The organism is Streptomyces sp. GbtcB6 (genome assembly GCF_019091475.1).
In the GTDB taxonomy this organism is placed as follows: domain Bacteria; phylum Actinomycetota; class Actinomycetes; order Streptomycetales; family Streptomycetaceae; genus Streptomyces; species Streptomyces hyaluromycini.
Genome location: NZ_JAGXJL010000058.1, coordinates 1 through 52,599, shown reverse-complemented (window position 1 = coordinate 52,599; position 52,599 = coordinate 1). Strand labels below are relative to the sequence as shown.

The window sequence follows — 52,599 nt, the reverse complement described above, 5'->3', positions numbered from 1 at the left end:
GCCCCCGACTTGCCCGGGACGGGCCCTCGGCGCGCGCCGCGGGGCTGCGTCACCGGCCCCCGGCGGAGATACTGGCCGACACGCTGCGCTGGGAACGCGAGCAGGGGCTGGACCGGGAAAGGCGCGCAGGCCTCAGCGCGCAGCGCGAGCGCGAGTTGCTCGACGCCCTCGGCTGACGGCACCGGATCGGTCTCGCACACCCGAGCGACTGTACAGGCGCCTTCCGTTCCGACTTCCCGATCTCGTGGTGGGCCCGGCCGAGAACCGGTACGGCCAGGTTATGACCCGAATCGCGGGCCGGTCCGGGCGAGTTGAGCCCCGGGCCGCAGCCCGCTCCTAACGCCCGCTGGGACGCCGATGCGGTCCGCGACGAGGTACGCGCCTACGCCGCCGAACACCTCGGCGCCGAGGACGGTGTCTTGAACGTGGACGAGACCGGCTTCCTGAAGAAGGGCCAGTCCTCGGCAGGGGTGCAGAGGCAGTACACCGGCACCGTGGGACGCATCGAGAACGCCCAGGTCGGCCTGTTCCTCGCCCTGGCCACCAGCCCGGGCCGGGCCTTGATCGACCGACGGCTCTACCTCCCTGAACACTCCCGGTCCAATGACCGGAACGCCGCACCGCGGCTGGGATACCCGAGACGGTGCAATTCGCCACCAAGCCCCGTTGGCCTCGGAGATGATCGCTGCCGCTCTGGATGCCGGATCACCGCCCCCTGGGTGACCGGCGACGTAGCCAACGGACAAGACCCCCAGCTACATGCCGCCCTCGAGGCATGTGGCACCGGCTACGTGCTGGCCGTCGCCTGCTCGATGAGGGTGAGAATCAACCGCGGCCGCACTGCTGTCCGCGCGGACACCGTCGCCGCCCGACTGCCCGCCACGGCCTGGCAGCGGCACAGCGCAGGCAACGGCGCGAAGGGGCCGCGGTACTACGACTTGGCCTGGATCCACACCGGCACCGACAGCCACCACCTGCTGATCCGACGCAACCGGACCACCGGCGAACTCGCCTTCTTCCTATGCTGGTCACTCACTCCTGGGCACCGGCACGTCACACTCACCATGCGCGCCCTGGCCTTCCTGACCTCCCTCGCCGCAGACGCAGCCCCCAAACCGCCTGCAGGTACGCGCCACTTCGTCCGCAGCCGCGATCCGAGCACGCTGACCGTCCCGGAAATCCGCCACCTGCTCGTCGCTGTGTTCACCTCACCAGCCGTCAGCGCGGCCAGGCTGCTGCACTGGTCCACCTGGCGCCGACGCCACCAGGCAACAGCCCGACGCAGTCACCACCAACGAACCGCCGGCGACCGATCGTGCAACAGTCACGCAACACACCGATGCAACGGATGCACTCGCTTCTGGGCTGGCCTTTCCCGATAGCGCCCCAGCGCTCAATGCGGCTGTTCTATCGTCAGATCGGCGAGGCTCACCAGCAGCCAGCACGACCGCCCCAGCTCCGACATCAACCTGCGCAACGCGCAAAGTCGAACTGGAGGTAAGGCGTTGGGTGACGGCAGGCATCGTCGCGACAAGGAGAAGAGCCGACTACTAACCGTGGCATTAGCCCTGGCCCCGTTCACAGCTCGCGTCCTCGCGGCGCTGGCCTGGGACTGGTTCCAGGGACGCGACGGCAAGTAGCCGACTACTCCATCCGCAAATCGGGCGGCCGTCTACACCGGCCGCTGGTGCCGCCGTAGGGACGGCGAACCACGCGCGGGGTTGGGCTGGCACTCAGCCCCGCGTGCCATGTCGCGCCGCCCCTGACGGATGACCGAAGTACACACCGAAAAAGGGTTATGCAACACGACGCTTAAGACTGTACGCACCGGAGGGGCGTCCGTCATGTTTTACGCGTCAGTTGGGGTGTGTCACTCATGCGTGCGAACACTGAGTTGCACAACCGGCCCGGCGTGATCGACGGTGGCAGTGATGACGACCGAGCGTGGTGCGTGCTGGCTGGACTCGCGCCTTCGCAGTAGACGCAAGAGGTTGCCTGGCCGACGATCCGACTTCGCGTACTGTGCCAGGGAGGTCACCGTAGTGGCGGAGCGTCCCATGAAGACCCGCGGGTGTTTCGCGTTCGTCACCACACCGCGCCGTGGGGTCGTACTGCAACTGCGGGACGAGAAGGCCGGCATCGGCTGGCCGGGACATTGGTCGATGCCGGGTGGCGGGTCCGAGGCGGACGAGACGCCGATGGAGACCGTGCTGCGGGAGTTGTTCGAAGAGACCGGTATCGTCCCGGAGGCGATCGAGGAGGTGACGGTCACGCCCTACCAGGAGGGGAGGACGCCGCCCCACGTGTTCGCCGTGGTCTGGGACGGCAGTGACAGCGAGTTTGTCCTCGGTGAGGGACAGGCCCTTCGTCTGTTCCCGGTCGACGCTCTGCCCGAGCCGATGCCGCCCCATGTCCGGCACTACATCGAACAGCTCGCGCTTCGCCTTCCGCCTCCGTTCGCCTGACCCGCACCGCCACATGGTTCGTGCACCTGTGTATAGGCGTGATGCGGCGTCCCTCCGACACAACGGAAGCGGACCCGCCGCTCACCGTGACACCGGTGAGCGGCGGACCATGAGGCACTGGGGGATTCGGCGGACGACTGGGCAAGGCCGAAGCAGGTCGGCGCGTCCCGACTTGCGAATGAGCAGGTCAGGGTGTGTGTCGGAGTGTTTGGCTCCTGATGCACACCCTTGATTGTTTTCCGGCATCCGCGTGCGACAGGCGCGCGTTCCGACCGTCGTGGGCGACGGACCAAGTGGCTGTGATGCCGCACTCGTTGACGTCTGTGCTGCGGTTGCTTATGCCCTGCGGACATTCGGCCGGAGTACTCTGACGACTGGGGGTTTGAACTCTCAAACAATCGCTCATCGGAGAACGTCATGCGCGTCGCGATCACCGGGTCCACCGGACTCATCGGCTCCGCCCTCACCCGTTCCCTCCTCGCCGACGGCCACGGCGTGCTGCGGCTGACCCGCGGCCGGACGGTGGCCCGGGCGGCCGACGGGAGCGAATCCGCGCCCTGGGAGCCCGGCACCCGGCTGGACCCGGCCGTCCTGGACGGTGTGGACGCCGTGGTGCACCTGGCCGGAGCGGGGGTCGGCGACCGGCGCTGGACCGCGGCGTACAAGCAGGAGATCAGGCTCAGCCGCTTCCAGGGGACGCGGACCGTCGCCGAGGCCTGTGCCGAGGCCGCCGAGCCGCCCCGGGTGCTGATCTCGGCCTCGGCCACCGGCTACTACGGCGACACCGGCGACCGTGTCGTCACGGAGACCGACCCGGCCGGAAGCGACTTCCTGGCCTCCGTCTGCGTCGGCTGGGAGTCCGCCGCCGCGCCGGCCGAGCGGGCCGGCATCCGGGTCGTGCACCCGCGTACCGGTCTCGTGGTCTCCGCGGACGGCGGCGCCTGGGGCAGGCTGTTCCCGCTCTTCCGGTTCGGCCTCGGCGGTCGGCTCGGCTCGGGTGACCAGTTCTGGCCGTTCATCTCGCTGCCCGACCACATCGCCGCCCTGCGCCACGCGATCGACCACGACGACATCGCCGGGCCGGTCAACTTCACGGCCCCCGAACCGCTGACGAACCGCGAGATCACCCGCGCGATGGGCCGGATCCTGCACCGGCCCACCCTCGCCGCCGTGCCCGCCTTCGCGCTGAGGATCGTCCTCGGCGAGTTCTCCGAGGGCATCACGGGCAGCTGCCGAGCCGTTCCCGCCGGTCTGCTGAAGGCGGGTTTCACCTTCCGGCAGCCCGGCATCGACGAGGCGCTGCGCGCCGCGCTGTCCCAGGGCCAGGGCCTGTCCCGGGCCGCCGGCCCCGGTGGTCGGTCCGACCTGCCGCGTTAACCTGTCGTTATGTGCCCGAACCGTCCGGAGGGGGCCGAACCCGATTCGTCCCCGGCCACGGGGGCGCGGGCGAGGACACTGGCACTGGCCCTACGGCAGGCGACGGCGGGTGTCGGAGGGCGGGGCGCCCTCCTGCACCAATGGGATCCCGGCACGGGCCGGCTGACCCTGGTGGCGGTGGACGGTGTCGACGCCGAGGCGGCGCGGCCCTGGGCGGAGCTGCGCGAGGAACAGGACGCGCCGCCGTCCTGTGCACTGCGCCGCGGCGTCCTCGTCCAGGCGGCCGGGGACGGCCTCGGGACCGGCGCGGCCGGTACGGTGGCGGTCCCCCTGATCGGGGCCACCGGGCCCGTCGGCGCACTCTCGGTACTGCTGGTGCCCGGAACCGGCGAGCCCGACGACATACAGCTGTCCTTCCTGCACGCGGTGGCGGCCTGGACCGCCGAGTGCCTGGACTTCGCCGCCGGGAAGTCGCCGCACCGGGAACCCCTGCCCGGGCGCGGGCGCACGGCCCGGACGATGGCGCTGACCGCGACGCTCGCCGAGGCCGTGACCGTCCAGGACGTCGTACGGGCCGTGGCCCAACACGTCCTGTCGCCGTTCGGCGCCGACGGGCTGATCGTCTCCGTGTTCGAGGACGGCAGGCTGACCAGGGTCGGCGAGGTCGGCTACCCGGCGGACTACCTGCGGCGGTTCGAGGGCCCGCTCAACGCCGGCATGCCCGTCACCGACGTGCTGCGCACCCGCAGGGCGCAGTTCATGGAGTCGCCCGCCCAGATGTACGAGCGCTATCCCGCCGTCACGGACAAGATCCTGATGGGGACCTCGCCCAAGATGGCCTGGGCGTTCCTGCCGCTGATCGCCTCCGGGCGGTCCGTCGGGGTCTCGGTCCTGTCCTACAACCAGCCGCGCCTCTTCAGCGAGGAGGACCGCGCCCACCTGACCACGTTCAGCGCCCTGGTCGGCCAGGCGCTGGAGCGGGCCCGCCTGTACGACCTGGAGCACGCCCGCGCCCAGGAACTGCAGAGCGCCCTGCTGCCCCGGACACTGCCGCGGCTGTCCGCCGCCGTCGCGGCCGCGCGGTATCTGCCGGCGGGCCGCGGCGAACAGGTGGGCGGCGACTGGTTCGACGTGATCCCGCTCTCCGCCGACCGGGTCGCCCTGGTGATCGGCGACGTGATGGGCCACGGCATCGCCGAGGCCGCCACCATGGGCCGGCTGCGCACCGCCGTACGCACCCTCGCCGACCTCGACATGGCCCCGGACGAACTGCTGGGCCACCTCAACGACCTGGTCAGCGACCTGGGCGAGGACTTCTACGCCACCTGCCTCTATGCCGTCTACGACCCGGTCGGCCGCACCTGCTGCTACTCCCTCGCCGGGCATCCGCCGCCGGTGTTCGTACATCCCGACGGCACCGTTCAGAGCCCCGTCGTGAGCCCCGATCCGCCGCTCGGCGCCGCCACCCCGCCGTTCGCCGTGCACGAACCCGCGCTCCCGGACGGGAGCCTGGTCGTCCTGTGCACCGACGGGCTCATCGAATCCGGCGCGCGGGATGCCGAGGAGGGTCTGGCCGAGTTGGTGCGCGTCCTGGGCGCGGCCGGGGTCCGCCCGGCCCGCTTCAGCGGCGCCGACCAGGAGGAGGACGTCCGGGGCGTGGCGGAGCTGTGCGACACGGTCGTCGCGAAGCTGCTGCCGGACCGGGAGCGGACCACCGACGACGCGGCCCTGCTCATCGCCCACACCCGGGCCCTGCCCGCCGGCGACATCGCCTCCTTCGGCCTGCCCGACGACCCCCGGGCGGCCGGCCGGGCCCGTGAACTCGTCCGCGACCAGCTCTCCCGGTGGGGCCTGGACGACCTGTCGATGACCACCGAACTCCTGGTGAGCGAGCTGGTCGGCAACGTGATCCGGCACGCCAGGGGCCCCATGCGGCTACGGCTGCTGCGCAGCCGCATCCTGACCTGCGAGGTCTACGACGGCAGTCTCAGCACCCCGCGCATCCGCCACGCCACCTACACCGACGAGGGCGGCCGCGGCCTCCAGCTGGTCGCCGCCCTGTCCCGGCGCTGGGGCGCCCGCTACCTCAGCGACGCCAAGTGCATCTGGACCGAGCAGGACATCCCGAACGGCTCCCCCTGCCGAGAGCCCAGAACCTGACATTCCAGTATCGACAGGTCGAAGTCAAGATGTCTTGCCGAATCTGTCAATGTTGGATTTACGATGGAATCATGAGCCTTCGCCACGCACTCCTCGGACTCCTCGTCGACCGGCCCGCCAGCGGCTACGACCTGCTGAAGCTGTTCGACACCTCGCTGGCCCACGTCTGGCCGGCCACCCAGAGCCAGGTCTACGGGGAACTGAACCGGCTCGCGGAGGCCGGACTGGTCGACGTGTCCGCCGAGGGCCCGCGCCGGCGCAAGGAGTACCGGGTCACCGAGGAGGGGCTCAAGGAACTGCGGGAGTGGCTGGTCGCCCCGACGCAGCAGCAGCCGCGCCGCAGCGAACTGCTGCTCAAGGTGTTCTTCTTCAACCTGGGGTCCGACGACCAGGCCCGCGCGGTCCTCGCCGAGCGGGCGGAGCTGGCCACCGCCTACCACGAGCGGCTCGCGGAGCTGAGAGCCGAACTGGAGCAGGACGAGGGGCCGTTGACCGCCAACGGCCGGATCGCCCTCGAATACGGCCTGCGCTGGGCCGAGATGGAGCGCGACTGGGCCCGCTGGGCCGCCGAACAGCTCGGCTGAACGCCGTCGGCGGCACACCGGCCGGGTGCCCGGGGGCGGCTCCCTAGCTCACGAACCCCACATGGGCCAGGGCCTGCTTCAGCAGCACCCCGTGGCCGCCGGGCATCTCGCTCTGCAAGGCCTCGGACACCGCCTCCTGCGGGCTGAACCACACCAGGTCCAGGGCGTCCTGCCGGGGCCGGCAGTCACCGGTGACCGGCACGATGTAGGCCAGCGACACCGCGTGCTGACGCGGGTCGTGGTACGGGGTGACGCCCAGCGTCGGGAAGTACTCGGCCACCGTGAACGGCTGCAGTGAGGTCGGCACACGGGGCAGGGCGACCGGGCCGAGGTCCTTCTCCAGATGACGCAGCAGGGCGTCGCGGACCCGCTCGTGGTGCAGGACCCGGCCGGAGACGAGGGTCCGGCTGACGGTTCCGTCCGGGCCGATGCGGAGCAGCAGTCCGATGCTGGTGACTTCGCCGCTGTCGTCGACGCGTACCGGCACGGCCTCCACGTACAGGATCGGCATACGGGCGCGAGCCATCTCCAGCTCGTCGGAGGACAGCCAACCGGGCGTGGTTTCGGTCATGTCAGACATTGCTTGATCATACTTTCCGGGCGGGGCGCGCGGGTCAGTCGCGGCCGGGGTCGGATGCGGGGAGTCCGTAGAGGCGACGGGCGTTGTCGCGTCCTGTCCAGGCGGCGATCCGCACCGCGTCGGTCGGGCTCAGTTCGTCGGCGTCCACCCGGTCCTGGAGCAATCCGGCCAGTCCCTGCCGGAAGGACAGCGCTCCGAGGTGGTGGAACTCGGCCACACCATAGGCGTCCGAGCTGTACAGCAGTTTGCGGAACGGGGTGATCTCCATCGCCTCCGCCAGGACCGCCCCGGCCCGGGCCGGGCCCACGTGGTGCAGCGCGAGCCCGACGTCGAGGTGCACATGTTCGAACACCGCGGCCAGGTAGGCGGCTTGACGCTGGTAGGGCCAGCAGTGCAGCAGGAGTACCGGGACGGTGCCCGCGGTCAGCCGCAGCCAGTCGGTGAGCAGGGCCGGGTCCGCGTGGTGCAGCCGCAGGTCCGAGTCCCCGAAACCGGCGTGGAGCTGGAGCGGCAGCCCGAGTTCGACGGCGGTCCACAGCAGATGACGCATCAGCACCGGGTCCGTGAGCTTGCCGCCCCGGGCGAACCACCGCGCGGCCGCGCGGGTCACCTCGGCGTACGCCGGCCGTGCCGGGTCCAGGGCGAAGCCGGTGCGGTAGGCGGCCACCGACTTGACCGCGACCACACCCGGCCGCCGTACCGCCTCCTCGGCCGCCGCCCGGAAGGCGGCCGCGTACCCGGCCGCCTCGATGCCCTGTGCGGCCACCGCCTCGGCGACGCTCTCCAGACGTATGACCTCGTAGGCACGCGCGCCGGCCGCCGCCGCGAGTTCGGCGGGGGAGGTGACCGGGTGCGGGGCGTAGCCGGTGTCCACGCAGAACGTCTCCGTGTGCGCGGCGACCAGGAACCGGCGGTTGACCTCCTGCCAGCCCAGTTCGGCCCGGCGCGCCAGGTAGTCGGCGGCGGGCGCGTGCCGGTCCAGGCCGAGCAGGGGTGCGCAGTGCCGTCGGACGGCGATGCCGGCCGGGCTGTCGAACGGCGAGACTCCCGGCCAGGCCTCGCCCTCGGTCAGCAGCGACTCGAACTCCGGCCCGGTGAGGTCGGCGGTGACCGCGCCGTGGCAGTGGTGGTCGACGAGGGGGAGCGCGTCCAGGGCTTCCCGGATCGGTCCCGGCATCAGTACTTCCAGCGGTAGGCCGCCGCCACCCCGGCGTCGTCGAGGCCGGCGACGGCCCCCGTCTCGCCCTCGCGCACCGCGATCACCGCGTCGGCGAGGACCGGGCCGAGCGCGGTGCGCAGCACCTCGTCCGCGCGGAACTCCTCGACGGCCTGGGGGAGCGAGGTCGGCAGCCGGCGCACCCCCCGGGCCACCGCCTCGTCCGGGATCAGGCGGGCCGGGTCGTCGGTGACCTCCTCGGGCAGCGACGCGGCCGAGGCGAGCCCGTCGAGTCCGGCGGCGATGGCGCAGCCGAGGGCCAGATACGGGTTGGCGGCCAGGTCGACCGGCTTGAGCTCCAGGTTGGCGTCCTGGCTCTGGTGACCGGCCGTGCCGGTGATGACCCGCACCCCGGTCTCGCGGGTCTCCCGGCCCCATGCCGTGAACACGCCCGCCCACTGGGAGGGCTTGAGCCGCAGATAGCTGGCCGGGCTCGGCGCCGTCACCGCCGTCAGCGCGGGTAGGTGCGTCAGCAGCCCGGAGATGAACGACTCCGCCGCGGCCGTCATGCCGTACCGGCGGTCGCCCCCGGCGTGCAGGTTGACGCCGTGGCGCCAGAGGGAGAGATGGAGGTGGCCGCCGTTGCCGACGCCCCGCTCGGCGACGGCCGGGGCGAAGGAGGCACGCAGGCCGTGCTTCTGCGAGACGGCGCGGATGGTCTGCCGTACCAGCACGCTCTGGTCGGCCGCTGCCACCGGGTCCAGGGCGCCGGTGGAGAGCTCGAACTGGCCGGGCGCGTACTCGGGGTGGAACTGGGCGACCGGCACCTCCTGCTTCTCCAGGGCCCCGAGCAGATCGGCGGCGTAGTCGCTCAGCTCGATCTGCCGGGCGGCGCCGTACGCCGGGCCCGACGTGGCCGGCACGAACTCGTCGGCCGGCGCCGCGGCCCGGCCGAGCACCCACTCGATCTCGACACCCGCCCTGAAGGTGACACCGTGCCGGTCCTCGGCAGACGTGACGATCCTGCGCAGGAAGGTGCGGCTGCACCCGGGGTGCGGGTCGCCCTCCTGGGTGAGCCGGTCGACGGGGGCCCAGGCCCAGCCGGGCTGCCCGGCCAGCACCACCAGCCGGTCCAGGTCCGGGTAGAGGCGCAGGTCGCCGTCGGGCGAGCCGAGGACGTCGGTGCGCACGATCGCGTCGTTCGCCAGGAAGGTGTCGAACACCGGGGACATGCCGACACCCCAGGCCACCGTCGGCTGCAGCCCCTGCCAGGGAACGGTCTTCACCCTGCAGATCCCGGCGGTGTCCACATAGGCCAGCACGATCCCGCGCACACCCTGCGCGGACAGCTCGTGGGCGAGGGCATGGGCCCGGGCGAGATCGCCGGGGCTCCCACCGGGTACCGGATCGACCAGGGGTGGCATACGACGTCCTCCTCGACGGGCTCGGATGCACGCGTCCCGGTCAGGGTTTCATGGCGACCGCGCCGAACTGCGCTACCGGCGCCGGGGAGTCGGCCCCGTCGGCCCGCCGCCGCTCACGGTGTGACGAGACGGTCCTGCTCCACCGGCGGCGTGCCCTTGTGCCAGGGCAGCGGCTTGCCGAAGCGGACCAGCTCGCCGTAGAGGCCGGGGTCGACCTGTTCGGCGAAGACCAGGTCGAGCACCGCGCGGGCGGCCTCGGCGGGGGACTGGGCCCCGCTGTAGTCGCTGAACCAGGGGCGGGACGTGGCGGTGTCGACCATGCCGGGGCAGACGGAGGCGACCAGGGTGCCGGCGGCCAGGTCCTGCTCCCGGCGCTCGGCGGCGACCGCGCGGACAGCGGCGACCTGGGCCACCTTCGAGGGCACGTTCAGCCAGACCGGCCAGCCCGCCTCCGCGGCGGTGCTGTTGTGGATGGCGCTGCGCCAGGACTCGACGGCGTACTCGACCTGGTCGAGGCTCGCGCCGTCGAACAGGTGGTGCAGCCGCGGGTCGAGGTGGCCGAGGGTGCCGAGCGAACTGGCCACCACCAGCAGCCGGCCGCGCGGGCGCAGCACGGCGCCGAAGGAGCGCAGGACCGCCTGGGTGGCGGTGTTCGAGACGTCGATGAACTCGTCGGCCCGTTCGGACTGCGAGTCCCCGGGCAGCACCCGGGCGACCGCGTTGGAGACGACGATGTCCACCCCGCCGTACCGGGCCTCGAGTTCTTCGGCGAGCCGGGCGATCGCGTCGGTGTCGGTGACGTCCAGGACCCGGCCCTCGACGCGGGCGCGGGTCCCGGGCCGCCGGGCGACCTCGACGGCGGCGTCCGTCACGCGCCCGGGGTCGCGTCCGGTGAGCAGGACCAGGTCGTCCGGGCCCAGCCGGGCGGCGAGTCCTTCGGCGAGGGCGCGGCCGAGACCTTGGTTCGCGCCGGTGACCAGGGCGATGCGGGAAGTGTTCATGCATCCCACGCTAGGAACGACCGGCCCATGAGTCCAACGAAAGATATGCACGGCTAGTATGCGCAAACATCATGGACTTCAATGATGTGTCACTGACCGCGCTGCGGGTCTTCCGCGCGGTCGCCGAACAGGGAACCTTCACCGCGGCCGCGGCCTCGCTGGGCTACACCCAGTCGGCGGTGTCCCGGCAGATCGCCGCGATCGAGCGGGCGGCGGGTGCGGAGCTGCTGGAGCGGCGCCGCGACGGAGTACGGCTCACCGCGGCCGGCCGGGTCGTCATGCGGCGCGCGACGACCGTGCTCGACGAGATCGAGGCGACCGCGAGGGAACTGTCCGGGCTGCCCGGAGAGGCCGGGACGGTCCGCCTCGGCTGGTTCCCCACCGCGGGCGCCGCACTTGTCCCCCGCGCCCTGACCGCGCTCCGCCGGACGGATCCCGGACTCCGGGTCGTCGGCCGCGAGGGCACCACTCCCGCACTGGTGCGTGCCCTGCGCGCGGGCAGCATCGACCTGGCCCTGCTCGCCTCGGCGCCCCCGTTCCGGGCGCCGGACGCCGAATCGCCCCCGCTGGTGCTCCAGACCCTCACCGAACGCGCCCTGTGTCTCGCACTGCCGGCCGGCCACCCCCTGGCCCGCGGCGACTACGTCGACGTGGCCGACCTGCGCGGGCAGCGCTGGATCGCCGGCTCCGCCTCCGGGGAGGACCGGCTGATGGGGGTGTGGCCCGGCCTGGACGAGCGGCCGGAGATCGCCCACATCGCGCGGGACTGGCTGGCCAAGCTCCATCTCGTCGCCGCCGGCTGCGGGCTGACCACCGTTCCGGCCGCCCTCGCCTCCGCCGTGCCGGCGGGGGTCCGGATCCTGCCCGTGCGCGGCGGACCTCAGGAGCAGCGCCGCCAGCTCCTGGCCCGGCTGCCGTACCCGCCGGCCGAGGCGGTCACCCGGGTGGCGGCCGCCCTGCGGGCGGCGGCGCTGGAAACGGACGTATCGAACGGGCCCAAGTGACTCGTCCGAGGGCTTGGTTGCTCCCGGCCGCGAAGGCGGCCCTCCGGCGGCACGGCCAGGACGACGTCCGGCCCGGCGTCCGGCCCGGCGCCGGGACCGACCGGCGAGACGGTACTTACACCATCGGGTTGTCCGGACATAGCATCGGTCCCCGCATGAACACGATGACGCTCTGGCACATATCCGGCTGGGAGTTCGCCGCCCTGGCACTCGCCGCGCTGCTCGTCGGCTTCTCCAAGACGGCCGTCAGCGGGGCCAACACCGTCAGCCTCGCCATCTTCGCCGCGGTCCTCCCGGCCCGCGCCTCCACCGGTGTCCTGCTCCCGCTGCTCATCGCGGGCGACGTGCTGGCCGTGGCGACCTACCGCAGGCACGCCCACTGGCCCACGCTGTGGCGGCTGTTCCCGGCGGTCGCGGCCGGCGTGGTGATCGGCACGCTGTTCCTGGTCTGGGCCGGCGACGGCGTCGTACGGACCTCGATCGGCGCGATCCTGCTGCTGATGGCCGGGGTCACGCTGTGGCGGCGCCGCGCGGCCGACCGCCCCGACGACCCGGACGCGGTCACCACCCGGGCGGGCCGGGTGAAAGCCGGTTCGTACGGCGTGCTCGGCGGCTTCACCACGATGGTCGCCAACGCGGGCGGCCCGGTGATGTCGATGTACCTGCTGTCGGCCGGCTTCCGGAAACTCGGTTTCCTGGGCACCTCGGCCTTCTTCTTCCTGATCGTGAACCTCTCCAAGGTCCCCTTCAGCGCCGGCCTCGGCTTGATCGACGGCCACTCGCTGCTCCTCGACGCCGGGCTCGTCGCGTTCGTCGTCCCCGGCGCGTTCATCGGCAAGTGGGCCGTGCACCGGATCAACCAGCGGCTGTTCGAGCAGCTGGTCATCGCGGCGACGATCATCGGCGGCCTCCAGCTCCTCCTGCGCTGACCGGCCCGGCGACCCGGTCCGGCAACCCGGGAATGCGACGGCGGGTCGTCTTGTTGGACAGGTCGTGAATGACATGCCCGGATCAAAGATCCCGGGTGTGGGCGAAAGGAGGACCTCATGGCACGCAGCACCGCGCGTCCCGTCGTCAGGCTGAAGTCGACGGCCGGGACCGGTGTCACCTACGTGACCCGCAAGAACCGCCGGAACAACCCTGACCGGCTGGTCCTGCGCAAGTACGACCCGGTGGCCGGCGCGCACGTCGACTTCCGCGAAGAGCGCTGAAGCCGAACGCACCGCCGACCCAGAGAGGAAACCCCATGAAGGCCCGCATTCATCCCGCGTCCCGGCTCGTGGTCTTCCGGGACCGCGCCGCGGACACGGCGTTCCTGACCCGTTCGACCGCCGACTCGTCCCGGACGGTCGAGTGGGAGGACGGCAACACCTACCCGCTGATCGACGTGGAGATCTCGTCCGCGTCGCACCCCTTCTACACCGGCAAGGCGCGGGTCCTGGACAGCGCCGGCCGAGTGGAGCGTTTCGAGCGCCGTTACGGCCGCGCCGCCGCCGCCCGCGGCTGACCCGGCCCGGTGACCGACCCGAGGAGAACAGAACCATGAAGGTGCGCAAGTCCCTGCGCTCACTGAAGGCCAAGCCCGGCGCCCAGGTGGTCCGCCGACGTGGCGTGGTCTACGTGATCAACAAGAAGGACCCCCGCTTCAAGGCCCGCCAGGGCTGACGGAGGTCGCGTCCCACGACGGCCGCCCGGCGATCCAGCCGGGCGGCCGTCGCGCGTCACGGCGTTCCTTGCGGTCGGTCCCGGCCGGTCCCGGTCGTCCGGTCGGTCCCAACAGGTCCGATGGGCTTGACGACTCCGATCCGACGGGTCGGCAGCCACGAGGGAACCGGCCCTGCCTGTCCCGCCCCAGGGCGCTGCCCCCTGCTGCGGACCCCTTACGCTCGCCCCATGTCCCCGCACGTCCTGATCCTCGGCGGTACCGCCGAGGCCCGCCGTCTCGCCACCGAGTTGTCGGGGCGCCCCGGAGTCCGTGTCACGACCTCGCTCGCGGGCCGGGTCGCGCGGCCGGGCTCGTTGGCCGGCGAGGTGCGGATCGGCGGGTTCGGCGGGGTGGCCGGTCTCGGCGACTGGCTGCGCGAGCACCGTGTGGACGCGCTGGTGGACGCCACCCACCCCTTCGCCGAGACGATCACCGCCAACGCGGCGGGCGCCGCCCGGGCCACCGGAATTCCCTCCGTCGTCCTGCGCCGCCCCGGCTGGCAGCCATGCCCCGGCGACGACTGGCACCCGGTCCCGTCCCTGCCCGCGGCGGCCGCCGCCCTGCCCCGCTTCGGCCCCCGCGTCTTCCTCACCACCGGCCGCCTGGGTCTGTCCGCCTTCGCCCACCTGACCGACCGGCACTTCGTCGTACGGTCCGTGGAGCCCCCCGAACCCCCCATGCCCCGGCACACCGAAGTGCTGCTGGCGCGCGGGCCGTTCACCGTCGCCGACGAGACCGCGCTGCTGCACGGGAACCTGATCGACGTCCTGGTCACGAAGGACAGCGGGGGAGCGGCCACGGCCGCCAAACTCACGGCCGCACGGGAGCTGGCACTGCCCGTGGTCGTCGTACGGCGGCCACCGCTGCCGGACGGCGTGACGGCGGTACCGGACGTCGCCGGTGTACTGGAGTGGCTGGGGCTCGGCCCCGCGTGACCGCCCCGGGCGTCAGACCGTCCTGGCGGCAGGCGTCAGGTCCGCCGTCTGTTCGGACAGCCCGTCCGTCAGGTCCTCGACCAGCAGCCGTTTGCCGATGGTGTCGACGGCGGCCCGCAGGTCGGCGCCCGAGGGGCGGCCCAGGTCCTGCTGGACGCGGTCCTTCAGCCAGCTGCCCCACGCCTCGCCGAGGACCTGGGCCTCGTGGTCGCCGGCCGGGGTGAGGGACAGGAAGGAGCCGGTACGGGTGAGGCAGCCCTCGTCGACCATGCGGTCGAAGACGGGCAGCAGTACCTCCGGGGGCACCCGGCGGCGGGCGGCGATCAGGCCGAGGTTGCCGTGGCCGACCAGCCGGGTGTGCAGTTCGACCTGCATCACGGCCCAGGCGCCGGCCACGTCCAGCCGAGTGCCGGACTCGCGGATGATACGGCGCGCGGTCTCCAGGTCCGCCCGGCCGATGATCTTCGCCACGGCCGCCTCCAGCACCCGCTGCGAATCCGGCCCGTGCGGCGAGGCGAACCCCTCGCCCATGTCGGTGGAGCCGAGCCGGGCGCTGTCCCGCAGCTGGACCTGCTTGAGGAACAGGGCCACCACGAACCCGACGGCCGCGACCGGCACGGTCCACAGGAACACGGTGTGGATGGTGTCGGCGTACGCCTGGATGATCGGCTCGGCGGCGGCCGCGGGCAGCCTGTGGAGGCCTTCGGGGCTGGTGGCCGCCTTGGTGAGGACCGCCGGACCCAGGGCGCTCGCCCTGTCGGCAGTGGCGATCCCGTCCGCCAGGTTCGGCTTCAGCGCGTTGGTGTAGATCGTCCCGAAGACGGCCGTACCGAACGAACTGCCCAGCGTACGGAAGAAGGTGACGCCCGAGGTCGCGGTGCCCAGGTCGGTGTAGTCGACGGTGTTCTGCACGGCGATCGTCAGCACCTGCATGGACAGACCGATGCCGGTGCCGAGCACGAACATGTACAGGGACTCCAGCCAGACCCCGGTGCCCGGCCCCATCAAGGACATCAGATAGAGGCCGGCGCCCATGACCGCGGAGCCGATGATCGGGAAGATCCGGTACCGGCCGGTCTTGCTCACCACGTTGCCGCTGAAGACCGACGCGATGAGCAGGCCGATCACCATCGGCAGGGTCCGCACGCCCGAGATCGTCGCCGAGTCGCCGTCGACGTACTGGAGGTAGCTCGGCAGATAGGTCATCGCGCCGAGCATGGCGAAGCCCACGATGAAGCTGAGGATCGAGCAGACCGTGAAGACCGGGTTGCCGAACAGCCGCATCGGCAGCATCGGTTCCCGCGCCCGGGTCTCCACCCAGCAGAACAGCGCGAGCGCCACCGCGCCGCCCGCGAACAGGCCGACGACGGTGCCCGAAGCCCACGGGTACTGGTTGCCGCCCCAGCTCGTCGCCAGGATCAGCGAGCTCGCGCCGACCGCGACCAGCGCGATGCCCAGGTAGTCGATGACCGGTTTCGCCGCCGACTTCACCACCGGGATGGTGCGGGCGGCGGCGGCCACCACGACGATCGCGATGGGCACGTTGACGTAGAACGCCCAGCGCCACGACAGGTGGTCGGTGAACAGCCCGCCGAGCAGCGGCCCGATGACCGTGGCCACGCCGAACACCGCACCGATCGCACCCTGGTACTTGCCGCGCTCCCGCAGCGGGATGACATCGGCGATCAGCGCCATCGCGGTCACCATCAGCCCGCCCGCGCCGATGCCCTGCATCGCCCGCCAGGAGATCAGCAGCGACATGTTGGTGGCCAGACCGCACAGGAACGAGCCGGTGATGAAGACGATCGCCGAGACCTGGAAGACCACCTTGCGGCCGAACAGGTCGCCGAACTTGCCGACCAGGACGGTCGCCACGGTCTCCGCGAGGAGGTACGAGGTGACCACCCACGACATGTGCGCGGCGCCGCCCAGGTCCGACACGATCGTCGGCAGCGCGGTGCCCACGATCGTCTGGTCCAGGGCCGCGAGCAGCATCCCCAGCATGATCGTCACGAAGACGACGTTGCGCCGGCGGGTGTCCAGCACGGGCGGCTGGGACGCGTCGGGCAGGACGGTTTCCTCGGTCGCTGTCACGAGGTCACCTTCACACCGGTGGGCTACCGTCGCATGCCCGATGGGGCCGCCCGGGTACCGCTCAGCCCTCCTTCGGAACCTCCGGGTGGCGGCGCAGCAGATACGTGTCCATGATCCAGCCCTTGCGCTCCCGCGCCTCGGCCCGCACCCGCTCGATCCGCGGACCGGCCTCGGCGATCGGACCGGAGACCAGGATCTCGTCCGGGGTGCCCAGGTAGGCGCCCCAGTAGATGTCGATGTCCTGGTCCGCGTACCGGCGGAAGGCCTGGTGCGCGTCGAGCATCACGACCACGTCGTCCACCCCGTCCGGCAGCCCCTCGGCGAGCCGTCGGCCGGTGGTGATCTGCACCGGCCGGGCCACCCGGTTCAGCCCCGTGCGGTGCCGGGCCGCCAGCGCCGAGACACTGCTGATCCCGGGCACCACGTCGTACCCGAACCGCACCGCGCCCCGGGCCAGCACCTCCTCCAGGATCGCCAACGTGCTGTCGTACAACGACGGATCGCCCCACACCAGGAAGGCGCCGGTCTGCTCCTCGCCCAGCTCCTCGCGGATCAGCCGCTCGTAGATGTCCGCGCGGGCGCTGCGCCAGTCCCCGACGGCCGGCGAGTACGCCCCGCCGCCCGCGGCCCGGTCCCGCTCCGGGTCCCGCGCCTCGACCAGCCGGTAGCCGCCGTCCGGTATGTGGGTGTCGAGCATGTCCCGGCGCAGCTGGGTCAGGTCGCTCTTGACCTCGCCCTTGTCGAGAAGGAAGAAGACGTCCGTGCCCTTCAGCGCCCGGACCGCCTGGAGGGTGAGCTGGTCGGGGTCGCCCGCGCCGATACCGATGACATGAATCTTTCGCACGCCCCCGAGTCTGCCGCATGCCACTGACAGCGGGGCGTCCCGGTGCTACGGGGCGCCGCGCAGCCGGGGCGCCTCGGTCCTCGCGTCGACGCTCCCGGCACCGCTCTCCACCCGCCCGGCCAGCTCCCGCGCCCACCGCACGAGCCCGTCGACATCGATCCCGTGCGCCTGCCGGCCCTCACCCCCGGCCGCCCACTCCTCGACCGCGCCCGCGCCGCGCCGCAGCAGCCGCGCCCCGCCGGCCACGTTCCCGCGGGCCGCGTGCGTGAGCCCCACCGCCAGCTGGGCCAGCCCCCGCCACAGCGTCCGCTCCCGCTCGGGCCCCGACTTCCAGGCGTCCTCGAACACCTCGTGCGCGTGGAAGGGCTTCCCGGCGTCCAGCAACGCCTGTGCCTCGGCCACCGTCTCCTGCGGAGTCCGTACGACGCCCTCGGGCTGCCGCTCGACGCCCGGTGCGCCGTACGGCAGCGGCCGCCCCAGCCCGTCGCGCGGCCGGGCGCTGCGCGCCCGCCCCTCGGCGTCCCGGTCCCGTGCCTCTGTCCACGCGTCTCCCATACGACCGATTGTCCTCCCCCGTCCGCCGCCTGCTTTCGGCCCGGCCAGGTACGTGGGGTAAGGTGCTGTTCGCGCGATCACGCGGGTCACCGCGAGACAGCGCACCGGGACGTGGCGCAGCTTGGTAGCGCACTTGACTGGGGGTCAAGGGGTCGCAGGTTCAAATCCTGTCGTCCCGACTTTACGAAGTCGCAGGTCAGGGGTCGTTTCAGACAAGTTCTGGAGGGGCCTTTTGATCATTTCCGGGGACCAGTTGGGGACCAGGCCGATTGGACGCGGCTGAAGCGCACCTTGACTCAGTCAGGGTGCGCTATGGGAGTTGCCCTCACCGGCTCCGCACCCGCCCCGCCCTGAACCGGGGCATCCCATTGAGTGCCCGGCATCGAGGAACTCCTCAGCAGGCGTGGGGGGCTGGGCCGCCCGACGCGGTCAGCTGAAGAACGGGTCGTCCACGAGGTGGACCCAGCCGCCGTCAGGCTGGCGTCGGAGGATCTCGGTGGTGGTGGAGACCACCGGCTCCGGTCCGACTCCGGTGAGGGTGGCGTTGTTCGACACCAGGGCGACGTCGTCGGCCTGTCGGATCTCGCGCAGTTCGAGCTTGAGGCGGGCACCGCTGTCGACCATCTGCTGCATGGCCTTGCGGATGGCGTCCGTGCCCACCAGGTGGGTTCCGGGAGCGGGGACGAAGTGGGCGTTCGGCTCGTAGAGCGACACCAGACCCTCGACGTCACCGGCCTCCAGGTACTCCATGTACAAGGCCCCCACCTGCTGGGGCGTCTCGGCACGGCGCCGGGCGGTGACGCCGACCGGCTTGTCGCCCCAGCCGGCCGCGTCGATCAGGTCGTACCAGTTGGGATAGGCACCGTAGGGCAGGTGACGACGCAGCAGGTCGCCGATGAAGGTCGTCGGGGACGCCTTGTGGGGCTTGGCCACGGCCTGGGTGATGATGAGGTCGCTGAACCCGTGGGCCAGGTCCTGACGCGGCAGCAGGGCGTGCACTTCGTCGGCGAGGCCGGCCGGAAGGCTCTCACGCTGGATTCCGAGGATGTCGGTGGCGATACCCAAGTGGGCCAGCGCCACCTCCGTGCCCTTGCGCGGGGCGATGCCTTCCGTCGTGTGCAGAGCGATGGCGTCCCAGGCGACGGCGATACGTTCTTCCTCGACGCCGTGCTCGCGGAGGAATGCCGCTGCGATGTCGGCGCCTTCGACTTCGAAACGCTGGTCGCCGTTGCTGCCCTCCTCGCTCAGTCCCAAGTCGTGCAGGACGCAAGCGACGAACAGCAGTTCGTCGTCGTAGTCGGTACCGGCGCGCAGACCCTTGTTCTGGGCATGGGCGCGGGCGAAGACGTAGCTGCGGACGCAGTGATCGTGAATGAAGGCAGGTGTGGCCTGTGCCGCAAAGGTGAATGTCTCCCGGGTGAGGCTCGTGTCGGGGAGGTCGAGCTGCTCGAAGACGGACGGGTGTGCGTCGGTGGTCATGATGTGTCTCCTTCTGTTGGGCCCCGGTCCGGGGCGGATCGGCACGGTGGCCGGGCGGCACGCTCACGCGTGCCGGGTATGGGGGCGGCTGCACGGCACGTGGAGTGACAGTCGATCGCCACACGGGGGATGTGCGGCCGGAGTGCTGCGCTTACGGCTGGGCGACGAACGCGCCGATGTGCGTGGCCAGCCGGTCGGGCGCCTCAAGGGGCGAGAGGTGGCCGGGGTACTTCAGGACCTCGATGTCCGAGAGGCCGGCCGACACGTCCTGGACCAGGCCCTGGCGCGGTCACTCGAGAGGGGCCTCGGCGCCACCGCGCAGACGGTCCTCGACCACCTGCCGGCGCAGCTCGGTTGTCACCCTCGCGGACGTGGGCGTACACCTGGCCGCCCTGCACGTCGAAGAAGCGGCCCACCACATTCTGCGAAGTCATTGCCGGCTCCTCGTCCACGGCCGGGGCTCTCGGACCACTCCACCGGTGTGTGGAGTCGGCTGCCCCGCGCTCGCTCTTCGATCCTGCTCCGGAACATCCCTTCCAGGCCACGGCTCATCTGCCAGCATTCGCATCTTTTGGGCCAGAACCCGTGCGGGTGAACCCTTGCTTTCCGGTCGCACGATCAGCGGCTTGATCAGGGGATTTATGCGGGGAACAGCCCTGTGCCCGAGCACAGAAGTTTCCTGGCCCTCTCCGCGGCATCGGTGCTGGACGTAATATTGCGGCCATGAACAAGCACCGGGTCATGGTCCTGGCGGTCGACGGCGTGCTGCCCATGGATCTGGGGATCCCCACGCAGATCTTCAACGCCCGTCCGAACACCCCCTACGAGCTCACCGTGTGCGGCGACACCGAGGAGACCGTGACCACGAGCGCCGGCTTCACCCTCGGACTGACCGCGGGTCTCGAGGCGCTCGCCGAAGCGGACACGATCATCGTCCCGGGCTTCGAGGACTTCCGGCGCCCTCCGCGCCCTCGGGTCAGGGCCGCTCTCAAGCTCGCCGGCCGCGCCGGGATACGCATCGCTTCCATCTGCACCGGCGCCTTCGCCGTCGCCTCGGCCGGACTGCTCGACGGCCGCACCGTCACCACCCACTGGGCCAAGGCGGACGACCTCGAAGAGCTCTACCCCCGGCTGCGCGTCGACCGCAACGTCCTCTACATCGACAACGACACCATCCTGACCTCCGCAGGATTCACGGCCGGCATCGACCTGTGTCTGCACCTGGTCCGCAAAGACCTCGGCGCAGCCGTCGCGAACGACATCGCCAGGGACATCGTCGCCGCCCCCCACCGCGACGGCGGACAGGCCCAGTACATCAACAGGACCCTCCCCACCCCCCAGGCCACCACGCTCGCCGACACCCGTGAATGGGCCCTGCTCCACCTCGAAGAAGACCTCACCATCCCCCACCTCGCCGACCACGCCGGCGTCTCCCCACGCACCCTGACCCGCCTGTGGCGCCAGGAAACCGGCGTCAGCCCCCACCAATGGCTCCTGACCGCCCGCATCAACCGCGCGCGAGAACTCCTGGAGGCCACCGACCTCCAGGTGGAGCAGATCGCCGTCCGGTGCGGACTCGGCAGCGGCGCCAACATGCGCGCCCGCTTCCGTGACACCGTCGGCAACACCCCCACGGCCTATCGCCGGACCTTCCAGCACCAGGCCGCCTGACGGCGAAGGCCGGACCGCGCGGTCACGGAGTCCGTCGACCCGGGCGCCCGTCCGCCCCGGCAGTGTCCAGGGCAGGAAGATCGCCTCACGGCAGGGCGTCGAGAAGGCTCGTGACCCGTACGGCTCGAACGGGCATGATCGCGCACCTCGGCCCTGTGCGGCGGTCCGGGCAAGGTCGGCGGCACCCCTCACCGGCCGCTGGTCCACCACCGAAGGCTCCGGCGCGTCTCCTGCACCTCCGCGCTGGTCAGCGCCCTGTGGGCCCTGATCCGTGACCGAAGGTGCCACGAAGTGGCGCCCCCCGGTGGCTGCGGCCGCATGACAACAGCATCAGGAAGCGAAGGCGCGGCGATAACTCGACGGGCTGGTCCTGGTCATCGCGGTGAAGTGGATTCGCAATGACTCCGCGGAGCCGAAGCCGCATCGGTGGGCGATGTCGTCGATGCCGAGGCGAGTGGTCTCGAGGAGTTCGCGCGCGCGGGCTACGCGTTGCATGGCCACCCAGTTCATGACGCTCGTGCCGGTCACGGCCCGGAATCTGCGGCGCAGGGTTCGTGTGCTCATGTGGCTGTGCCGGCTGACCGACTCCAAGGAGAGCGGCTCGTCGAGGTGTTCCAGGATCCAGACGATCACGTCGGTGATCTCGGAGTCGCCGTCGGGCGGGATGTGCTCGATGAACTGGGCCTGTCCTCCTTCGCGGTGGGGCGGGCTGACCAGGAAGCGGGCCATCGTGTTGGCGGCGGCCTGACCATGGTCGAGCCGCAGGAGATGCAGGCACAGGTCGGTTCCGGCGAGGACACCCGCGGAGGTGAAGACGCCGGCGTCCTCGACGTAGAGCTCCGCTTCGCGGACCTCGACCGACGGGTGGCGGTCTCGCAGCAGGCCGGCCCAGCGCCAGTGGGTGGTGGCGCTGCGGCCGTCCAGGATCCCGGCCGCGGCCAGGGCGAAGGCGCCCGTGCAGATCGACACCATCCGGCTGCCCCGGTCGTACGCGTCACGCAGTCGTTCGACCAGTTCGGCGTCCGGAGGCTCGGTGGGGTCCTGCACTCCGGCGACGATCACGGTGTCCGCCGTGTCCAGCCGGTCGAGCGGCTCGACCTCGCGGGGCACCAGCGGGCTCTCCGCGGGAACCGCACTCACCAAGGTCAGCTCGTAGGGGGCGCCGCCGGGCCAGCAGGCGGTCACCCAGTCCGGCCAGCGGCCGAAGACCTGCTGGGGAACGGCTACGTCCAACAGCACGTAGCCCGGCTGCACCACCACCGCGACCTTGGCCGGATCCTTGGGATTAATGTCCATCTGGCCATCGTACGGTGACCTCGGTCTTCCTAGGCTGGGCGCATCACGCCGATCGCGATTAGTGAGGAGATGCGCAACATGTACGTAGTCGTCGAGACGTGGACACCGAAGCCCGCGTTCTTCGCCGCCGGCGAGGAGGCGCGGAACGACCTGTTCACCGGGATTCAGGAAGCCATGAAACAGCTCGCGGAAATCGGCTTCGTGACGCTTGGCTGGGGCAGGGTGGAACCGGCCGCGCATTCCGCGTCCTATGAATGGTTCGCGGTCTGGCAGGCCCCTTCGCGGGAAGTGGCAGACGTGTTCCTGAGCGGTGTCGAACGCTCCGGCTGGTACACCTACTTCGAGCAGTCCAACGTCGTGGGTGAGCTGCGGCCGGCCGATGCGGTCATCGCCGAGCACCTGGCACTGGAGGCCGAGGCCAAGTGAGCGTGCTCGAGAATCTGCCGGAGGAGATCGGAGGGTGGCCGCGTACGGCGGCTACGGAGGCCGCCGTTGCCTTCACTGCCGAGCACTCTCCGCAATGGCTGCTCAACCATACTGTCCGCAGCTACTTCTACGCGCGTAGTATCGCCACCGCCAGGAATCTCGTCGCCGGGGTGGACTACGACGACGAGACGCTCTTTCTTGCCACGGTGCTGCACGACATCGGTCTGACCGACGCGGGGCAGGGTCCGAACCGGTTCGAGGTGGACGGAGCATTCCGGGCCGCTCGATTCGCCCGGGAGCACGGGCTGTCCGATGTCGCCGCCGACCAGATCTGGGATGCGGTGGCGCTGCACACCTCGCCGGGGATCGCGCCCCACAAGCACCTGGTCGGCGCTCTCGCGCATTTCGGTATCGGTGCCGACATGTTCGCTTTCGGTATCGAGGAGGTGGACCGGGCGGTACTGGATGCGGCGCACGAGGCGTTTCCGTATCTGGACCTGCGGCACAAGATCCATGCGCAGGTGGTCCATCAGATCGACGAGCAGCCGTCGAAGTGGGCGCCGGTGTCGTTCGTCGACATCGTGTATCGCAAGCACCGGCCTGACAATCCGTTTCCCGGGCTGGACGAGTTGGTCGCCGCCCCGGTGCGTCCGGACTGACGACGTCTCGCGACGGCTGCGGCCGGGTGCCGTGGCCGTCTGCCGGCGGGCAGTTGTGACGAAGAAGACGCGGAGCCGGGCACCCCGTGTGCCTGGCTCCGCACCTGTGTTGACCCGGCATCATGTCCCGGGCCTTTGAGCGTCGGCATCCCGCCTTCAAGGAAAGCCGGGGCGGTCGCGATGCGGGGACCGATGTCGCCCGGAGCGGCGCCGAGTTCTTCGGCGAGGGCTTTACGGCTGCGTCGAGGGCGGCGGTCGTGATGGCGCGGCGGCCGCGTTCGCTTCGCCCGCCGCCCGTGCCGAGCCTGAGGCCGACTTTCCCGAGGCGCGCCGTCTGATGCGTAGATGCCTGCTCGACGCTGCTGCTGCAGACCCGCCCACGGCACCGACCATCCGGGCGGCGGAACCGGTCGCCTCGGCTGACGCGCTCACTCATGCCCTGGAACAGCGCGTGGCCGTCACCACGGCCGACTGAAGCCACCCCCTCAGCACTTTGTGAACGAAAGCGCGCCCATGCCCGCCCTGCCCCAGAGCATCCACGCCGCCGGTGACACCGGTCTGAACAAGGCGTCCGTCCCGATTGCGGGCGAGCGTGACGCGCCGCACCTGGTCGACGAGCGCTCGCCGGTGTTTCCGGACCTGGGCGCCAGGGTCGCCATCGGCTTGATGGCCCGGGGCTGACAGTGTCCACGATTGCCTGTGTACCTGCGAGGCGGACTACTGGCGTCACCGCCTGGGGGGCGATGGCCGCGGAGTTCGTCCTTACCGGCGCTGTCCTGTTCGTCGTGGTGACCGCTGTCCGCTGGGTGACGGCATCACCATTCAGCCGGGCCCTGCCAAAACCGTATCTCCAGCACGCGCTCGTGGCGGTGATTGTCGGCGCGGCGCTCGCGGGGGCGCTGTCCTCTCCATGGGGCCGTTGTTCCGGCGGACATCTCAATCCGGCGGTGACCCTCGGCCTGTGGCTGACCGGTGCCTTCCCCGGACGCCGGGTTCCGGCGTACTTCGCTGCCCAGCTCACCGGTTCCGTGGCGGGTACCGGCCTGGCCCGCCTCGTGTGGGGCCCGGTCCTCGGGGACCGGATGGCCTACGCCGCGGTTGAACCCGCTCCTTCCTGCTCGCCGACCTTGCTGTTCACCGTCGAAGCCGTGTCCACCGCCGCTGTCCTCACTGTCACCCTGCTGCTGATGTCCCGTCGCGCGTGGACACGCTGGATCCCGCTGGCTCGTCCCGCCGCCACCGCTGTGATCATGATCGCCCTCGGCACCCTCACCGGCGGGTCCGCCAATCCCGCCCGCCAGTTCGGCCCTGTTCTGTGGGCCCACCGGCCGGGTGACTGGTCGCATCTGTGGCTCTATCTGCTGGCACCCCTTGCAGGCGCCGCCCTCACCGGTGGGCTCGCCCGGAACCAGGCGTATCGCCCAGTCCATCCTCCGAAGAGCGGCGGCGGACAGTCGCGCGGGAGGCGATCGGAGAGTGGCCGATGAGCTGATGCAGGAACCTGCGAATTCGCGTTCGACCTCGTCACGCGAAGGTCATGGTGGGTGGTGATCGGCGGCATCGTTACCCACTTCAGGACGAAGGAAGCTCGCCGCCGGTGTGGTCAGCCGCAACTGCGATCATTGGCGGATGGCTGGTACGGGAAGCCCGGATGTTGTCGACGTCAGTTACTACAATCCGGATCAGCCCCGACTGGGGCTGGAGGTCTTGTCCTTCGCGACGCTGCGTGAGCGGCTGTTGCCATCTGTCGCGGCGGCGCCCAGTCGTCCGGACTTCCATCAGCTGACCCTGGTCACCCGCGGCGAGGGTACCGCGTTGATCGACTTTGTGGACTACCCGTGCGCTCCGGGGACTCTGCTGCATTTGCGCCCTGGTCAGGTGCAGCGTTTCCCCGCGGATCCTCAGGGGGGCATTGCGGATCTCGATGCGACCTTGGTGGTGTTCACCCCTGCCTTTCCACCGCCGGTGCCTGCCACCTCGGCCGTCATCGACGAGGGGCTCAGTCCTGCCGCTTTCTCACTGTCCGCGGTGGAGTACCGGGCCATGTCGGTGGCGGTGACCGAGATAGCGGCGGAATACGCCACGCTGCCCGAGCGGGACGCTTCGCAGGCGGAACTCACTGTGGAGTTGCTGCGCCAGCTTCTCGCTGCGCTGCTGGTACGCATTGCCCGGCTGCCGCATCCTGGTGAATGGAATCCTGCGGCAGGGGGCGAGGTGTTCCGGGTCTTCCGTGGCGAGCTGGAGCGCGCGTTCGCCACGAGGCGCCGTGCTGCCGAGTATGCCGCCTACCTCGGTTACTCGCCGAGGACGCTTACGCGAGCCTGTCTGGCCGCTACGGGCCGTACCGCGAAGGATCTCATCGACGACCGTGTCGCCCTGGAGGCCAAGCGGCTGCTGGTGCATACCGGCCTTCCCGTCGCGTCCGTCGGGCGCATGCTGGGCTTCACGGAGCCCACCAACTTCGGGAAGTTCTTCGAGCGGACGGTGGGTGCCACTCCCGGGGCATTCCGCGCCACGCAGCGCTGACAGCCCGGAGCGGATCGACGAGTCCATTTTCAACCATGGCGCGTCTCTTGCACACCTCGCCTGCGTCGCACGCGTCGCGCATTGTTTAAGCACGCAGTCAGCGTGCTATCCGCTTCCGGTCGGGCCACTGACTGCCTGGTAAGGCTGGGAAGAAAGGATAAAACAACCATGCCGTATGCAGACGTCAACGGTGCCCGCCTCTACTTCGAGGACAGCGGTGGTGAGGGCCCGGTCGTGGTCTTCAGCCACGGCAACCTCATGGACCGTGACATGTGGGTGCATCAGATCCAGGTCCTGTCCGGGGACTTTCGAGTCGTCGTGTGGGACGAGCGGCTGCACGGCCGGACCGAGGACGACGGTAAGACCTACACCTACTGGGACTCGGCCGCCGACCTGATCGGGCTGCTGGATCACCTGGGCGTGCGGCAGGCGGCGCTGGTGGGGCATTCGCAGGGCGGTTTTCTGTCGATGCGGGCCGCTCTGCTGGCCCCTGAGCGGGTCAAGGCCCTGGTGCTGATCGACACGACGTCGGTCTCATGGCCGCCTGAGGCGCTGGCGCAGATGCGTGGTGTGTCGGAGGGATTCCGCGGTGCGGGTCCGGAGGCGGTGGCCCCGGTATTGCTGGGGATGCTGCTGGGACAGCCCGCGATCCACGATCAGTGGCTGGCGAAGTGGAGGGCACAGCCGCGTGAACGGCTCGCCGACGCGGTGCAGGTGCTGATGGAGGTTGACGACATCACCGGCCGGCTCGGTGAGATCACGGTGCCGGCCCTGGTCGTCCACGGTGACGCGGACCAGCCGATCCCGTACCCGTTGGGCCAGGCGCTGGCCGGGAAGATCCCCGGTGCTCAGGAGCTGGTCACCGTGACCGGGGCAGGACACACGCCGAACCTCACTCATCCCGACCGCGTCAACCCGGCGTTGGCCGGCTTCCTTCGCCGGTATGCCTGACGGTCCCCCACCCCCGTGCGTGGAACCTGCGGCGGCGGTCAGCACCGCGCTGCCGCCCGCGGAGTATCCACGCGGACATTCACGCACGGGTCTCAGCACCCGCCATTTCAACGATCCGCACAACATCCAGTTCTGAAAGGAACGACCATGCCGACTCCCATCACCGACCCGGAGCAGCTCCCCCCGGCCTTCGAGAAGGCCATGAACTCCGGGAATCTTGACGAGGTCCTGAGCCTGCTCGCGCCCGGTGCGGTCATGCGTACCGTCACCGGTGAGACCGTCACAGGTCAGGCGCTGCGCGACTACACGGCCGGGTCGATCGCCGGCAACGCCCAGCTGTCCAACGGCCCGTCGCGCGTCGTGGCCGGCGACGACATCGCGTTCATCAGCGAGGAGTGGACCCTCGAGATCACCGGTCCCGACGGCAATCGGAAGAAGGCCACCGGCACCACTGCCAATGTCGCCCGTCGTGGTCAGGACGGCACCTGGCGCATGGCCATCCTCAACCCCCTCGGTACCGCCGCCTGAGCGTCCGTGGGTGGCCGGGCTCCCCGGTGCCCGGCCACCCCCTCAGCGACCGGTGTCCGTCCCTGGTCTTCGTCCACCACCGGGGTGGCGCGCGCCACACCTGGCGACCGGTCACCGAACAGCGTGCGCCGGCGCGCTCGTGCCGGTGAGCGCAGGCGACAGTGGAGTCCACCGCGACGATCCGGCCGAGGTCGCCTTCGGGGTCGGCCTGGGCCGGCCGAGCGGGCCGGTCCGGTGCGTGCGGGCCCGGCTTGTGGTGGACAGAGGCGGCCGGCGCGAGGTTCCGGGCCGGAGGCGTTCGAGACGCGGGGCGGCTCAGGGTCGTATCTGCGGCGGGTGAGTGCCTCCCACCACGGCCAGGTCCTCGAAGCGGATCTCCTCGCCGCAGGCCGCGCAGTCCGCTCGGGTGTGCAGGACGGCACCGCATCGGTGCTGGAACTCCGTCGTGGCGATGCCGTCCCGGCAGTACGTGTCGCCCCACTCCTTGAGGGCGGCGAGCACGGGGAGCAGGGCCCGGCCCGCCTCCGTGAGCACGTATTCGTCACGCGGCGGATGCTCGCTGTAGCGCCGCCGTTCCACGACGCCGGCTGTCTCCAGCCGACGCAACCGTGTGGACAGCAGCGTCCGGGAGAGCCCGACGGCGTCGGCGATCTCGGAGAAGCGCCGGTTGCCGTACAGCACCTCGCGCACGATCAGCAGCGAATGGCGTTCACCGACGACGGCCACCGCGTCGGCCACAGAACAGACACGGGGCGTCGGTGCAGATTCAGTACTCACTGTGCTAGGTTAACGTCATCGGTGAGTACATTTTTTGTACTCACTTCCACGGTGCAGCCACCGCTCTCAACGAGGTCCGGTGCGGCCGTACGGCAGTCAAACCCCGCTTACGAACGACAAGAGGCGAACGCCATGAGTAACGAAGCCGACAAGCAGGTCGTCCTCGCGGCCATCGACGACACCACTGGGCGCAAGAACCAGGTGCACCGCGTGCTGGCACAGGGGGACTTCGTCGTGACGCACGCCACGACCACGTTCCCCGACGGGGGCCAGGCCGCAGCCTTCGATCTCTGGCGGATCACGGACGGGCGGATCACCGGCCACTGGGGTGGCCAGGAGCCGATCGTGGAACGGACGGCCAACGGTCACACCCAGGTCGACGGCGCCACCGTCATCGACACGACGGCCGACACGGACGCCACGCGCAGGGTGGTGGAAGAGACGGTGCGCACGATTCTGGTCGACAACGACTTCTCCGACCTGGACCGCTACCTGGCGGGCGAGTCCTACACCCAGCACAATCCCCGCTTCGCCGACGGCGTCAGCGGGCTGGCGGCCGCGATGGGTGAGTTGGCGAAGTCCGGCCAGTCCCTCAAGTACTCCGACGTACTGGACGTCGTCGCCGAGGGGAACTTCGCCTACGTCCGTTCGGTGGGCGTATTCGCGGGCGCCGACTTGGTGTTCCACGACCTGTTCCGGGTGGCGGACGGGCGAGCCGTCGAGCACTGGGACGTCATTGCCCCGAGGTGAGAGGGGCGGCTGAGCTGTCCGGCCCCGTCAAGGTGCCACCAGGCAACCACCATACGGAAAAGAGCGTGGTAGAGATGGTCTCCCAGACCGATCTGGCGTACGAAGTCTTCATCTCCGATCCGATCCCCACCAGCGTCACGGATCCCATTCCGAACGGAGAGCTGTTCTCCTGGTCGCCGATGTCGACCACGCTGATCTATGGGGAGAAGAACGCGGTGCTGGTCGATCCACCGCTGACGATCGAGCAGGCCCGGAGGGTGGGTGACTGGGTCGAACAGTCGGGCAAGCGCCTCGAGCACATTTTCATCACGCATGGCCACGGTGACCATTGGTTCGGCTCCGGCCCTCTGGTCGAGCGCTTCCCCGGCGCCGTGGTCCTCGCAGGCGAGGACAGCATCCGTCTCATGCGGCAGCAGAGCTCGGCGGAATTCAGAAGGGCCCAGTGGGACAACCTGTTCCCCGGTCAGATCCCGCCGACTCCCGTGCTCGCACGGCCCGTACCACCGCAGGGATTTCTTCTGGAGGGCAACGTTCTGCACTCCGTCGAAGTCGGGCACAGCGATACCGACGGCACCACCGTGCTGCACGTTCCCTCGATCGGGCTCGTCGTCGCCGGCGATGTCGTTTACAACGGCGTGCACGCGTACCTCTCGGAATCCGCGGATGGCGGGCGTGCGAAGTGGCTTCAGGCGCTCGACGCGGTCGAGCGTCTCGCGCCGCGCCACGTCGTCTGCGGGCACAAGAACAAGGCACTTCCGGACAGTCCGGCCACCATCGAGGAGACTCGGCAGTACATCCGTGACACGGACAGGCTCCTGAAGGAGGCCACGAGCCGGATCGAATTCTTCGATGCCATGTGCTCCCTCCATCCCGAACGCCTCAACCGGGCGGTCGTGTGGCTCACGGCCACCGCGCTCATGGACGCGTAGAGCTGAACCTGGGACCAGGTAGTGCTGGTACGCCGACACCGGGAGGCGATCACCTCCGCGTTCCCCGTCGAGCTGCTTGGCAAGCCGACCGCCCACTCCGTCGACTTCGACGTCAGGCATCGAGCCTGAGACGCCAGGTACTGAAGGGGATCTTCAGGACGTTCAGCGGATCTTCAGCCGGCTGGGGCGAGAGTTGCCTCGTTCTCGATCACAGGGGAGACGGGGCCGGACGCGTGCCGGTACCCCTGCCTCCCTCCGCCTGCGAAGGAGTTGAACGCATGAAGGTGCGTAGGAACAGCGTCTCGCGTCGTCAGGGTGCCGTGATGGCCGGCGCACTGGCCGTACTGCTCGCCTCGGGTGGCGTTGCCGCTGCGGCCTCGACCGGCAGTGGTACCACCAAGCACGACGGGGTCACGGTCTCCGAGGCGCCCGGCAACCCGCACCCGCACCACATCAAGCCGGGTACCGCCAAGAAGCTGCGTGACCTCACGGTCGTCGAGGGCGGCCCCGTCACGGCCGAGGAGCCGTCACTCGTCGAGGTGCCCGGCGCGAAGCCGAAGAGCTGGGATGTCGGCGAGGCCACGCCGGTGGAGGGCGCCCCCGTCGTCGTCGGCGGCGAAGGCAACACCACGCTGCGTTAGCCGCACAACGACAGGGCAGACGTGGGGCTGCCGCGTCGCAACCACGGAACGCCCGGCCGGAGACGTCCGGGCGGGCGTTCTGCATGGCATATGCATGACATGCACGCCTCCGCCCGAAGGCCCGTCCTTCTTCCCTGAGGGGATCGCAGGGCAGTCGGATTCTGACCATGGAGAGTCGTCTGCGCACCCGGCCACGACGGGCTTCTGAACATAGTTTTGACGGCATCGGCCCGGACGATGCGGAGAGCCGGGTGACGGATTCCGGAAAGGACGAAGCGCGATGAGTTCTGTGGAGCGCATTCAGCTGACGTACGCCTTCGACGCCTACTGCGGCTGGTGCTACGGCTTCGGACCCGCCTTGCACGAGTTCGCCACCGCCAACGCGGACCGGCTGGAGCTGCGAGTGCTGTCCGGCGGTCTGTTCACGGGTTCGCGCGCACTTCCGGTGTCGGCCTACCCGCACATCCCCGGCGCCAACGAGCGCATCACGCAACTGACCGGTGTCACTTTCGGCGACGGTTACCGGGCCGCGCTGGCGGACGGAAACGTGGTGATGGACTCCGCCGATGCCGCCGCCGGCCTGGTCGCGCTGCGCAGCCAGCCGGGCGTGAACGCCCTGGACGCGGCGGTCGCGATGCAGCGTGCTTGGTACCGTGACGGCCGCAGCCTGTCCGCTGCCGGACTGTACCGGGAGCTCGCGGCCGAGCTGAGTCTGGACGCCGAGGCGGTGGCGGCCGCGTTCGCTTCGCCCGCCGCCCGTGCCGAGGCGGAGGCCGACTTCCTCGAGGTGCGCCGTCTGGGCGTCGATGCCTACCCGACGCTGCTACTGCACACCGCCCACGGCACCGACCGCCTGGGCGGCCCGGTCGCCTCGGCCGACGCGCTCACCCATGCCCTGGATCAGCACGTGGCCGCCACCACGGCCGCCTGAAGCCACCTTCACTCAACCCCTCGAAGGGCACCCCGCCCACCGGGGTGATCGTCCCGGAGGTGCTTCAAGGAGACCGCCGGCGCACCGAGTAGCTGTGGCAGTCCGAGGACCGCGCGGTGGTGGTCGGGGTCCCGCTCTTCGCCGGTCTGCATGTGCGGACCGCTGACACCCCTACGCCGCGTGAGCGGCGCGCCTGGGCCGAAACGCGCACCGAGATGGAGCGGCTCGCCCTGCGGTCCGTTGGCTCCACTCGCGGGAGCGGTGCTCACCGCCCGCGTCGCCTGGCGTCGGGCGTTCAGCTCCCGTCGTCCTCCGGGGAGCGGCCGCGGATGGTCGCGCGGAAGGCGATCGGAGACTGGCCGGTGCGCTGGTGGAAGAACTTGCTGAAGTTGGTGGCGCTGCTGAAGCCCAGTTGCGCCGCGACACGGGCGGCCGATTGATCGCCGTGCGCCAGGAGGCGCTTGGCCTCCAGGACGACCCGCCGGTCGATGAACTCCTTCGCTCCCACTCCGGCACCGGTCAGCGCGGCCCTGGCGAGGGTGCGGGGTGAGTAGCCCAGGGCTCGGGCGTAGTCCTCCAGACGGCGGGTGCGGGCGAAGTCGCGTTCGACCGCGTCACGGAAGTGGAGGAATGTCTCTCCCGGGTCCGGTGCCGGGCTGCCGACGGGCGCGGTGCGCTGCGAAAGGCGCAGCACGAGGACCGCCAGCAGGTGGCGCAACACCGCCACGTGCGCTTCCAGGGGGATGCCACGCAACGCCTGGAACTCCAGCGCCAGATGGTCCACGGCCATCTCCAGCGCGTGACGGTCCTCGGGACCCGGAACCTGGAGCGCGGGGCCGTACGGATCGTCGACCCGCGCTGCGGCAACGGTGGCCGGATCCAGGAAGGCGCCCTCGAAGAGGACCAGGGTGCCCTCGGCGCCGTCCAGATCGCCCCACTGCTGCACCTGACCAGGCCGGGTCCAGAGCCAGGAGCCCGGTTCGAGGGCGTAGCCGGTGAAGTCCACCGTGTGCCACAACGAGCCGCTGGAGAGGGTGATCAAGTGGTGGAACGTGGGTCGCTGCGGTGCCTGCAGCCGTCCTTCGGCCATGTGGACGGCGGCCCGCTCCCGCAGGTCGGCCAGAGAGATGATCTCGATGCCGGCAGGTGTGCCGACCGCGGGAGCGAAGCCGATGTCCGTGATCTCCCGTGATGCGCCCTGTCGTCTTCTCGCCGTCACCAGTAGCCACCATCACGCAGGGAACCTGGCCGACGCCAGCGTAACCGGAGCAGCCGTCACACCCAAGTGTCGGATTTTAACCATGTTCTGTCAGCCTCCTACCCGGTTCACCTGCGAGGACGCCAATAAGTTGAATCTCGAAAGCATTCAATTTCAAGCGTAGGAGGTACTTGTGACTTCGCCCATCGTGTCCATCGCCTACCACTCCGGCTACGGTCACACCGCCGTCATCGCCGAGGCCGTCCAGCGTGGCGCCAAGGAGGCCGGCGCCGTCGTGAACCTGATCGCCGTCGGTGAGATCACCGACGCCCAGTGGAGGCAGCTCGACGCCTCGGATGCGATTGTCTTTGGTTCCCCCACCTACATGGGAACCGCTGCCACCGCCTTCCACGGCTTCGCGGAGGCCAGCTCCGAGCGTTGGTTCGGGCAGGTCTGGAAGGACAAGCTGGCGGCCGGATTCACCAACTCGGCTTCCAAGGCAGGCGACAAGCAGTCGACTCTCCAGTACTTCGCGACGCTGGCGTCGCAGCACGGTATGCACTGGATCGCGCTCGGCCTGCCGGGGGGCTGGAACTCGTCCAAGGGGAGCGAGAACGATCTCAACAGGCTGGGCTTCTTCCTGGGTGCCGCCGCTCAGTCCAACGCGGATCAGGGGACAGAGGGGGTGACGGCCAGCGATATCGCCACCGCCGAGGCGCTGGGGCGTCGCGTCGCGGATGCCGCCGCCACGTGGGTGGCCGGCCGCGCCGCACGCGCCGCCTGATCGCGGGCCCTTCGCCCCGGTTGCCGGGTGGGTTTCCGTAGGGGCGGGGCAGGTCATTTCCGACCCCGCACCACGAGGAGCCCACCCCTGAGACGCTTCTCCACCAGCGCGCTGACGACCGGAGCGTTTCTCGCCGCCGCTCTGCCCGGCACTGTCCCGCGTGCCCGGGCAGACGACGGACCGCCGCCCACCGCGCGCGCCGTCCTTCGAGGTTGAACATGTCGCTCATCGGCACCTTTGCTCGGAGGCCGGCGGAGGTGCCCTTGCTGGACCTGGGGAGGATGACCGTGGGTCTGTCGAAGACCTGGTCGGGGTTCCTGCGGGACTGGGGCCGCTTGTTGCGGTCGGGGGACTGCCCGGAGACCACGCGCTACAACTATCTGCCGGCGGCAGCGCTGCGGATGCGGTGCGGCCGTGGACGGCGCACGATGAACGAGGACGTCTGTCAACGAGCGCGCAACGAGCTCGACAGGGCACAGCCCGACACAGGCTCGGGCGGGGCGGGGCCGGCTGTCCGACGCGTGCGTAGGGGCCTCCCCCCTGCAGACCGCGCACGACTGTGGTGCGGGGGATTTCCAGCGTGCCCCGATGGCCGACCGCACGCGTCCATGTGCGAGGGAAGAGGGGAGAATCATGACCGCCGCTTCGCCCTATTGCAGCCGGACGACCCCGAGCAGCTCGATCCTGTTCTACAAGGCCGGGACCGGCAGGGACGCCGGACAGGGCGTCACCGGCACCCTCGAGAACGGCAGGTGCCAGGGGGTGCGCACGTACGGCAACTTCAGCAAGGGCTGGGGAACCATGGCCAGTTCGTGCGACAACCTGGTCTCCGCAGCCGGGCAGGAGCCGGTCGGGTTTCCCGAGAGCGGAGTGGGCTACGGGACCCTTCAGGACGGCGTCCGCAGGCACACGGACAGCCTGTTCTTCTACAAGGACGACGGGACCGCCCGGACCTCGACGCTCGTCGGGGGCGACTACGCCAATGTCGGCGCGCCCCCTGACGTCTCCTCGGGCTGGACCCTCTTCGAAGGCGGCGGGTGACCACGACCTCAGTGCTCACCCGCACCCGTACGCTTCCACAGGAGCGATCATGGCCACGGTCCCTGCCTCCAGCCGCCCGGTCCCGGTGTACCTCCTTGCCGGAATCAGACTCTTCAACGGAGCCGCCGGTCTGCTGGCACCGGAAGTGCTCATCCGGCGGTTCGATCCCGACCGCGATCCGCCCAGCCCGGCAGCCGTCTACGCCTTTCGTCTCTTCGGTATCCGCACGGTCCTGCTCGGCATCGGTCTGCTGACCCACAGCGGCGAACGGCTGAGGGAGGACCTGCGCGAGGGGATCCTGATCCACGGCAGTGACACCGTGACAGCGGCAACGCTCGGCATCCACGGGCACGTTTCGCCGCGCACCGCGGTCATGACCACCCTCATCTCGGCCGTCAACACCGCCCTGGCCATCGGCGCCACGGCCGCGCTCGCCAACTCCTCGAAGGACAAGCCGACGTGAAGGCCCAGGCCGGGGCCGCTCCCCCCACCCAGACGGGCTTCGACTACGTCGTCGTCGGCGCCGGCGCGGGTGGCGGACCGCTGGCGGCCAACCTCGCGGCCGCGGGCATGCGCACCCTGCTCCTGGACGCCGGCGGTGCCGAGGACAACGACAGCTACCTGGTGCCCGCGTTCCACGCCGACGCCTCCGAGGACCCCGCGCAGTGCTGGAACTACTTCGTACGGCATTACGCCGACGAGCGGCAGCAGCGGCGCGACACCAAGTTCGTACCGGGCAAAGGCATCCTCTACCCGCGTGCCGGGGCGGTCGGGGGGTGCACCGCACACCATGCGCTGATCACCGTCTATCCGTACGATCGCGACTGGGACGCCATCGCGGCGGAGACCGGCGACGCCACCTGGCACAGCACGGCCATGCGCCGGTACTTCGAGCGGCTGGAGCGCTGTACCTACCGGCCGAGGCCCAAGAAGCCGCCCGGCAACCCGCTGCTGGCCGCGGTGGTGCGGAACCTGCCCATCGTGTCGGCCCGGTACCGCAACGACGCCCGGCACGGGTTCGACGGCTGGCTGCCCACCGCGCTCGCCGACCCCCGACTCGCAGTGCAGGACGCGGAGTTGCTGAAGGTCATCCTCTCCGCCGCGGAGGACACGCTGGCCGGCTTCCTCGACCGGCCGCTGTCCCCCCTCGAGGGATTCGGCTCCTTCGTCGACCCCAACGACCGGCGGGTGCAGACCCAGGCGCTGCAAGGGCTGTGGCAGATCCCCATCTCCACGGCCGGCGGCCGCCGCAGCGCCGTTCGCGAACGCGTCCGCGCCGTGCAGCGCGATCAGCCGGATCACCTGGTGGTCCGTACCCACGCGCTGGCCGCCCGGATCGTACTGGACGAGGAAAACGCGGCGACCGGCATCGACTACCTGGACCAGGCGCACGCCTACCGGGCCGATCCCGGCAGCCGCCCGGACTCCGGGCCGGCGGTGCTGCACCGGGTCCTCGCCTCCCGCGAGGTCATCCTGGCCGCAGGGGCTTTCAACACGCCCCAGCTGCTGATGCTTTCGGGCATCGGACCACCCGAGGAACTGGCGCGGCACGGTATCCCCGTGCGCGTCGGCCTGCACGGGGTGGGCGGGAATCTCCAGGACCGGTACGAAGTCGGCGTGGTCAGCCAGATGCGCCGCGAGTTCCCGGTCGTCAAGGAGTGTGACTTCCATGCTCCGAAGCCCGGGACCGAACCGGACCGCTGTTACCGGGCATGGCAGGAGGGCAGGGGCCGCTACACCACCAACGGCGCCGTGCTCGGCATCACCCGCAAGTCCCGCCCGGACCTGGATGCCCCCGACCTGTTCATCTTCGGCGGCCCGTTCGACTTCCGGGGCTACCGCCCCGGCTACTCCCTCGACCTGGTACACCACAAGGACCGCTTCACCTGGGCCATTCTCAAGAGCCGTACCCACAACACGGGAGGCCGGGTCCGGCTGCGATCCGCGGACCCGCGCGACACCCCGTTGGTCGATTTCCACTACTTCACCGAGGGCACGGACAAGGAGGGCCTGGATCTCGAAGCGATGGCCGACGCCGTGGAGTTCGTCCGCGGGATGAACCGCAGGGCCGACTCCGTGGTCCGCCAGGAGCTGTGGCCCGGCGAGGAGTTCGGTGACCGCGACGCCGTCCGCCGTTTCGTCCAGGACGAGGCCTGGGGCCACCATGCGTCGTGCACCTGCCGGATGGGACGCGCCGATGACCCCTCGGCCGTGGTCGACAGCGCGTTCCGGGTCCGCGGGGTGGACCGGCTGCGGATCGTCGACGCCTCGGTCTTCCCCCGTATTCCCGGCTTCTTCGTCGCCGCCCCCATCTACATGATCAGCGAGAAGGCGAGCGACGTGATCCTCCGCGACGCTGCCTACGACCGATCCCCACAACCACGCCGTCCCTGAACGACATGATCAGGAGCCACCCGAGGAGTATCGCGATGAGCACGCACCGAAGCGCCCCACGGCGGTCTCCGGCCGGATACCGCACGACACTTCCCTGGCGGATCATCACCGGCGCCGCCCAGTACATCGACCGCCGCATCGGCTGGGACAGACTGCCCGTGGCGGCAGGCCTGCTGACGCTCTTCGGACTGCGCGTCAGGCTCCGGCAGAAGAACCTGTACGACACCGGCGGGCTGCCCGCGGTCAACGAGCCCGAGCCCGCGCCCCCGTCCGCGAGCCACCAGGTCAACCGGACCGCCGACGGCAGCCACAACGACCTCGGCGAGCCGCGCATGGGGATGGCCGGCACCCGCTTCGGCCGGAACATTCCGCTGTCGGCCATCGCCCCGACCACACCCGAGGACGTCCTGTCCGCGCCCAGCCCGCGTGAGGTCAGCCGTGCCCTGCTCACCCGCGACGAGCTCATCCCGGCCGAATCCGTCAACTCCCTGGTCGCCGCCTGGCTCCAGTTCATGATCCGCGACTGGTTCAGCCACGGCACGAGCCCCGCGGACCGGCCCTGGGAGGTCTCCCTGGTGGACGACGACCCCTGGCCCGAACACCCCATGACCATCATGCGGACCCCGGACGACCCCACTCGTGACCCCCAGGCGCCCCCCGGTACGCCCGACACCCGCGTCAACGTGTCCTCCCACTGGTGGGACGCGTCCCAGATCTACGGGAAGAACGAGGCCGAACTGCAGCAGCTGCGCACCGGAGAACTGGGCGGCCTGCACCTGTGGGACGACGAGCGGGCTCCCGTTCCGGCCGACCCCTCCCAGGACCCCACGCACGTTCCCGGCTTCTGGCTGGGCCTCGCCATGATGCAGGATCTGTTCACCCGGGAACACAACGCGATCTGCGACCACCTGCACGCCGCCTACCCGTCCTGGAACGACGAGGAACTGTTCCAGCGCGCCCGGCTCGTCAACTCCGCGCTGCTCGCGAAGATCCACACCGTGGAGTGGACGCCGGCCGTGATCAGCCATCCCACCACCGTCAAGGCGCTGCGCGCCAACTGGTGGGGTATCGCGGGCGAGCGCGTCCACAACCTGTTCGGGCGCGTCGGCGACAGCGAGGTCATCAGCGGCATCCCCGGCGGCGAGACGGATCACTACGGCGTCCCGTACGCCCTCACCGAGGAGTTCGTGGCGGTGTACCGCATGCATCCGCTGGTCCGCGACGACTGGCACCTGCGCGCCGTCGCCGACGACACGACCCTGCGCCACTGCACCCTGCGCGACATCTCCGGCCCGCAAGCGCTGAAGTTCCTGGAGACCACGGAGATGGCCGACCTGCTCTACAGCTTCGGCACGCTGCATCCCGGACTTGTCACCCTGCACAACTTCCCCAGGTTCCTTCAGGAGTTCCAGCGGCCGGACGGGCACCTGCAGGATCTCGCCGCCACCGACATCCTGCGCTCCCGGGAACTGGGGGTGCCCCGCTACAACGAGTTCCGGCGGCTGCTGCGGCTCAGGCCCGCGGCGAGCTTCACGGAGCTGGCGCACGATCCGGCCTGGGCCGAGCGGATCGAGCGGCTCTACGACGGCGACATCGAGAAGGTCGACCTGATGGTCGGGTTGTACGCGGAGAAGCTGCCGGCCGGATTCGCCTTCAGCGACACGGCGTTCCGCATCTTCATTCTCATGGCCTCGCGCCGGCTGAACAGCGACCGGTTCTTCACCACCCACTACACCCCCGAGGTCTACTCCAAGGCCGGCATGGCCTGGATCGACGACAACAGCATGGTCACCGTTCTGCTGCGCCACCACCCCGAGTTGCGTACGGTCCTTTCCGGGCTGACCAACGCCTTCGTGCCGTGGCACAGCGCCGCACCGAAGGAGACCTGAGATGCGAGCGACGGAGCGGACCGGTGAGGAACGCGCACGCCAGGTCGCCGCGGCCGCCGGACGGTACCGCGCGACCAGCGACGAGCGCAGCGCCGTACAGCAGCAAATGGATGCGGGCGTGCCCTTCCCCGACTCGCGGCAGGCGCTCGCCGCGCGCGCCACGCGGCTGCTGGACCGGCACGCGGTATCCGCCTCCATGGCCGTGGAGGCCGTGCGCGCCGAACCGCTGACGGCGCCCGACGCCTTCGAACGCATCCTCGGGGTGTCCAAGGAACTCCAGGCGTGGAGCTTCCTGCCGCGCGGTGCCCGGGCGGCGCGAACCGTCGCCCGGATATCGGTACGGGAGAACGGCCGGGAACTCCCGCTGGGCACCGGCTTCCTGGTGTCGCCGAGGCTGCTGATGACCAACCACCATGTGCTCACCGACGCACAGGCGGCCCGGCAGTGCTTCGTCGAGTTCGACGCCCAGGTCACCGTGGACAACGCCCCGCAGCCGCCGATGCGGCTGGAGCTGGACCCGGACGCGTTCTTCGTGGCCGACGAGCGCCTGGACTTCGCCCTGGTACTGGTCGCCCCGGATCCGAGCGGGCGGCCGCCGGGTGAGACGTTCGGCTGGAACCGCCTCAGCGCCCAACCGGGCAAGCTGGTCATCGGCGAGCCGGTCAACGTGATCGGCCACCCGATGGGGCGCCTGAAGGAGATCGCCGTCCGCGACAACATGCTCCAGGTGCGGCTCGACGACTTCCTCCACTACACGACGGACACAGAGCCCGGCAATTCCGGCTCCCCGGTCTTCAACGACCAGTGGGAGGTCGTCGCGCTCCACCACAGCGGGGTGCCGAAGACCGACGACCAGGGGCGCGTCCTTCGCGGGGACGGGCAGGTGTGGCAGCCAGGTGACGGCGACGACGCGGTCGACTGGGTCGCCAACGAAGGCGTACGCGTCAGCTCCATCCTGCGGCACCTCGCGCAACTGCCGCCCGGCGGCCCGCCCGGCCCGGACCCGCTGGCGGACATGGGCACCGAGTCGGGTCTGGGCCTGGCGGAGTCCACCGCGCCCGCTCCGGCGCCCGCACTCGCCGTACCGGGACCGGCCGCCACGACGGCGACCACGACGCCGACCACGACGGCGGTCACGCACACGGGCCTGCGCGCCCGGGACGGCGCGTTCGGCGGCGAGCGCCATCTGGTCTTCCTGCACGGGCGCTCCCAGGAGCACAAGATCCCGGAAGACCTGCGCCGCGAATGGGTCGCCGGCCTCAACCAGGGACTCGCCCGCGCCGGGCTGCCACCGGTCGATCCGGTAGACGCCTGGTTCCCCTACTACGGCGATCGACTGGTGCAGGTGCTCCCGGCGCACGAGGCCGTGCCACGTCTCACCGAGGCCATGAGTCTCTCCCCGGCAGAGGCGGTCGCTCCCGCGTCGCCCACCTCCCGAGCGGTGTACGAGGAGATGATCGGCGAGGCCGCGAGCAGGTGGAACCTGCCACCGGAGAGGCCGTCGGAGGCCGAGCGGATCGGTCTGGGCGACCTCGTCGGACACCTTCAGCGCCGGCTGAGCTGGCTGGCCGCGAGGAGCGACATCGACGCCTGGACCATCGCCCTGGTCCTCCATGACGTGGCCGCGTATCTCGACGACCGGAGCGTCAGGGACGCGGTCCTGGACTGTGTGCTGGAGACGCTCCCGGAGGAGGGGGAGCTGGTACTCGTCAGCCACAGCCTCGGCACGGTGGTCGGTATGGACCTCACCACACGGCTGTCGCCCGCACTGCGCACGATCCACCTCACCACGGTGGGCAGCCCGCTGGGGCTGGACAGCGTGTACAAGAGGCTGCTCATCGGCGGACCGAAGCGCCCCGACGCGGTGACGGACTGGCTCAACGCGTGGTGCCCGTCCGACGCGGTGGCCATCGGGTGCCCGCTGGCCGACGACTGGGCGGGCACGGTGACCGACACCGCCGTCATCAACGCCCGGGACCGGGCCCACGACATCGTGGAGTATCTCTCCCACCCCGAGGTCGCCGGGGAGATCGGTGCCCACCTCAAGCTCGGCTGATCGCGTGCGCGGCGGGCCGTGCGCGCTTTCGGCGACGTGTGCTGGAGGAAGCGACGGTGGATCGCGCGTGCCGAATCCCCCGGCCCCACCTGCCCGGGTGACCGCGGATGCCGCCGGGGTGGTCAGGGGCGGGAGCCGGTTCCGTGGACGCCGTGCTGGTCGATCAGCGTGAGTTCCTCGTCCGTCAGTGGCGGGAAGTCCAGCGCCTTGAGGTTGTGGTCCAGTTGCCATGTGGAGCTCGCGCCGATGAGCGCGCTGGTCACCTGGGGCTGTCGCAAAACCCACTGCAAGGCGAGTTGCGCCAGCGACTGGCCCCGCCGCCGGGCGATCTCGTTGAGCGCCGTCGCGCGTTCGCGGTAGGTGTCATCGATGGCGTCGGGCGACAGGAAGGCGCTGTCACGGGCGCGGGCGCCCGGCGGGATCGTACCGTCGAGGTATTTCCCGGTCAGCAGGCCCTGGGCGAGCGGGCTGTAGACCACGAGGCCGAAGCCGTCCTCGGCGGCGAGTTCGAGCAGGCCGTCGAGTTCCGGGCGACGATCGAAGATCGAGTAACGAGGCTGGTGGACCAGCAGTGGGACCCCGGCCCGGCGGAGCAACTCCGCGGCCTCGTGGGCCCGTTCGGTGGTGTAGTTGGAGATGCCTGCGTAGAGCGCCTTTCCGGACTGGACCGCGGTCACCAGAGCGCCGACGGTCTCCTCCAGCGGGGTGGAGAGGTCGGGGCTGTGACTGTAGAAGATGTCGACGTAGTCGGTGCCGAGATCGCGCAGGCTGTGGTCGAGCGAGGCCAGCAGCGACTTGCGGGAGCCGCCCTTGAGGTAGGGACTCGGACCGAGCGGGTTGCCGGCCTTGGTCGACAGGACGAGCTCGTCCCGGTAGGGCGCGAGGTCCTTTCGGAGCACCGTGCCGAAGAACTTCTCGGCGGCGCGCGGTGGCGGGCCATAGCGGTTGGCATTGTCGAAGTGGGTGATGCCGAGGTCGAAGGCGTGCAGCACTATCTCGCGCTGGGTCGCGTAGGGGCGGTCCGTCCCGAACTTCTGCCAGAGGCCGAACGAGAAGGCGGGGAGTTCGAGGCCGGAGTCGCCGGCCCTGCGGTAGTCGCCGAGCCTTTCGTAGCGGTCGTCGGCCGCTCGATGGGAGGGGGCGCCAAATGCCATGCGGGGAAGGTCCGTCCAGGTGAGGGGTCGGTGCAGGACGAATCCAATCAGGTCGGAAGAGGCCGACGGCGGTCGGCTCCGTACTGGCCGTCCAGCGGCGAATCAGGTGCATTGACATTCCGATCGATCACTCGGAGACTCGATCGCATGCCCGAGGTCCTGATGCTCACCAGCGAACGATGCGTCGACCTCGTACGGGTGTCCAGCGCCCAGTGTTGATCCTCTGGTCCCCTTCGCCAGTCCACTGTCGCGTGCTGCCGCGTCCGCTCTGACCCGCAAGGACGTGAAGTCCGGCTGCCCCGGACACTCGACACCGATCCGCGCACAGTGCCTGAGGCGGTATCCCTCCGCCCGCCTTCTGACAGCCGCCACCCGCACAGCGATCGGAAGCACGATGAGCCCGGAATTCCTCTGGTACATCCCCAACACCGTCGAGCCGGGACATCGCGGTGACGACACGACAACCGGCTGGGGATCCGTCGAGTACTCCACCGAACTGGCCCGCGCCGCCGAGGAACACGGCTGGGGCGGTGCACTCCTGGGAACGGGGTGGGGACGTCCGGACACCTTCACCGTCGCCACAGCGCTGGCCGCCCGGACCACCACCTTCAAGCCCCTGATCGCGATCCGCCCCGGTTACTGGCAGCCGGCTCACTTCGCCAGTGCGGCGGCGACACTCGACCAGCTCAGCCGCGGCCGGGTCCTGGTCAACATCGTCAGCGGACTGGACAACCTCGCCGCGTACGGGGACACCCGAAGCGATCCGGCACAACGCTACGCCCGCACCCGGGAGTTCCTCCATCTCGTACGACGCCTGTGGACCGAGGACGACGTGACGTTCGACGGCGAGCACTTCCAGGTCGGCCGGTCCACGGTGGCGCCACGCCCGTACGTGACCGGCACGAGAGCGCATCCGACGCTCTACTTCGGCGGTGCGTCCGAGGCCGCCGAGCGGGTGTCGGCGGCGGAGGCGGACGTGCAGCTCTTCTGGGGCGAACCACTCGACGGACTCGCCGAACGGATCGACCGGCTCAAGGCGTTGAGCGAGCAGGTGGACCGCAGGCACAAGCCGCTCGAGTTCGGGCTGCGCATCACCGCGCTGGTGCGCGACACCACGGCGGAGGCGTGGCGCGCGGCCGAGGAGCGGGTCGCGCGGATGGCGGCGGACGGGGGGAAGGAGCTGACCTGGGCGGGGGACCGCAGGACCGCGGTCGGACAGCGGCGGCTCTTCGACCTCGCCGCGCGGGGCGAGGTGCTCGACACCTGCCTGTACACCACGCCCGGCAGGTTCGGCGGCGGGGGAGCGGGAACCACCTGGCTGGTCGGCTCCGCTGCCGATGTCGCCACGGCGCTGGACAACTACCGCAAGCTCGGCATCACCCACTTCGTTCTCTCGGACACCCCCTACAAGCAGGAGATCAGCCGCATCGGCGACCAACTGCTGCCCCGGCTGCGCTGACCACGCAGCACGGCGTCCGAGGCGGCCGACGCGCCGGGGAAGGGGAGCGGGGCGATCCGGGCGTCGAGCCGGGGGGTGTAGAGAAACTGTGCGGAAAAGCGCTCGCGTACGGCACGTCGACCTGTGCCGGACCCACGCCGCGCTCTGTCGCTGACCGTACCTCCCGGTCTCCTCCCAGCACCCCCGTGTGCGCCCGTGATGCCGGGCCTGGCTTGATCGCGCGTGCGCGGGCGTTCTCCCGTCCCTGAAAAGCCGCCCCCGGAAAAAGCCACCACCCCCAGATGCCACCGACATCGATGAGAACGGACGAGTAGTGAGCGCAAAGCAGCCCAGAACACTGAAGACCGTGACCGGAGCCGGTGGTACGTCGGAGACGTACGACCTGGCGATCGACCCGACCCGATCCACTCTGGACACTGCCGTGCGGGTGGCGAAGCTCGCCGAGGCGGCAAGGTTCGACGCGCTGTTCACCGCCGATCTGCTCAGGTTCGACGCCCAGGGCGCGATCGGCTCGCAGGAGCCGCTGGTCTTCGTCTCGGCGCTGAGCCAGGTGACCTCTAGGATCGGCCTGATCGCGACGGTGTCGAGCACCTTCCACCACCCGTTCAACCTGGCCCGGCTCTTCGGGACCCTCGATCACGTCAGCAACGGGCGGGCCGCCTGGAACCTGGTGACCTCCTCGATCGGTGAGGAGAACTTCGGCGCCGGCGAACTGCCCAGCCCGGAGGAGCGCTACGCGCGCGCCGCGGAGACACTGGAAGTGGTCAACGCGCTGTGGGACAGCTGGGAACCCGGCGCCCTGGCGGCCGGTGCGGACGGGAAGGCGGTGCTGCAGCGCGACCGGGTACACCCGATCAACCACTCCGGGCGGTTCTTCACCGTGACCGGCCCGCTGAACATCCCACCGCTGCCGCAGCGGCGCCCGGTGCAGATACAGGCCGGGCAGTCCGCGGCGGGGACGGCGCTGGGCGCCCGCTACGCGGAAATCGTCTTCACGTCGCTGCCCACCCTCGACCACGCTCTGGACTTCACCCGGAAGATCCGCGACCAGGCCCAGGGCCTGGGACGGGCCGATGGACTGCCGCTGATCTTCAGCTCGTTCCACGCCACGTACGGCGCCACCGAGGAGGAGGCGAAGCGGCTCGTACGCGAGAAGCGGGAGTCGATCGACTTCGAACGCGGCCGTGCCCAGCTGGCCGACATGCTCGGCGGCGGCGTCGACCTGTCGGAGCTCCCGCTCGACGCGACGCTGCCGGAGAGCCTGCTGCCCGACGTGGCGTCGGTGAACCGCCGCCGCGGCCGGGTCGACATCTTCACCGGCTACGCGCGGCAGGGCTACACGCTGCGGGAGCTCATCATCGCGGCACAGGACACCGGACACTGGGCCGCCGCGGGCACCCCCGAGCAACTCGCCGACGCCGTCGAGGAACGCTTCCGCGCAGGCGTCCTGGACGTGATCTCGCTGGGCGGTCTCGCGGACCCGCGCCAGCACGACTTCGTCGTCAACGGCCTCCTGCACGAGCTGCGCAGACGAAAGATCGTCGCCGCCGACTACACCGGCACCACGCTCCGCGAGAACCTCGGACTCGAACTGCCGGCCCGCGACGCCGCACCTGTCCGGGTCTGACCCGGGCCCGGGCGCGGATCGCAGGTTCGCGAATGCAACAGCTCCCCTCGATCAGCGGAAGGCGGGTGCGCGAGGCGGCGAGGCTGTCCAGCCGGAGCCTGAACACACCGGTGTGGCCCGAGCCGTCCAGTCCTCCGCCGGTGGCGCGGGAGCGTGCGTCGTCCAGGAGGGGAAGCGTTCGAGGACAGCAGTCAGGATGCGTTCAGGTGCCCGGTGGCATGGTCGGGCAGTGTGATCCATGAAGCGTCAGAGAGTCCGGTGGTCCCGGAGGCAGGTCAGGCCCCCGGTTCTCGGGACCGGCTGCGTCGGAGCAAGGTGCCCGAGGTCACCGTCTACTTCTGGATCATCAAGGTGCTGTGTACGACGGTCGGCGAGACCGCGGCGGACCTGCTGAACGAGAGGGCGGGTCTCGGGCTGACCGGTGTGTCGGTGCTGATGAGTGCCCTGCTGGCCGTCGTCCTGGTGGTCCAGTTCCGCTCCAGCGCCTACCGGCCGGGCGTGTACTGGCCGGCGGTGGCGCTGATCAGCGTCGTCGGCACGCTGATCAGCGACGACCTCACCGAGGGCATGGGCGTGCCGCTGGAGACGAGCACCACGGTCTTCGTGATCGTCCTCGCGCTCGTGTTCGTCGTCTGGTACCGGCGCGAGCGGACCCTGTCCATCCACCACATCGACACCACCGGCCGGGAGTCCTTCTACTGGTCGGCGGTCCTGTTCACCTTCGCCCTGGGCGCCGCGGCCGGTGACCTGGTGTCCGAGCGTATTGACCTCGGCTACTGGCTGTCCGCCGTCCTCTTCGCGGCGGTCATCGCCGCGGTGGCCATCGCGCACTTCGCGCTGGACCTGGACGCGCTGTGGAGTTTCTGGATCGCCTACATCCTGACCCGCCCGCTGGGCGATTCGATCGGCGACTACCTCTCCCAGCCCACCGGCGACGGCGGCCTGGGCCTCGGCACCGTCGTGACCAGCGCCCTGTTCCTGGCGGTCATCCTCGGACTGGTCATCTACCTCTCCGCCACCCGCAGGGATGTCGTCGAACCGGAGCACGCGTCGGGACGCCCGGCCTGAGCTACGAGCCGGGCCGGTAGTTCCTCCTGTCAGCTCCGGACGCGCTCGACTGCGGGCCCCGGCCCGCACCTCGGGGGCACAGACAACCTCCCTGTGCCGGAGGCAGGCTCCTGGGGACATCCGCAGCCGCACGCCGACGGTGGCAGTCAGGATGTGTTCAGGTTCCAGCTGGCACAGTCGGGGACCATGACCGATGAAACGTCCGATGGTCCGGTGTTTCCAGAGGCGGGCGCCCACCAGCGAGAGCAGCAGCGAACCGGCGAACAACCGGTCGAGGCGGGCTCACACCCCTTCTCCGGCACTGGACGGGGAAGTGCCGGGCGAGCCTTTGTGCGGCCAGGAGGGGAGGTCGCACGGGGGGATCGGTCGACGCGAATTCACGCGCTACGCAGGTTGATTTCCGGGACGGAGGTCCCAGAATTCCGGCCGACTCCGTCGGACAGTACTCGAATTGGCTCCATGAATTCCTTAGGCTGGCCAGGGGGGAATAGGGGCCTCCCGGTCGACCGCATGGGTGCGGTCTGACCTGAGAAGTCGAACCTTCCAAGCCGGCCAATGCTCGCACTACCGGCGACCACGGCACCAAGTCTCTCCCCGCCGGGCGGAGCGGTCGGTAAAGGCGTGTCCTGCATCGCGCGGCATGCAGAAGGTCCTCGTGCGGCCGAGGAATGAATAAAAGCGGGGGCCATTCCGAGAATGCGGCCCTGCGAATCCGAGACTGCGTTTGTCCGTGCATTTCTAGAAAATTACCGTTCCGCAGGCGTGAGGGACGCCCCTCCGCGCTGCCACTCGTTCCCTGCGAGGGTTACATGACAACTGCGACGACGCCCGAGAGTCTCCGGACGCCTGCCAGGCAGATGCTGAACAAGGTTCCCGAGGTCACGATCTGGTTCTGGATCATCAAGATCCTGTGCACCACGGTCGGCGAAAGTTTCGCCGACTGGATCAACATGAACCTCGGCGTTGGCCTGATCAACACGGCATTGATCTTTACCGCCGTTCTGGCCGGCGCCTTGGGCTGGCAACTCACCACCAAGCGCTACGTCCCGTTCGTGTACTGGCTCACCGTCGTCGTGGTGAGCGTGACCGGCACCCTCTACACCGACATCCTCACCGACAGCCAGGGCGTTCCCCTCGCGCTGAGCAGCAGCGTGTTCGCCGGCGTCCTGGCCGTTGTCTTCGGGATCTGGTACGCCCGCGAGCGGACCCTGTCGGTCCACACCATCACCACCCGTCCCCGTGAGCTCTTCTACTGGCTCGCGGTCCTGGTCACCTTTGCCCTCGGCACCGCGACCGGCGACTGGACCCTGGAACTGACCGGCTGGACCGCAGGCGTCTCCGTGTTCCTGCCTCTCGGGCTGATCGTCGCGATCGTTCTCGGATGGCGCCTCGGCGCCAACGCGGTGCTCTCCTTCTGGCTGGCCTACATCCTCACGCGCCCGCTCGGTGCCAACCTCGGCGACTGGCTCGGCTCGCCCAGCGGTGACGGCGGCCTGGGCCTCGGCACCGCGGTGACCAGCGTGATCTTCCTGGGCGCGATCCTCGCTACGGTCGTGTACCTCACGCTCAGCCGCAGCGATGTCATCGAGACCCACGATCTCTCGCATGCCCCACAGGCGCTGAACCCGGCGCGTGAGCGGATCATGCTCGGTTACTACGCCGTCGTAGCGGTCGCAACCGCGGCGCTTCTCGTCTGGGCACACCACCAGCCCCACGCGGCCGCGGCCAGCGAGGAGGACACCCCCGCGCCTGTAACCGCCCATCTCACCCCGAAGCAGGCGACGTCGCCGTTCCCTCCGGCTGAGATCGCGAAGTTCCGCACGATCGCAGCCGACACCCTGGCAAAGCTCAATTCGGGCGACCAGTCGGCCGCGACCACCCGGGTCACCGACCTGGAGACCTCCTGGGACAAGGACCAGTCCAGCCTTGAGCCCAGGAGCGAGCAGTCCTGGCACTTCCTCGACGGTGAGATCGACCAGGTCCTGACGGCGCTGCGCGCCCCGAGCCCCGACAAGGCCACCGAGGTCAAGGCACTCAACACCTTCCTCACCTCACTCGGCTAGCCGACCACCACGCCGGATCGCCCCGACGCATCCCCTGCGCCGGGGCACGGCATCGCGGTGGTCGACGAACTGGTGGGCGACGTGTTTCTCCGCTGCCTGTGCTCTGGGTACCCTCTCCGGTGCGATCCACGGCGCGAGCCGTGGCAAGTCCTCCCGCCGCACGCCGTCTGATGTCCGCCACGGTCGTCTTCGGGGAACCGGGAGCCGTGCGGGGTCTGATGCCGGGCTTCGGCTCGTTCTTGTGTGGGCGGTTGCATGTGTAATGCGAGCGCGACTTACTCTTACGACTTGTAGGAGTTGCCGGGAGGGCGTCAGGGTGTCCTGGTCTGGCCCTCATGGGGCACCCGGCGGGCGGTCTCGCGGCGATGGCGGGGGCGTGTTCTTGGCTGAGGAGTGGCGAGAATGAGCGAACACCGGCGCCGATCGTCGGGGAGGACCGTACCGTCTGGTTCTGACGGTATGCCGGGTGGCGGCCGGGCCGCGGCGCGGAGGGCTGCCCAGGCCCGGAGCGGACGTACCCGCCGCGCGGCGGGCACGCGACGTACGGACGCCCGGCGTTCCGGCCGGCGCGGTCTGATCGACTACCCGCGGGCGGGCAGGCGCGGCCTCCGGCGGTGGCTGCCTTCGTGGAAGCTGGTGTCCGGCACCTTCCTGCTGTTCGTCGGCGGCCTGCTGGGCCTGTTCGGCTATGCCTACGCCACGACGACGATCCCCGGCGCGAACCCCAGTACGCAAGCGCAGAGCAACACCTACTACTGGTCGGACGGCTCGGTGATGGCCACCCAGGGGTCGACCAACCGGCAGAACGTCGATCTCGCGCAGGTCCCGAAACTGGTCCAGTGGGACTTCCTCGCCGCGGAGAACGCGACCTTCTACTCCGATCCGGGCATCGACACGCAGGGCATGCTCCGCGCCGTGTACCACATGGCCACGGGCGGTGAGGTGCAGTCGGGGTCCACCATCACCCAGCAGTTCGTGAAGAACACCTACCTCAGCCAGGACCAGTCGGTCACCCGCAAGCTCAGGGAGATCATGATCTCCCTGAAGATCGGTGGCCAGATGTCCAAGCAGGAGATACTGCAGGGCTACCTCAACACCTGCTACTACGGCCGGGACGCCTACGGGATCGAAGCCGCGGCCCGTACCTACTACCACGTGCACGCCTTCCAGCTGAACGTCAGCCAGGGGGCCTTCATCGCCGCCGCGGTCAACGAGCCGAGCCTGCTGATGCACGCCGACACCGATCCGCAGGCCAAGGCCCAGGCGAAGGCACGCTGGACGTACGTGCTGGACCGGATGGCCAAGATCCACGAGATCACCGACGCCCAGGAACAGAGCTACCTGGCGGCAGGGTTCCCCACGCCCAAGCCGTACTCGCCGTCGGCGGGGATGTCCGGGCAGACCGGTTACCTGGTGCAGGCCGCGGAGAAGTACGTCGAAGCCCACGCCTCCCTCACGGACCAGCAGCTGGGGCGCGGTGGCTACCAGATCTACACCACCTTCGAAAAGAAGAAGGTGAACGCGCTGTCGGCGTCCGTCGCGGCGATGGAGCACAGGCACCTCGACCCGAAGCACCGCTCGGCCGACAAGGACGTCCAGGTCGGTGCGGCGTCGATCAGCCCGTCCACCGGCGCGATCGTGGCGCTGTACGGCGGGGCCGGCTGGAACAAGGGACACTGGACGGACAACGCGGACGCGACCGGTGTGCCGGTCGGCTCCACCTTCAAACCCCTCGACCTCGCCGCCGCCCTCGACCACGGCGCCGTCCTCTCTCCCGGGCAGCCGGCCTCACCGATCACCCCGGCCTCGAAGTTCAACGGCGACGACGGCATCACCATCAAGAACCAGCAGGGCCGGGAGCTGCCGGACTCGAACGACCCCACGGGGCTCTTGCACCAGCGCAACGACGTGTCCACGAAGTGGGGTTACATCACCCTGCGCAAGGCGATGGAGCAGTCGGTCAACACCCCCTACGTCCAGCTCGGCGAGTACGTCGGCTACGACAACGTGGAGAGCGAGGCCCTGAAAGCGGGACTCCTGCGCACGAGCCTGCAGTACGACACCCCGGGCTTCTACATCGGCACCTCCACACCGTCGGCGATCCGCATGGCAGACGCGTACGCCACCTTCGACGACGGCGGGATCCAGCACGAGCCGTACTCGGTGACCAAGGTCGTCGCCGACGGCCGGCAGCTGTCCGGCTTCGACAAGCCCAAGGGCACCATGGCCATGCCGTCCGCGACCGCCGACACCGTCACCGACGTCCTGCGAGACGTCGTCAGGAACGGCACCGGTACCAACGCCCAGGCCCTGGGCCGCCCGGTGGCCGGCAAGACCGGTACGACCGACGACTACAAGTCCGCCTGGTTCATCGGCTACACCCCGCAACTGACCACGGCCGTGAGCATGTTCAAGGAGGACCCGAAGAACGCCGGCCTGCAGTCCATGCAGGGCGTCGGCGGCTACGCCAAGGTCTTCGGCGCCGACATGCCCACCGAGGTGTGGACCGGCTACATGACCGCCGCCCTCCAGGGGCAACCCGTCCAGCAGTTCCCGCCCGCGCCCCAACTGGGCCAGAGCACGGACGAATACGGCGCACCCTCGCCCACCCCCTCCGCCACCGCGTCCCAGAGCACACCCACACCCACGGCCACCCCGACCGCACCGGCCACCCCGACCCCCACCACCGCACCGTGCCACCGGCATCGGAGGCACTGCGTCAGCCCAAGTCCGACCGACACCGCCGGCACCACCGCCGGCACCGGCGGCGGGCTGCTCGGCGGCACAACCGGCGGTAACACCTCACCCGCACCGACGACCAGCTCACCGACCCCGGCCGTTACCCGCGGAGGGCCTTGACCCGCGTCACGGTGGCCCGTGGGCTGCCGGCGTGGCGCAGCCGCAGCAGACCGCACGCCACGCGGCCTGAACAGGCACGCAGCACGCGTTCAGGTTCCGTTCAGGTTGACGCTGTCAAGGTCAGTGGTTGTGATCGCCTTCGTGGCGGTCGCTCATCCGGCAGGGCGCTCGCCTCCATGCGTGGGGCGGGCGCCCTGCCGTACGACCACACAAGGAGCCCCCCACCTTGCAGCAGCCGAAAGTCCTCACCGACTCCGACGTCGCGAGCACGACGAAATCGGTGATGAAGAAACTGCCCGAAGTCACCCTGGCCTTCTGGATCATGAAGATCGCCGCGACGACGCTGGGCGAGACCGCCGGAGACCTCTTCTCCCAGACCCTGAAGCTCGGCTACTTCCTCACCACGATCGTGCTGTTCCTGATCTTCGTGGTGACGCTCGTCGTCCAGCTCCGCGCCAGCCGCTACAACCCGTTCTTCTACTGGACGGTGATCCTGTCGACCAGCATGGCCGGCACCACGATGTCCGACTTCATGAACCGCGACGCCAGCGCCAAGTACCTCTCGAACGGGGCCACTTCACTCGGCTGGGGGCCCCAGGGCCTGGGCCTCGGCTACCCGGCGGGCGCGGCGATCCTGCTCTCGATCCTGATGGTCATCTTCGCGGTCTGGCGGCTGAGCGGGATGACCTTCCAGATCCGTGACATCGTCACCTTCCGCGGCGAGGCCCTGTTCTGGTCGGCGATCCTCGTCTCCAACACGCTCGGCACCTCCATGGGCGACTTCCTCTCCGACAGCTCCGGCCTCGGCTACGCCGGCGGCGCGCTGCTGGTGACCGGGCTGCTCGCCGTCCTGGTCGCCCTGATGAAGGTGCCCGTGGTGCCGAACGTCCTGCTGTTCTGGATCGCGTTCGTCCTCACCCGCCCGCTCGGCGCGACCGCGGGCGACTTCCTGACCAAGCCGGTCGCCAAGGGCGGTCTGAACCTCGGTACGGCAGGCTCCTCGGCCGTCCTGCTGGCCGTTCTGCTCGGCCTCATGGCCTACGCGCACGTCAAGGAAGGCAGGACCCGCGCCGAGCGGGGGTAGCCGCCCGGTCGGGGACCACACGGCGTTCCGACGGTGCGATGGGTCCTCGCAGGTGAGAGCCTGCGGGGACCCTGTTCACGGGTGCCGGATCGCCGTCGGCGGCCAGGCCGGGGCGGTGTACGGACAGCGGAACGTATGGCGGCCCGAACCGATCTCCAACGGGTCCCTGCCATCGGGGAGCTGGACCTCGGCCCGGGTGTTCGGGGGGATCAGCGCCTCGACGACGAGCGTGACCCCCTCGATGCGCCAGCCCGCCTCGGCCCTGCCGTACGGAGTTTCGTGGGCGGCCTTCGCCCACGTCAGATCGCCACCCGGGACCGGGGCGATGCGCAGCCGTCGCCAGCCGGGTCCGGCGGCGGCGAGACCCGCGGCCGTGGGGTGCAGGCAGTCGGGCGCGGCGCCGTGCGCGTAGTGGTTGTAGGAGGTCAACTCGCCGGGGGTGACGGTGCCGTCGGACAGCAACGAGTCCCAGCGC

49 protein-coding genes, 1 tRNA gene and 1 pseudogene are annotated in these 52,599 nt (G+C 70.1%); 38 read left to right on the top strand and 13 right to left on the bottom strand.

Annotated elements, in window-relative coordinates:
* The 6 genes and pseudogenes from KVT45_RS57065 to KVT45_RS46785 all read left to right on the top strand — a co-directional run.
* Positions 1 to 176: pseudogene (locus KVT45_RS57065) on the top strand (oxidoreductase); the annotation flags it as partial.
* A gap of 135 nt (positions 177 to 311) precedes the next feature.
* On the top strand, positions 312 to 1,382 hold the full coding sequence (locus KVT45_RS46805; protein WP_217556401.1) for a transposase: 1,071 nt from the start codon (positions 312 to 314) through the stop codon (positions 1,380 to 1,382).
* A gap of 675 nt (positions 1,383 to 2,057) precedes the next feature.
* Entirely contained in the window at positions 2,058 to 2,465 is a 408-nt protein-coding gene (locus KVT45_RS46800; RefSeq protein ID WP_217556391.1) for an NUDIX domain-containing protein, read from the top strand.
* A 417-nt stretch (positions 2,466 to 2,882) separates the two neighbouring features.
* A complete protein-coding gene (locus KVT45_RS46795; protein WP_217556382.1) occupies positions 2,883 to 3,842 on the top strand; it encodes a TIGR01777 family oxidoreductase in 960 nt (319 codons plus the stop codon).
* Between the two features lie 9 nt (positions 3,843 to 3,851).
* Complete coding sequence (locus tag KVT45_RS46790) at positions 3,852 to 6,002, top strand: SpoIIE family protein phosphatase (RefSeq protein ID WP_217556374.1); 2,151 nt, start codon at positions 3,852 to 3,854, stop codon at positions 6,000 to 6,002.
* Between the two features lie 71 nt (positions 6,003 to 6,073).
* A complete protein-coding gene (locus KVT45_RS46785) occupies positions 6,074 to 6,586 on the top strand; it encodes a PadR family transcriptional regulator (protein ID WP_217556358.1) in 513 nt (170 codons plus the stop codon).
* A 43-nt stretch (positions 6,587 to 6,629) separates the two neighbouring features.
* Here the strand turns inward: KVT45_RS46785 and KVT45_RS46780 are convergent, their stop codons facing one another.
* From KVT45_RS46780 to KVT45_RS46765, 4 genes are all read right to left on the bottom strand, one after another.
* Complete coding sequence (locus tag KVT45_RS46780; protein ID WP_167450201.1) at positions 6,630 to 7,157, bottom strand: NUDIX hydrolase family protein; 528 nt, start codon at positions 7,155 to 7,157, stop codon at positions 6,630 to 6,632.
* 43 nt (positions 7,158 to 7,200) lie between these two features.
* A complete protein-coding gene (locus KVT45_RS46775) occupies positions 7,201 to 8,343 on the bottom strand; it encodes an amidohydrolase family protein (protein WP_217556344.1) in 1,143 nt (380 codons plus the stop codon).
* Entirely contained in the window at positions 8,343 to 9,746 is a 1,404-nt protein-coding gene (locus KVT45_RS46770; RefSeq protein ID WP_217556334.1) for a glutamine synthetase family protein, read from the bottom strand. The genes KVT45_RS46775 and KVT45_RS46770 overlap by 1 nt, the downstream gene beginning before the upstream one ends.
* A 113-nt stretch (positions 9,747 to 9,859) precedes the next feature.
* Positions 9,860 to 10,747 (bottom strand): SDR family NAD(P)-dependent oxidoreductase, encoded by an 888-nt coding sequence (locus KVT45_RS46765; RefSeq protein WP_217556332.1) that lies wholly within the window; start codon positions 10,745 to 10,747, stop codon positions 9,860 to 9,862.
* A 71-nt stretch (positions 10,748 to 10,818) separates the two neighbouring features.
* Here KVT45_RS46765 and KVT45_RS46760 point away from each other — a divergent pair, with 71 nt between their 5' ends.
* From KVT45_RS46760 to KVT45_RS46735, 6 genes are all read left to right on the top strand, one after another.
* Positions 10,819 to 11,751, top strand: coding sequence for a LysR family transcriptional regulator (locus KVT45_RS46760; RefSeq protein WP_217556324.1), 933 nt, complete (start codon positions 10,819 to 10,821; stop codon positions 11,749 to 11,751).
* A 155-nt stretch (positions 11,752 to 11,906) separates the two neighbouring features.
* Positions 11,907 to 12,680 carry a sulfite exporter TauE/SafE family protein gene (locus KVT45_RS46755; protein ID WP_217556316.1) on the top strand — a complete coding sequence of 258 codons (774 nt, stop codon included), beginning with the start codon at positions 11,907 to 11,909 and terminating at the stop codon, positions 12,678 to 12,680.
* A 117-nt stretch (positions 12,681 to 12,797) separates the two neighbouring features.
* Positions 12,798 to 12,962 carry a 50S ribosomal protein L33 gene (rpmG, locus tag KVT45_RS46750; RefSeq protein WP_093497749.1) on the top strand — a complete coding sequence of 55 codons (165 nt, stop codon included), beginning with the start codon at positions 12,798 to 12,800 and terminating at the stop codon, positions 12,960 to 12,962.
* Positions 12,963 to 12,997: 35 nt separating this feature from the next.
* Positions 12,998 to 13,258 (top strand): type B 50S ribosomal protein L31, encoded by a 261-nt coding sequence (locus tag KVT45_RS46745; protein WP_217556301.1) that lies wholly within the window; start codon positions 12,998 to 13,000, stop codon positions 13,256 to 13,258.
* A 35-nt stretch (positions 13,259 to 13,293) separates the two neighbouring features.
* The gene (gene ykgO, locus KVT45_RS46740) at positions 13,294 to 13,416 is read left to right on the top strand and encodes a type B 50S ribosomal protein L36 (RefSeq protein ID WP_046728129.1); all 123 of its coding nucleotides are present in this window, start codon (positions 13,294 to 13,296) and stop codon (positions 13,414 to 13,416) included.
* Between the two features lie 228 nt (positions 13,417 to 13,644).
* Positions 13,645 to 14,391, top strand: coding sequence for a cobalt-precorrin-6A reductase (locus KVT45_RS46735; RefSeq protein ID WP_217556292.1), 747 nt, complete (start codon positions 13,645 to 13,647; stop codon positions 14,389 to 14,391).
* 12 nt (positions 14,392 to 14,403) lie between these two features.
* On the opposite strand, the gene KVT45_RS46730 is transcribed toward KVT45_RS46735, so the two are convergent.
* The 3 genes from KVT45_RS46730 to KVT45_RS46720 all read right to left on the bottom strand — a co-directional run bounded on the left by KVT45_RS46730 (position 14,404) and on the right by KVT45_RS46720 (position 17,884).
* Positions 14,404 to 16,485 (bottom strand): MDR family MFS transporter, encoded by a 2,082-nt coding sequence (locus KVT45_RS46730; RefSeq protein WP_217556277.1) that lies wholly within the window; start codon positions 16,483 to 16,485, stop codon positions 14,404 to 14,406.
* Positions 16,486 to 16,546: 61 nt separating this feature from the next.
* Positions 16,547 to 17,329, bottom strand: coding sequence for a precorrin-6A synthase (deacetylating) (gene cobF, locus KVT45_RS46725; protein ID WP_217556275.1), 783 nt, complete (start codon positions 17,327 to 17,329; stop codon positions 16,547 to 16,549).
* Between the two features lie 45 nt (positions 17,330 to 17,374).
* Positions 17,375 to 17,884: a DUF309 domain-containing protein gene (locus tag KVT45_RS46720; protein WP_217556265.1), complete on the bottom strand. Its 510-nt coding sequence runs from the start codon at positions 17,882 to 17,884 to the stop codon at positions 17,375 to 17,377.
* A 105-nt stretch (positions 17,885 to 17,989) separates the two neighbouring features.
* Between KVT45_RS46720 and KVT45_RS46715 the strand changes: the two genes are divergently transcribed.
* Positions 17,990 to 18,063: transfer RNA gene (locus KVT45_RS46715), tRNA-Pro, on the top strand.
* Positions 18,064 to 18,313: 250 nt separating this feature from the next.
* Here KVT45_RS46715 and KVT45_RS46710 read toward each other — a convergent pair.
* A complete protein-coding gene (locus KVT45_RS46710; RefSeq protein WP_217556263.1) occupies positions 18,314 to 19,363 on the bottom strand; it encodes an SgcJ/EcaC family oxidoreductase in 1,050 nt (349 codons plus the stop codon).
* Between the two features lie 723 nt (positions 19,364 to 20,086).
* Between KVT45_RS46710 and KVT45_RS46700 the strand changes: the two genes are divergently transcribed.
* The gene (locus KVT45_RS46700; RefSeq protein WP_217556256.1) at positions 20,087 to 21,034 is read left to right on the top strand and encodes a GlxA family transcriptional regulator; all 948 of its coding nucleotides are present in this window, start codon (positions 20,087 to 20,089) and stop codon (positions 21,032 to 21,034) included.
* Between the two features lie 330 nt (positions 21,035 to 21,364).
* Here KVT45_RS46700 and KVT45_RS46695 read toward each other — a convergent pair whose 3' ends face one another.
* Positions 21,365 to 22,330: a GlxA family transcriptional regulator gene (locus KVT45_RS46695; RefSeq protein WP_217556246.1), complete on the bottom strand. Its 966-nt coding sequence runs from the start codon at positions 22,328 to 22,330 to the stop codon at positions 21,365 to 21,367.
* A gap of 78 nt (positions 22,331 to 22,408) precedes the next feature.
* On the opposite strand from KVT45_RS46695, the gene KVT45_RS46690 reads away from it, so the two are divergent.
* The 8 genes from KVT45_RS46690 (at position 22,409) to KVT45_RS46655 (ending at position 27,420) form a co-directional block, all read left to right on the top strand.
* Positions 22,409 to 22,756 (top strand): DUF6616 family protein, encoded by a 348-nt coding sequence (locus tag KVT45_RS46690; RefSeq protein WP_217556236.1) that lies wholly within the window; start codon positions 22,409 to 22,411, stop codon positions 22,754 to 22,756.
* Positions 22,753 to 23,415, top strand: coding sequence for an HD domain-containing protein (locus tag KVT45_RS46685; RefSeq protein WP_217556234.1), 663 nt, complete (start codon positions 22,753 to 22,755; stop codon positions 23,413 to 23,415). The genes KVT45_RS46690 and KVT45_RS46685 overlap by 4 nt, the downstream gene beginning before the upstream one ends.
* Before the next feature lie 337 nt (positions 23,416 to 23,752).
* Positions 23,753 to 23,890, top strand: coding sequence for a hypothetical protein (locus tag KVT45_RS46680; protein WP_217556225.1), 138 nt, complete (start codon positions 23,753 to 23,755; stop codon positions 23,888 to 23,890).
* A 38-nt stretch (positions 23,891 to 23,928) separates the two neighbouring features.
* Positions 23,929 to 24,096 (top strand): hypothetical protein, encoded by a 168-nt coding sequence (locus KVT45_RS46675; protein ID WP_217556216.1) that lies wholly within the window; start codon positions 23,929 to 23,931, stop codon positions 24,094 to 24,096.
* Between the two features lie 2 nt (positions 24,097 to 24,098).
* A complete protein-coding gene (locus tag KVT45_RS46670; RefSeq protein ID WP_308311079.1) occupies positions 24,099 to 24,902 on the top strand; it encodes an aquaporin in 804 nt (267 codons plus the stop codon).
* A gap of 112 nt (positions 24,903 to 25,014) precedes the next feature.
* A complete protein-coding gene (locus KVT45_RS46665; protein ID WP_308311078.1) occupies positions 25,015 to 25,941 on the top strand; it encodes a helix-turn-helix transcriptional regulator in 927 nt (308 codons plus the stop codon).
* Between the two features lie 168 nt (positions 25,942 to 26,109).
* Positions 26,110 to 26,892 carry an alpha/beta fold hydrolase gene (locus KVT45_RS46660; protein WP_217556192.1) on the top strand — a complete coding sequence of 261 codons (783 nt, stop codon included), beginning with the start codon at positions 26,110 to 26,112 and terminating at the stop codon, positions 26,890 to 26,892.
* A gap of 147 nt (positions 26,893 to 27,039) precedes the next feature.
* Positions 27,040 to 27,420, top strand: a complete 381-nt coding sequence (locus tag KVT45_RS46655) for a nuclear transport factor 2 family protein (protein WP_217556177.1) — start codon at positions 27,040 to 27,042, stop codon at positions 27,418 to 27,420.
* Between the two features lie 315 nt (positions 27,421 to 27,735).
* Here the strand turns inward: KVT45_RS46655 and KVT45_RS46650 are convergent, their stop codons facing one another.
* Positions 27,736 to 28,197, bottom strand: coding sequence for a helix-turn-helix domain-containing protein (locus tag KVT45_RS46650; RefSeq protein ID WP_217556164.1), 462 nt, complete (start codon positions 28,195 to 28,197; stop codon positions 27,736 to 27,738).
* 132 nt (positions 28,198 to 28,329) lie between these two features.
* Between KVT45_RS46650 and KVT45_RS46645 the strand changes: the two genes are divergently transcribed.
* The 4 genes from KVT45_RS46645 (at position 28,330) to KVT45_RS46630 (ending at position 31,448) form a co-directional block, all read left to right on the top strand.
* A complete protein-coding gene (locus KVT45_RS46645) occupies positions 28,330 to 28,947 on the top strand; it encodes a nuclear transport factor 2 family protein (protein ID WP_217556156.1) in 618 nt (205 codons plus the stop codon).
* Positions 28,948 to 29,021: 74 nt separating this feature from the next.
* Entirely contained in the window at positions 29,022 to 29,876 is an 855-nt protein-coding gene (locus tag KVT45_RS46640) for an MBL fold metallo-hydrolase (RefSeq protein WP_254648363.1), read from the top strand.
* A 278-nt stretch (positions 29,877 to 30,154) separates the two neighbouring features.
* Entirely contained in the window at positions 30,155 to 30,517 is a 363-nt protein-coding gene (locus tag KVT45_RS46635; RefSeq protein WP_217556147.1) for a hypothetical protein, read from the top strand.
* Between the two features lie 280 nt (positions 30,518 to 30,797).
* A complete protein-coding gene (locus KVT45_RS46630; RefSeq protein WP_254648362.1) occupies positions 30,798 to 31,448 on the top strand; it encodes a DsbA family protein in 651 nt (216 codons plus the stop codon).
* 295 nt (positions 31,449 to 31,743) lie between these two features.
* Here KVT45_RS46630 and KVT45_RS46625 read toward each other — a convergent pair whose 3' ends face one another.
* Positions 31,744 to 32,667, bottom strand: a complete 924-nt coding sequence (locus KVT45_RS46625; RefSeq protein WP_217556139.1) for an AraC family transcriptional regulator — start codon at positions 32,665 to 32,667, stop codon at positions 31,744 to 31,746.
* A gap of 172 nt (positions 32,668 to 32,839) precedes the next feature.
* Between KVT45_RS46625 and KVT45_RS46620 the strand changes: the two genes are divergently transcribed.
* The 6 genes from KVT45_RS46620 to KVT45_RS46595 all read left to right on the top strand — a co-directional run bounded on the left by KVT45_RS46620 (position 32,840) and on the right by KVT45_RS46595 (position 40,810).
* Entirely contained in the window at positions 32,840 to 33,430 is a 591-nt protein-coding gene (locus KVT45_RS46620) for a flavodoxin family protein (RefSeq protein ID WP_217556130.1), read from the top strand.
* A 633-nt stretch (positions 33,431 to 34,063) separates the two neighbouring features.
* Entirely contained in the window at positions 34,064 to 34,471 is a 408-nt protein-coding gene (locus KVT45_RS46615) for a hypothetical protein (RefSeq protein WP_217556121.1), read from the top strand.
* A 49-nt stretch (positions 34,472 to 34,520) separates the two neighbouring features.
* Positions 34,521 to 34,934: a hypothetical protein gene (locus KVT45_RS46610; RefSeq protein ID WP_217556119.1), complete on the top strand. Its 414-nt coding sequence runs from the start codon at positions 34,521 to 34,523 to the stop codon at positions 34,932 to 34,934.
* On the top strand, positions 34,931 to 36,865 hold the full coding sequence (locus KVT45_RS58260; protein WP_217556110.1) for a GMC family oxidoreductase: 1,935 nt from the start codon (positions 34,931 to 34,933) through the stop codon (positions 36,863 to 36,865). The genes KVT45_RS46610 and KVT45_RS58260 overlap by 4 nt, the downstream gene beginning before the upstream one ends.
* A 35-nt stretch (positions 36,866 to 36,900) precedes the next feature.
* Positions 36,901 to 38,754, top strand: a complete 1,854-nt coding sequence (locus tag KVT45_RS46600; RefSeq protein WP_217556095.1) for a peroxidase family protein — start codon at positions 36,901 to 36,903, stop codon at positions 38,752 to 38,754.
* Position 38,755: 1 nt separating this feature from the next.
* Complete coding sequence (locus KVT45_RS46595) at positions 38,756 to 40,810, top strand: serine protease (protein WP_217556078.1); 2,055 nt, start codon at positions 38,756 to 38,758, stop codon at positions 40,808 to 40,810.
* Positions 40,811 to 40,932: 122 nt separating this feature from the next.
* On the opposite strand, the gene KVT45_RS46590 is transcribed toward KVT45_RS46595, so the two are convergent.
* A complete protein-coding gene (locus KVT45_RS46590) occupies positions 40,933 to 41,964 on the bottom strand; it encodes an aldo/keto reductase (RefSeq protein WP_217556069.1) in 1,032 nt (343 codons plus the stop codon).
* Positions 41,965 to 42,358: 394 nt separating this feature from the next.
* On the opposite strand from KVT45_RS46590, the gene KVT45_RS46585 reads away from it, so the two are divergent.
* From KVT45_RS46585 to KVT45_RS46560, 6 genes are all read left to right on the top strand, one after another.
* Complete coding sequence (locus tag KVT45_RS46585) at positions 42,359 to 43,423, top strand: LLM class flavin-dependent oxidoreductase (RefSeq protein ID WP_217556061.1); 1,065 nt, start codon at positions 42,359 to 42,361, stop codon at positions 43,421 to 43,423.
* Between the two features lie 346 nt (positions 43,424 to 43,769).
* A complete protein-coding gene (locus KVT45_RS46580) occupies positions 43,770 to 45,050 on the top strand; it encodes an NtaA/DmoA family FMN-dependent monooxygenase (RefSeq protein WP_308311077.1) in 1,281 nt (426 codons plus the stop codon).
* A gap of 258 nt (positions 45,051 to 45,308) precedes the next feature.
* On the top strand, positions 45,309 to 46,118 hold the full coding sequence (locus KVT45_RS46575) for a hypothetical protein (RefSeq protein WP_308311076.1): 810 nt from the start codon (positions 45,309 to 45,311) through the stop codon (positions 46,116 to 46,118).
* Between the two features lie 857 nt (positions 46,119 to 46,975).
* Entirely contained in the window at positions 46,976 to 48,181 is a 1,206-nt protein-coding gene (locus tag KVT45_RS46570; protein ID WP_254648361.1) for a hypothetical protein, read from the top strand.
* Between the two features lie 636 nt (positions 48,182 to 48,817).
* Positions 48,818 to 51,040, top strand: a complete 2,223-nt coding sequence (locus KVT45_RS46565) for a transglycosylase domain-containing protein (RefSeq protein WP_308311075.1) — start codon at positions 48,818 to 48,820, stop codon at positions 51,038 to 51,040.
* A gap of 226 nt (positions 51,041 to 51,266) precedes the next feature.
* Positions 51,267 to 52,124 (top strand): hypothetical protein, encoded by an 858-nt coding sequence (locus KVT45_RS46560; protein ID WP_217556052.1) that lies wholly within the window; start codon positions 51,267 to 51,269, stop codon positions 52,122 to 52,124.
* Positions 52,125 to 52,199: 75 nt separating this feature from the next.
* On the opposite strand, the gene KVT45_RS46555 is transcribed toward KVT45_RS46560, so the two are convergent.
* Positions 52,200 to 52,599 (bottom strand): alpha-L-rhamnosidase C-terminal domain-containing protein (locus tag KVT45_RS46555; protein WP_302832648.1); only part of this gene is annotated, 400 nt, incomplete at its 5' end.

Excerpts from the sequence above, each read along its gene's own strand:
- KVT45_RS46800 (WP_217556391.1), top strand. The coding sequence starts at position 2,058 with ATGAAGACCCGCGGGTGTTTCGCGTTCGTCACCACACCGCGCCGTGGG.
- KVT45_RS46795 (WP_217556382.1), top strand. The coding sequence starts at position 2,883 with ATGCGCGTCGCGATCACCGGGTCCACCGGACTCATCGGCTCCGCCCTC.
- KVT45_RS46790 (WP_217556374.1), top strand. The coding sequence starts at position 3,852 with ATGTGCCCGAACCGTCCGGAGGGGGCCGAACCCGATTCGTCCCCGGCC.
- KVT45_RS46785 (WP_217556358.1), top strand. The coding sequence starts at position 6,074 with ATGAGCCTTCGCCACGCACTCCTCGGACTCCTCGTCGACCGGCCCGCC.
- KVT45_RS46780 (WP_167450201.1), bottom strand. The coding sequence starts at position 7,157 with ATGACCGAAACCACGCCCGGTTGGCTGTCCTCCGACGAGCTGGAGATG.
- KVT45_RS46775 (WP_217556344.1), bottom strand. The coding sequence starts at position 8,343 with ATGCCGGGACCGATCCGGGAAGCCCTGGACGCGCTCCCCCTCGTCGAC.
- KVT45_RS46770 (WP_217556334.1), bottom strand. The coding sequence starts at position 9,746 with ATGCCACCCCTGGTCGATCCGGTACCCGGTGGGAGCCCCGGCGATCTC.
- KVT45_RS46765 (WP_217556332.1), bottom strand. The coding sequence starts at position 10,747 with ATGAACACTTCCCGCATCGCCCTGGTCACCGGCGCGAACCAAGGTCTC.
- KVT45_RS46760 (WP_217556324.1), top strand. The coding sequence starts at position 10,819 with ATGGACTTCAATGATGTGTCACTGACCGCGCTGCGGGTCTTCCGCGCG.
- KVT45_RS46755 (WP_217556316.1), top strand. The coding sequence starts at position 11,907 with ATGAACACGATGACGCTCTGGCACATATCCGGCTGGGAGTTCGCCGCC.
- rpmG (WP_093497749.1), top strand. The coding sequence starts at position 12,798 with ATGGCACGCAGCACCGCGCGTCCCGTCGTCAGGCTGAAGTCGACGGCC.
- KVT45_RS46745 (WP_217556301.1), top strand. The coding sequence starts at position 12,998 with ATGAAGGCCCGCATTCATCCCGCGTCCCGGCTCGTGGTCTTCCGGGAC.
- ykgO (WP_046728129.1), top strand. The coding sequence starts at position 13,294 with ATGAAGGTGCGCAAGTCCCTGCGCTCACTGAAGGCCAAGCCCGGCGCC.
- KVT45_RS46735 (WP_217556292.1), top strand. The coding sequence starts at position 13,645 with ATGTCCCCGCACGTCCTGATCCTCGGCGGTACCGCCGAGGCCCGCCGT.
- KVT45_RS46720 (WP_217556265.1), bottom strand. The coding sequence starts at position 17,884 with ATGGGAGACGCGTGGACAGAGGCACGGGACCGGGACGCCGAGGGGCGG.
- KVT45_RS46710 (WP_217556263.1), bottom strand. The coding sequence starts at position 19,363 with ATGACCACCGACGCACACCCGTCCGTCTTCGAGCAGCTCGACCTCCCC.
- KVT45_RS46700 (WP_217556256.1), top strand. The coding sequence starts at position 20,087 with ATGAACAAGCACCGGGTCATGGTCCTGGCGGTCGACGGCGTGCTGCCC.
- KVT45_RS46695 (WP_217556246.1), bottom strand. The coding sequence starts at position 22,330 with ATGGACATTAATCCCAAGGATCCGGCCAAGGTCGCGGTGGTGGTGCAG.
- KVT45_RS46690 (WP_217556236.1), top strand. The coding sequence starts at position 22,409 with ATGTACGTAGTCGTCGAGACGTGGACACCGAAGCCCGCGTTCTTCGCC.
- KVT45_RS46680 (WP_217556225.1), top strand. The coding sequence starts at position 23,753 with ATGCGTAGATGCCTGCTCGACGCTGCTGCTGCAGACCCGCCCACGGCA.
- KVT45_RS46675 (WP_217556216.1), top strand. The coding sequence starts at position 23,929 with ATGCCCGCCCTGCCCCAGAGCATCCACGCCGCCGGTGACACCGGTCTG.
- KVT45_RS46660 (WP_217556192.1), top strand. The coding sequence starts at position 26,110 with ATGCCGTATGCAGACGTCAACGGTGCCCGCCTCTACTTCGAGGACAGC.
- KVT45_RS46655 (WP_217556177.1), top strand. The coding sequence starts at position 27,040 with ATGCCGACTCCCATCACCGACCCGGAGCAGCTCCCCCCGGCCTTCGAG.
- KVT45_RS46645 (WP_217556156.1), top strand. The coding sequence starts at position 28,330 with ATGAGTAACGAAGCCGACAAGCAGGTCGTCCTCGCGGCCATCGACGAC.
- KVT45_RS46640 (WP_254648363.1), top strand. The coding sequence starts at position 29,022 with ATGGTCTCCCAGACCGATCTGGCGTACGAAGTCTTCATCTCCGATCCG.
- KVT45_RS46635 (WP_217556147.1), top strand. The coding sequence starts at position 30,155 with ATGAAGGTGCGTAGGAACAGCGTCTCGCGTCGTCAGGGTGCCGTGATG.
- KVT45_RS46630 (WP_254648362.1), top strand. The coding sequence starts at position 30,798 with ATGAGTTCTGTGGAGCGCATTCAGCTGACGTACGCCTTCGACGCCTAC.
- KVT45_RS46615 (WP_217556121.1), top strand. The coding sequence starts at position 34,064 with ATGACCGCCGCTTCGCCCTATTGCAGCCGGACGACCCCGAGCAGCTCG.
- KVT45_RS46610 (WP_217556119.1), top strand. The coding sequence starts at position 34,521 with ATGGCCACGGTCCCTGCCTCCAGCCGCCCGGTCCCGGTGTACCTCCTT.
- KVT45_RS46600 (WP_217556095.1), top strand. The coding sequence starts at position 36,901 with ATGAGCACGCACCGAAGCGCCCCACGGCGGTCTCCGGCCGGATACCGC.
- KVT45_RS46595 (WP_217556078.1), top strand. The coding sequence starts at position 38,756 with ATGCGAGCGACGGAGCGGACCGGTGAGGAACGCGCACGCCAGGTCGCC.
- KVT45_RS46590 (WP_217556069.1), bottom strand. The coding sequence starts at position 41,964 with ATGGCATTTGGCGCCCCCTCCCATCGAGCGGCCGACGACCGCTACGAA.
- KVT45_RS46585 (WP_217556061.1), top strand. The coding sequence starts at position 42,359 with ATGAGCCCGGAATTCCTCTGGTACATCCCCAACACCGTCGAGCCGGGA.
- KVT45_RS46570 (WP_254648361.1), top strand. The coding sequence starts at position 46,976 with ATGCTGAACAAGGTTCCCGAGGTCACGATCTGGTTCTGGATCATCAAG.